The organism is Enterococcus avium, from assembly GCF_002891025.1.
GTDB classification, from domain to species: domain Bacteria; phylum Bacillota; class Bacilli; order Lactobacillales; family Enterococcaceae; genus Enterococcus_A; species Enterococcus_A avium.
This window is the reverse complement of record NZ_NBSL01000002.1, coordinates 2,950,858-3,008,528: the sequence shown is the minus strand read 5'-3', so window position 1 is coordinate 3,008,528 and position 57,671 is coordinate 2,950,858. Positions and strand designations below refer to the sequence as shown.

57 protein-coding genes and 1 riboswitch (2 of these 58 only partly in view) are annotated in these 57,671 nt (G+C 40.6%); of the genes, 8 read left to right on the top strand and 49 right to left on the bottom strand.

Translation table 11 applies throughout. The features are described from left to right. Both mfd and pth read right to left on the bottom strand, forming a co-directional pair. On the bottom strand, positions 1 to 2,864 hold the 5' portion of the coding sequence (gene mfd, locus AUF14_RS15045; RefSeq protein ID WP_049219844.1) for a transcription-repair coupling factor. The gene continues 649 nt to the left of window position 1, outside the view; 2,864 of the gene's 3,513 nt are visible here — the first part of the coding sequence; it begins with the start codon at positions 2,862 to 2,864; the stop codon falls past the left edge of the window. 63 nt (positions 2,865 to 2,927) lie between these two features. Next, the gene (gene pth, locus AUF14_RS15040) at positions 2,928 to 3,485 is read right to left on the bottom strand and encodes an aminoacyl-tRNA hydrolase (protein ID WP_049219845.1); all 558 of its coding nucleotides are present in this window, start codon (positions 3,483 to 3,485) and stop codon (positions 2,928 to 2,930) included. A gap of 359 nt (positions 3,486 to 3,844) precedes the next feature. Between pth and AUF14_RS15035 the strand changes: the two genes are divergently transcribed. Next, positions 3,845 to 4,825, top strand: coding sequence for an L-lactate dehydrogenase (locus AUF14_RS15035; protein ID WP_016181565.1), 981 nt, complete (start codon positions 3,845 to 3,847; stop codon positions 4,823 to 4,825). A gap of 206 nt (positions 4,826 to 5,031) precedes the next feature. After that, positions 5,032 to 6,438: a L,D-transpeptidase family protein gene (locus tag AUF14_RS15030; RefSeq protein ID WP_049219846.1), complete on the top strand. Its 1,407-nt coding sequence runs from the start codon at positions 5,032 to 5,034 to the stop codon at positions 6,436 to 6,438. A 98-nt stretch (positions 6,439 to 6,536) separates the two neighbouring features. Here the strand turns inward: AUF14_RS15030 and AUF14_RS15025 are convergent, their stop codons facing one another. The 20 genes from AUF14_RS15025 to AUF14_RS14930 all read right to left on the bottom strand — a co-directional run bounded on the left by AUF14_RS15025 (position 6,537) and on the right by AUF14_RS14930 (position 26,594). After that, positions 6,537 to 7,259, bottom strand: coding sequence for a YebC/PmpR family DNA-binding transcriptional regulator (locus AUF14_RS15025; RefSeq protein ID WP_049219847.1), 723 nt, complete (start codon positions 7,257 to 7,259; stop codon positions 6,537 to 6,539). Positions 7,260 to 7,332: 73 nt separating this feature from the next. Then, a complete protein-coding gene (locus tag AUF14_RS15020) occupies positions 7,333 to 7,836 on the bottom strand; it encodes a VanZ family protein (protein WP_016181568.1) in 504 nt (167 codons plus the stop codon). A 63-nt stretch (positions 7,837 to 7,899) separates the two neighbouring features. Continuing rightward, on the bottom strand, positions 7,900 to 9,339 hold the full coding sequence (locus tag AUF14_RS15015; protein WP_049219848.1) for a C40 family peptidase: 1,440 nt from the start codon (positions 9,337 to 9,339) through the stop codon (positions 7,900 to 7,902). Positions 9,340 to 9,565: 226 nt separating this feature from the next. Beyond that, positions 9,566 to 10,096, bottom strand: a complete 531-nt coding sequence (mreD, locus tag AUF14_RS15010) for a rod shape-determining protein MreD (RefSeq protein ID WP_049219849.1) — start codon at positions 10,094 to 10,096, stop codon at positions 9,566 to 9,568. Next, on the bottom strand, positions 10,093 to 10,953 hold the full coding sequence (gene mreC / locus AUF14_RS15005; RefSeq protein ID WP_048721925.1) for a rod shape-determining protein MreC: 861 nt from the start codon (positions 10,951 to 10,953) through the stop codon (positions 10,093 to 10,095). Before mreC (AUF14_RS15005) ends, mreD begins: the two co-directional genes overlap by 4 nt. Positions 10,954 to 11,110: 157 nt before the next feature. Continuing rightward, positions 11,111 to 11,749, bottom strand: coding sequence for a thiamine diphosphokinase (locus AUF14_RS15000; RefSeq protein ID WP_016181572.1), 639 nt, complete (start codon positions 11,747 to 11,749; stop codon positions 11,111 to 11,113). Further along, positions 11,749 to 12,399, bottom strand: a complete 651-nt coding sequence (gene rpe, locus AUF14_RS14995; RefSeq protein WP_016181573.1) for a ribulose-phosphate 3-epimerase — start codon at positions 12,397 to 12,399, stop codon at positions 11,749 to 11,751. Before rpe ends, AUF14_RS15000 begins: the two co-directional genes overlap by 1 nt. 206 nt (positions 12,400 to 12,605) lie before the next feature. Then, the gene (rsgA, locus tag AUF14_RS14990) at positions 12,606 to 13,487 is read right to left on the bottom strand and encodes a ribosome small subunit-dependent GTPase A (RefSeq protein ID WP_049219850.1); all 882 of its coding nucleotides are present in this window, start codon (positions 13,485 to 13,487) and stop codon (positions 12,606 to 12,608) included. A gap of 165 nt (positions 13,488 to 13,652) precedes the next feature. After that, positions 13,653 to 15,803: a Stk1 family PASTA domain-containing Ser/Thr kinase gene (pknB, locus tag AUF14_RS14985; RefSeq protein WP_049219851.1), complete on the bottom strand. Its 2,151-nt coding sequence runs from the start codon at positions 15,801 to 15,803 to the stop codon at positions 13,653 to 13,655. Beyond that, a complete protein-coding gene (locus AUF14_RS14980; protein ID WP_049219852.1) occupies positions 15,800 to 16,543 on the bottom strand; it encodes a Stp1/IreP family PP2C-type Ser/Thr phosphatase in 744 nt (247 codons plus the stop codon). The genes pknB and AUF14_RS14980 overlap by 4 nt, the downstream gene beginning before the upstream one ends. A 21-nt stretch (positions 16,544 to 16,564) precedes the next feature. Continuing rightward, a complete protein-coding gene (rsmB, locus tag AUF14_RS14975; protein WP_049219853.1) occupies positions 16,565 to 17,917 on the bottom strand; it encodes a 16S rRNA (cytosine(967)-C(5))-methyltransferase RsmB in 1,353 nt (450 codons plus the stop codon). Next, complete coding sequence (fmt, locus tag AUF14_RS14970; protein WP_016181578.1) at positions 17,917 to 18,858, bottom strand: methionyl-tRNA formyltransferase; 942 nt, start codon at positions 18,856 to 18,858, stop codon at positions 17,917 to 17,919. The genes rsmB and fmt overlap by 1 nt, the downstream gene beginning before the upstream one ends. Further along, a complete protein-coding gene (gene def / locus AUF14_RS14965; RefSeq protein WP_016181579.1) occupies positions 18,851 to 19,342 on the bottom strand; it encodes a peptide deformylase in 492 nt (163 codons plus the stop codon). The genes fmt and def overlap by 8 nt, the downstream gene beginning before the upstream one ends. 19 nt (positions 19,343 to 19,361) lie before the next feature. Continuing rightward, positions 19,362 to 21,764, bottom strand: coding sequence for a primosomal protein N' (gene priA / locus AUF14_RS14960; protein ID WP_049219854.1), 2,403 nt, complete (start codon positions 21,762 to 21,764; stop codon positions 19,362 to 19,364). 158 nt (positions 21,765 to 21,922) lie between these two features. Next, the gene (gene rpoZ / locus AUF14_RS14955; protein WP_010745310.1) at positions 21,923 to 22,225 is read right to left on the bottom strand and encodes a DNA-directed RNA polymerase subunit omega; all 303 of its coding nucleotides are present in this window, start codon (positions 22,223 to 22,225) and stop codon (positions 21,923 to 21,925) included. A 4-nt stretch (positions 22,226 to 22,229) separates the two neighbouring features. After that, positions 22,230 to 22,844, bottom strand: a complete 615-nt coding sequence (gene gmk / locus AUF14_RS14950) for a guanylate kinase (protein ID WP_016181581.1) — start codon at positions 22,842 to 22,844, stop codon at positions 22,230 to 22,232. 111 nt (positions 22,845 to 22,955) lie between these two features. Further along, a complete protein-coding gene (locus tag AUF14_RS14945) occupies positions 22,956 to 23,840 on the bottom strand; it encodes a YicC/YloC family endoribonuclease (RefSeq protein ID WP_049219855.1) in 885 nt (294 codons plus the stop codon). 20 nt (positions 23,841 to 23,860) lie between these two features. After that, the gene (locus AUF14_RS14940) at positions 23,861 to 24,076 is read right to left on the bottom strand and encodes a YdbC family protein (RefSeq protein ID WP_016181583.1); all 216 of its coding nucleotides are present in this window, start codon (positions 24,074 to 24,076) and stop codon (positions 23,861 to 23,863) included. 29 nt (positions 24,077 to 24,105) lie between these two features. Next, positions 24,106 to 25,746 (bottom strand): patatin-like phospholipase family protein, encoded by a 1,641-nt coding sequence (locus AUF14_RS14935; RefSeq protein WP_049219856.1) that lies wholly within the window; start codon positions 25,744 to 25,746, stop codon positions 24,106 to 24,108. Positions 25,747 to 25,889: 143 nt separating this feature from the next. Then, complete coding sequence (locus tag AUF14_RS14930) at positions 25,890 to 26,594, bottom strand: class A sortase (protein ID WP_016181585.1); 705 nt, start codon at positions 26,592 to 26,594, stop codon at positions 25,890 to 25,892. Between the two features lie 267 nt (positions 26,595 to 26,861). Between AUF14_RS14930 and AUF14_RS14925 the strand changes: the two genes are divergently transcribed. Next, the gene (locus tag AUF14_RS14925; protein WP_049219857.1) at positions 26,862 to 27,632 is read left to right on the top strand and encodes a hypothetical protein; all 771 of its coding nucleotides are present in this window, start codon (positions 26,862 to 26,864) and stop codon (positions 27,630 to 27,632) included. Positions 27,633 to 27,676: 44 nt separating this feature from the next. Here the strand turns inward: AUF14_RS14925 and thiT are convergent, their stop codons facing one another. The 3 genes from thiT to AUF14_RS14910 all read right to left on the bottom strand — a co-directional run bounded on the left by thiT (position 27,677) and on the right by AUF14_RS14910 (position 29,372). Further along, positions 27,677 to 28,261 (bottom strand): energy-coupled thiamine transporter ThiT, encoded by a 585-nt coding sequence (thiT, locus tag AUF14_RS14920; RefSeq protein ID WP_049219858.1) that lies wholly within the window; start codon positions 28,259 to 28,261, stop codon positions 27,677 to 27,679. A 49-nt stretch (positions 28,262 to 28,310) separates the two neighbouring features. Further along, a riboswitch (TPP riboswitch) is annotated at positions 28,311 to 28,409 on the bottom strand. A gap of 69 nt (positions 28,410 to 28,478) precedes the next feature. After that, positions 28,479 to 28,841, bottom strand: coding sequence for a hypothetical protein (locus AUF14_RS14915; protein ID WP_016181589.1), 363 nt, complete (start codon positions 28,839 to 28,841; stop codon positions 28,479 to 28,481). A gap of 72 nt (positions 28,842 to 28,913) precedes the next feature. After that, a complete protein-coding gene (locus tag AUF14_RS14910) occupies positions 28,914 to 29,372 on the bottom strand; it encodes a low molecular weight protein-tyrosine-phosphatase (RefSeq protein WP_016181590.1) in 459 nt (152 codons plus the stop codon). Between the two features lie 53 nt (positions 29,373 to 29,425). Here AUF14_RS14910 and AUF14_RS14905 point away from each other — a divergent pair, with 53 nt between their 5' ends. Beyond that, positions 29,426 to 30,394: a 2-hydroxyacid dehydrogenase family protein gene (locus AUF14_RS14905; RefSeq protein ID WP_049219859.1), complete on the top strand. Its 969-nt coding sequence runs from the start codon at positions 29,426 to 29,428 to the stop codon at positions 30,392 to 30,394. 2 nt (positions 30,395 to 30,396) lie between these two features. On the opposite strand, the gene AUF14_RS14900 is transcribed toward AUF14_RS14905, so the two are convergent. The 17 genes from AUF14_RS14900 to AUF14_RS14820 form a co-directional block, all read right to left on the bottom strand. Continuing rightward, entirely contained in the window at positions 30,397 to 30,972 is a 576-nt protein-coding gene (locus AUF14_RS14900; protein ID WP_016181592.1) for a TetR/AcrR family transcriptional regulator C-terminal domain-containing protein, read from the bottom strand. A gap of 11 nt (positions 30,973 to 30,983) precedes the next feature. After that, positions 30,984 to 31,985 (bottom strand): Holliday junction branch migration DNA helicase RuvB, encoded by a 1,002-nt coding sequence (ruvB, locus tag AUF14_RS14895; RefSeq protein ID WP_049219860.1) that lies wholly within the window; start codon positions 31,983 to 31,985, stop codon positions 30,984 to 30,986. Positions 31,986 to 32,115: 130 nt separating this feature from the next. Further along, on the bottom strand, positions 32,116 to 32,709 hold the full coding sequence (gene ruvA, locus AUF14_RS14890) for a Holliday junction branch migration protein RuvA (RefSeq protein ID WP_016181594.1): 594 nt from the start codon (positions 32,707 to 32,709) through the stop codon (positions 32,116 to 32,118). Positions 32,710 to 32,843: 134 nt separating this feature from the next. Continuing rightward, positions 32,844 to 34,304: a helix-turn-helix domain-containing protein gene (locus AUF14_RS14885; RefSeq protein ID WP_049219861.1), complete on the bottom strand. Its 1,461-nt coding sequence runs from the start codon at positions 34,302 to 34,304 to the stop codon at positions 32,844 to 32,846. A gap of 51 nt (positions 34,305 to 34,355) precedes the next feature. Then, entirely contained in the window at positions 34,356 to 35,054 is a 699-nt protein-coding gene (locus AUF14_RS14880) for an LrgB family protein (RefSeq protein WP_376712698.1), read from the bottom strand. Continuing rightward, positions 35,035 to 35,463: a CidA/LrgA family protein gene (locus AUF14_RS14875; protein WP_049219863.1), complete on the bottom strand. Its 429-nt coding sequence runs from the start codon at positions 35,461 to 35,463 to the stop codon at positions 35,035 to 35,037. Before AUF14_RS14875 ends, AUF14_RS14880 begins: the two co-directional genes overlap by 20 nt. A gap of 194 nt (positions 35,464 to 35,657) precedes the next feature. Further along, positions 35,658 to 36,086 (bottom strand): peptide-methionine (R)-S-oxide reductase MsrB, encoded by a 429-nt coding sequence (gene msrB / locus AUF14_RS14865; RefSeq protein WP_048721049.1) that lies wholly within the window; start codon positions 36,084 to 36,086, stop codon positions 35,658 to 35,660. Between the two features lie 148 nt (positions 36,087 to 36,234). Then, positions 36,235 to 36,792 (bottom strand): Maf family protein, encoded by a 558-nt coding sequence (locus AUF14_RS14860; RefSeq protein WP_049219865.1) that lies wholly within the window; start codon positions 36,790 to 36,792, stop codon positions 36,235 to 36,237. Between the two features lie 19 nt (positions 36,793 to 36,811). Continuing rightward, positions 36,812 to 38,812 (bottom strand): DNA mismatch repair endonuclease MutL, encoded by a 2,001-nt coding sequence (mutL, locus tag AUF14_RS14855; RefSeq protein WP_049219866.1) that lies wholly within the window; start codon positions 38,810 to 38,812, stop codon positions 36,812 to 36,814. 15 nt (positions 38,813 to 38,827) lie between these two features. Continuing rightward, positions 38,828 to 41,383, bottom strand: a complete 2,556-nt coding sequence (gene mutS / locus AUF14_RS14850; RefSeq protein ID WP_049219867.1) for a DNA mismatch repair protein MutS — start codon at positions 41,381 to 41,383, stop codon at positions 38,828 to 38,830. Beyond that, positions 41,383 to 41,769, bottom strand: coding sequence for a YlbF family regulator (locus tag AUF14_RS14845; RefSeq protein ID WP_049219868.1), 387 nt, complete (start codon positions 41,767 to 41,769; stop codon positions 41,383 to 41,385). The genes mutS and AUF14_RS14845 overlap by 1 nt, the downstream gene beginning before the upstream one ends. 15 nt (positions 41,770 to 41,784) lie before the next feature. After that, positions 41,785 to 42,579 carry a TIGR00282 family metallophosphoesterase gene (locus AUF14_RS14840; RefSeq protein ID WP_049219869.1) on the bottom strand — a complete coding sequence of 265 codons (795 nt, stop codon included), beginning with the start codon at positions 42,577 to 42,579 and terminating at the stop codon, positions 41,785 to 41,787. A gap of 140 nt (positions 42,580 to 42,719) precedes the next feature. Beyond that, positions 42,720 to 43,796, bottom strand: a complete 1,077-nt coding sequence (locus AUF14_RS14835; RefSeq protein WP_049219870.1) for a zinc ribbon domain-containing protein — start codon at positions 43,794 to 43,796, stop codon at positions 42,720 to 42,722. After that, entirely contained in the window at positions 43,789 to 43,965 is a 177-nt protein-coding gene (locus tag AUF14_RS22825; RefSeq protein WP_227656351.1) for a hypothetical protein, read from the bottom strand. Before AUF14_RS22825 ends, AUF14_RS14835 begins: the two co-directional genes overlap by 8 nt. A 27-nt stretch (positions 43,966 to 43,992) precedes the next feature. Then, on the bottom strand, positions 43,993 to 44,907 hold the full coding sequence (locus tag AUF14_RS14830) for a DUF4352 domain-containing protein (RefSeq protein WP_227656350.1): 915 nt from the start codon (positions 44,905 to 44,907) through the stop codon (positions 43,993 to 43,995). Positions 44,908 to 45,286: 379 nt separating this feature from the next. Then, positions 45,287 to 46,066 (bottom strand): Cof-type HAD-IIB family hydrolase, encoded by a 780-nt coding sequence (locus AUF14_RS14825; protein WP_048719752.1) that lies wholly within the window; start codon positions 46,064 to 46,066, stop codon positions 45,287 to 45,289. A gap of 3 nt (positions 46,067 to 46,069) precedes the next feature. Beyond that, entirely contained in the window at positions 46,070 to 46,720 is a 651-nt protein-coding gene (locus AUF14_RS14820) for a DNA alkylation repair protein (protein WP_049219872.1), read from the bottom strand. 570 nt (positions 46,721 to 47,290) lie between these two features. Between AUF14_RS14820 and rpsD the strand changes: the two genes are divergently transcribed. Then, positions 47,291 to 47,902 carry a 30S ribosomal protein S4 gene (gene rpsD, locus AUF14_RS14815; RefSeq protein ID WP_016181608.1) on the top strand — a complete coding sequence of 204 codons (612 nt, stop codon included), beginning with the start codon at positions 47,291 to 47,293 and terminating at the stop codon, positions 47,900 to 47,902. Positions 47,903 to 48,039: 137 nt separating this feature from the next. Here rpsD and mreC (AUF14_RS14810) read toward each other — a convergent pair whose 3' ends face one another. Continuing rightward, positions 48,040 to 48,870, bottom strand: coding sequence for a rod shape-determining protein MreC (gene mreC / locus AUF14_RS14810; protein WP_049219873.1), 831 nt, complete (start codon positions 48,868 to 48,870; stop codon positions 48,040 to 48,042). Positions 48,871 to 49,197: 327 nt separating this feature from the next. Here mreC (AUF14_RS14810) and AUF14_RS22565 point away from each other — a divergent pair, with 327 nt between their 5' ends. After that, positions 49,198 to 49,362 carry a hypothetical protein gene (locus tag AUF14_RS22565; protein ID WP_161799677.1) on the top strand — a complete coding sequence of 55 codons (165 nt, stop codon included), beginning with the start codon at positions 49,198 to 49,200 and terminating at the stop codon, positions 49,360 to 49,362. Between the two features lie 350 nt (positions 49,363 to 49,712). Further along, a complete protein-coding gene (locus AUF14_RS14805) occupies positions 49,713 to 50,657 on the top strand; it encodes a DUF975 family protein (RefSeq protein ID WP_049219874.1) in 945 nt (314 codons plus the stop codon). 36 nt (positions 50,658 to 50,693) lie between these two features. Here AUF14_RS14805 and AUF14_RS14800 read toward each other — a convergent pair whose 3' ends face one another. The 4 genes from AUF14_RS14800 to AUF14_RS14785 all read right to left on the bottom strand — a co-directional run bounded on the left by AUF14_RS14800 (position 50,694) and on the right by AUF14_RS14785 (position 55,057). Continuing rightward, positions 50,694 to 51,398, bottom strand: coding sequence for a TVP38/TMEM64 family protein (locus AUF14_RS14800; protein ID WP_049219875.1), 705 nt, complete (start codon positions 51,396 to 51,398; stop codon positions 50,694 to 50,696). Next, positions 51,398 to 52,339 carry a sulfurtransferase gene (locus tag AUF14_RS14795; protein WP_102866108.1) on the bottom strand — a complete coding sequence of 314 codons (942 nt, stop codon included), beginning with the start codon at positions 52,337 to 52,339 and terminating at the stop codon, positions 51,398 to 51,400. Before AUF14_RS14795 ends, AUF14_RS14800 begins: the two co-directional genes overlap by 1 nt. 594 nt (positions 52,340 to 52,933) lie before the next feature. Continuing rightward, positions 52,934 to 53,944 (bottom strand): hypothetical protein, encoded by a 1,011-nt coding sequence (locus AUF14_RS14790; RefSeq protein ID WP_049220237.1) that lies wholly within the window; start codon positions 53,942 to 53,944, stop codon positions 52,934 to 52,936. Between the two features lie 249 nt (positions 53,945 to 54,193). Beyond that, positions 54,194 to 55,057, bottom strand: a complete 864-nt coding sequence (locus tag AUF14_RS14785) for a MerR family transcriptional regulator (RefSeq protein ID WP_049220239.1) — start codon at positions 55,055 to 55,057, stop codon at positions 54,194 to 54,196. Positions 55,058 to 55,299: 242 nt separating this feature from the next. On the opposite strand from AUF14_RS14785, the gene AUF14_RS14780 reads away from it, so the two are divergent. Next, positions 55,300 to 56,328: an NAD(P)H-dependent amine dehydrogenase family protein gene (locus tag AUF14_RS14780; protein WP_049220240.1), complete on the top strand. Its 1,029-nt coding sequence runs from the start codon at positions 55,300 to 55,302 to the stop codon at positions 56,326 to 56,328. Positions 56,329 to 56,380: 52 nt separating this feature from the next. Here the strand turns inward: AUF14_RS14780 and AUF14_RS14775 are convergent, their stop codons facing one another. Next, a complete protein-coding gene (locus tag AUF14_RS14775; RefSeq protein ID WP_049220242.1) occupies positions 56,381 to 57,595 on the bottom strand; it encodes an ABC transporter permease in 1,215 nt (404 codons plus the stop codon). Then, on the bottom strand, positions 57,585 to 57,671 hold the 3' end of the coding sequence (locus AUF14_RS14770; RefSeq protein ID WP_016181621.1) for an ABC transporter ATP-binding protein. The gene runs 600 nt beyond the window's last position; the window shows 87 of its 687 coding nt (coding positions 601-687); its start codon lies beyond the right edge, outside the window — the gene reads right to left on this strand; it ends in the stop codon at positions 57,585 to 57,587. The genes AUF14_RS14775 and AUF14_RS14770 overlap by 11 nt, the downstream gene beginning before the upstream one ends.

The window sequence follows — 57,671 nt, the reverse complement described above, 5'->3', positions numbered from 1 at the left end:
AAGTCTTTAATTGCTTGGAGCCGTTTTTCACTGACTTCATTCAAGATTTTTTGTGGCTCATACATAAAGTAGGCATAGGCAATACGGTTGCTTCGGCCAACCCTTCCACGTAATTGATATAATGTTGACAGCCCCATATAATCGGCATTCTCAACAAACAATGTGTTAACATTTGGAATGTCGACACCTGTCTCGATAATTGTTGTAGTAACTAATATGTCGTATTGTCCATCAATGAAATCCATCAATGTATTCTCCAATTGAACTTCTGTCATTTGCCCATGAGCAAATCCTATTTTTGCGTCAGGAACTAACATTTGCAGTTCTTCCACTTTCCGTTCAATTGTCTCTACTCGATTATAGAGATAAAACGCTTGTCCACCACGTGCCATTTCACGTTCGATTGCTTCGCGGATTGCGCCAGGATTCGTCTCCATTACATATGTTTGGATCGGATAACGATTTTCTGGCGGCGTTTCGATTACGGACAGATCACGCACACCCAACATCGACATATGCAATGTTCGAGGAATCGGTGTCGCCGTCAACGTTAACACATCAACTTGTGATCGCAGCTGTTTCAACCGTTCTTTGTGTTTTACCCCAAAACGCTGTTCTTCGTCAATAATTAACAAGCCTAAATCAGCAAACTGCAAATCCTGTGATAAAAGCCGATGAGTTCCCACCACGATATCGATTTGTCCTGTACGGATTTGTTCGATTGTTTCATTCTGTTGTTTTTTTGTACGGAAGCGACTCAGCATCGCTACATTAACGGGAAAATTCTCGAACCGTTCCGTCATTGTATCAAAATGCTGCTGAGCCAGAATCGTCGTTGGTACAAGAAACGCAACTTGTTTGTTTTCCTTGATTGCTTTAAAGGCTGCGCGTAATGCTACTTCGGTCTTACCGAAACCGACATCCCCAACTAATAAGCGATCCATTGGGCGAGCTTTTTCCATGTCGTGTTTGATCTCAGCAGTGCTACGCAGCTGGTCATCTGTTTCACTATATGGAAAGGCGTCTTCAAACTCTTTTTGATATTCATCATCAGGACCAAAGGCATAGCCACGTTCTGCTTCACGTTTGGCGTAAAGCTCAATCAAATCATCTGCGATATCTTCGATTTTTTTCGATACTTTACTCTTAGTTTTCGACCATTCACTGCCACCTAATTTATTAATCTTCGGCGGTTTCGCCTCAGAAGAGACATATTTTTGAATTAGGTTCAATTGGGTCACTGGAATGAATAGTTTATCATCTTTTTGGTATACAATTGACATGTAGTCTTGATGGACCCCATCGATCTCAATCGTTTCCATCCCAATGTATTTACCGATACCGTGATTGGCATGTACAACATAGTCTCCGGCTTTTAATTCATTATAACTCTTTAGGCGTTCTGCATTGGAGATTGTCTGTCTTCGAGCCCGCTTTTTTGTGACTTTTTGAAAGATTTCACGTTCTGTTACTACAACTAATTTGTCCTGTGGTAATTCAAATCCATTCGTCAAGCTACCTGTAACAATCTGGGTCTGACTAATCAATAATTGATCAGGAGTGGTTTGAACTGCTTTGATTTCCACATCATGAAACTCCTGAGTCAGCTTTTCTTGCCGTTCTTGGTCAGATACAAGGAATAATACCGTCTGTTCTTGCTTTTGCCAACGGTCAACTTCTGTTTTTAATAAAGGCATTTGTCCAAAAAATTGCTGCATTGATCGGTATTGGAAATTATGGATCGCTTCAAAGCGTAAATTCCCCATCCCTTTTTGAAATAACGAAAAGAAGCTAGTCACTAACTTACTCTTTTTGATTAGGTCATGAGCATTCATACCAAAAGTTTGATCAGAAAAAACACGCAATTCTTCAATTTTTTGCGTATGCCATTCGGCCTCTTCCCGCTCCATTTCGCGTTGTGCTTCCATCATACGTGGATAATCGTCGACAAACAACTGTGCATCTTTGGCAAAATGATCCAGTAGTGAAATTTTTTCCTCGTATAATAAATCTGTGTAATACTTAGCTTGCTCTGTCGGAATACCGTCTTCCCAAGAAGCAATTAATTGTCCAAAATAGTCATTTAAGAAATTGTAGTCTTCTTTATCTTTAGTGACGGCCAAACGATTTTGCAAGAGCTGGTTTACTTTTAAAGCCCCTTGTGCCAAATCGTGTGCAGAAAAAACTAGATCAGTCGTTGGTGTAATCCATACCTCATTTAGATTCTCTACCGAACGTTGAGTCTCTGGTTCAAAATAACGTAATGAATCAATTTCAACATCGAATAGCTCTACCCGAACAGGATATTCTGTCGTTAAGGGATAAATATCAATAATACTTCCTCGCATGCTGAATTCACCAGGTTTACCAACCATTGTTTGACGTTCATATCCCATCAATACTAAACGCTGCGCTAAGTTCTCTAAATCAACCTCACTGCCAATTTCCCAGTGTAATTGGTTTTCTCTCCATGTCTCGATTGAAGGTAGATATTTACGTAGAGCAGCAGCAGGCACAACGTATATTCCATTTTCTCCTTGTGATAGAGCCTGTAAAGTAGAAACACGTTCAGCGCGTGCTTCTGGTGACGCAAAAGCCATCTCAGCTGAAAGCACCTCATCCACTGGGAATAAATGAACATCCTCGACAATCTGCCGTAGCTCATCAGCAAGTTGATTACTGTAATAGAGATTCGGAACTACTACTACTGTTTGTTTTTCTTCCGCCTGATGTGTAGCAGCCATTACCAAAGCTTTCGCCGAACCTGAAAGTCCAATCAGCAATTGCCGCTTTGCTTTTTTTTCTAAATTAGACTGCCATTCTTTTACTAGTGGCAACTGATTAATAATTTCAATCAAATTCATTTTCTTACTCCTTATCTACTTCTAATCTTCAAAATTCTGAATAACGTTGAAAAAGAATCAGCTTTAATTAAACCGATTCATCGTTTTTAAAAAATCATTACCTATAACAAAATCATCCGCTGCATCAGCCGCACGAGCAACACTATCCGCGATTGTCATTTCATCTTCTTTTCCAAATGTGCTCAATACATGATTTACCACTGTTTTTCCATTTGGACGACCGATACCAATCTTGATTCGATTGAACTCTTGCGTCCCAATATGTGAGATGATACTTTTTAATCCGTTATGCCCACCCGCACTGCCTTTTTGTCTCAAGCGCAGTTTGCCAAGATCCATATCCAAGTCATCTGCTATAACAACTAATTCCTCTAGATAGACGCCGAAATAGGTCATTAACGGACCAACTGCTCGACCTGATTCATTCATAAAGGTCATTGGTTTTACCAACAATACTTTCTCACCATCTACGAAATAATCAGCCACTTCAGCTTCAAAAGCATTCTTTTTGAAAACTGCACCATGCTCCGTCGCCAATCGATTCACAACCATAAAGCCAACGTTGTGTTTTGTATTTTCATATTTTTTTCCTGGATTTCCCAAACCTACGATCATTTTCATATTGTTTCGCCTCGTTCTTTTAGATATGTAATTCCTTCTTGTAGCAAAGGAATGTCACTTTTCATCTGCATGACAAAATGCTGGGTAGTCAAATGACTACCCAGTCCAAATTTTTCTTTATACAGTATAACACAAACTAACCTGTAGTGACCGTTTTCAGCGCTTTAAGTCTCTTATAAGTTTCTGTTATTTTTGAAAAAAGTTAATAGTACCAGCTTCTTGAGCTATTAACACATGAAGCGTTTTCTTCTGAAACAGCTAAAATAACTGTATTATTAATGAGTAAAATACGTGACAAGTTTCATTAATTAGTGTTATCATTCCTCTGGAAAAACAAATATTAGAAGGGATTGGTACACATGACTGCAACAGCAGCTAGTAAAACCCATCAAAAAGTAATGTTAATCGGAGACGGCGCAGTAGGTTCAAGTTATGCCTTCGCTCTTGTCAATCAAAATATCGCTCAAGAAATCGGTATTATCGATATCGATACCAACCGTACACAAGGAGACGCTATCGACTTATCACACGCATTAGCCTTTACATCACCTAAGAAAATTTATTCTGCTTCTTATGAAGATTGTCACGATGCTGACCTAGTTGTCATTACCGCTGGTGCACCACAAAAACCAGGCGAAACTCGTTTGGATTTAGTTGGTAAAAACCTACGCATCAATAAAAGCATTGTAGAACAAGTTGTTGCTTCTGGTTTTGACGGAATTTTCTTAGTAGCAGCAAACCCTGTAGATATCCTAACTTACTCTACTTGGAAATTCTCAGGTTTCCCTAAAGAACGCGTTATCGGATCTGGTACATCTTTAGATACAGCTCGCTTCCGTCAAGCAATTGCTGAACTAGTAGACGTTGATGCACGTAACGTCCATGCATATATCTTAGGTGAACACGGTGATTCAGAATTCCCAGTTTGGTCACACGCTAACGTTGCTGGCTTGCAAATTTACGAATGGGTCAAAGACAACCCAGAAGTTGATGAAGAAGAATTAGTTAACTTGTTCTTCGGTGTACGTGACGCTGCTTATGAAATTATTGAGAAAAAAGGCGCAACATTCTACGGAATCGCTGTTGCTTTGGCTCGTATCACTCGTGCAATCTTAAATGACGAAAGTGCTGTATTCCCACTATCTGTTTATTTAGAAGGACAATACGGACAAAATGATATTTATATCGGTGCTCCAGCAGTTATCAATGCTAAAGGAATCCAAAATATTATCGAGATTCCATTAAGTGATGCTGAAAAAGATCGTATGGATGCTTCTGCTTCCCAACTTAAAGAAGTTATGGACAAAGCTTTCGCTGATCTTGAAGCTGAAGGAAAATAGACTTTTCACTACCGCAAAGAATCCTCATATTCTTTGCGGTTTTTTTAATATTTGCTAACGTTTCAAGACAAATCACTCGTATTTCGGCTATTCTGTGGTATATTTATACTCGGTATATCATTTAAAATTAGTAGCTATTATATAGATAAAATTGCTTTGATGATTAATGAAGACCAAATACAAAAAAGCCATGAGGAGTTATTTCGATGACAAGAAATGAAAAAAGAAATTCTCGTAGCCGAACACGGATCGGTGTAATTGTTGTTTTAGGTTTATTGGTAGTTTTGGTTGGCGGATACACTATTCGCAGTACATATTATGCTCAAAGGTTTCTCCCAAATACAGTAGTTAATGGAGTAAAAATCAATAATCTTACGGTAAGTGAAGCCAATCGAAAGATTACCCGTGAGCTATCGGACTCACCTTTCCTAATTAAGATTGACAACGAAAATTGGAAAGAAATCAATCGAAAAGATTTAGGCTGGCAAAATGATTATCTGCCCGGTTTAAAAACGTTGCAGAAAAAACAAAATCCTTTTAGCTGGGGCATGCAATTAGTCTCCGCAGCTGAGAAAAAGGATGTTGACGGCAATACCTTGGACGAAACAAAATTGAATGCTGTCGGTGAAGCAGTCCGAGCAGAACTAACTCAAACAAACACAACTCGAACAGCTACAGAAAATGCAAAGGTTACTCGGACAAATGAAGGTTTTGAGATAACCCCAGAAAAACAAGGAAATACAATCGATATTGACGCTGCCGTTGACGCTTTCAAAGAGGCAGCAAAAAACGGGAAACATGATATTGATTTCGATAATTATCTAACTAAACCTACTATCACTAAAGATGATCCTGAGTTGAAAAAGACGATGGACAAAATGAATGCTGTAGCAAAAATCAAAGCAAACTACAACATCAATGGAGAAAATTTCCAAATCCCTACAGCAGATATCAACAGCTGGTTAATTGATGACAATGGTACAATGTCACTAGACCAAGAAAAAGTTACCGCCTATGTTACTAGTTTAGGTGAAAAATATAATACCAGTTCAAAACCAACTGAATTCAATAGTACTCGCCGCGGAAAGGTTTCTGTTCCGGCAGGTACTTACAGCTGGACTATCAACACTTCAGCAGAAGTTGAAGCTTTAACGAAACAAATCTTAGAAGGTAAAGATTTTACTCGCTCACCAATCGTTACTGGTGCAACAACAGCTGACAAACCTCTAATAGATAAAACGTATATTGAAGTAGATTTGCAAAATCAACATATGTGGTATTACAAAGATGGCAAAGTTGCTTTAGAGACAGATATTGTCAGCGGAAAACCAAGTTCTCCAACGCCTCCGGGTGTCAATTATGTTTGGTCAAAAGAGACCAACAAAACCTTAAAGGGAAAAAATGATGACGGAACAGATTATGCAAGTCCAGTAAAATACTGGATGCCGATTGATTGGACCGGGGTCGGCCTTCACGATTCAGATTGGCAGCCTGAATATGGCGGGGAACTTTGGAAAACTCGCGGCTCCCATGGTTGCGTGAACACCCCACCTGATGTAATGTCTAGACTCTTCGACATGGTGGAAGTCGGTACACCAGTATTAGTATTTTAGAAACGAAAAACCAGCGAGAATTTCGCTGGTTTTTTTATTCGGCTCAATTGTAATATTAGCTCTAATAATCAAAGCTAGATGATTCGCTGAGTTTATAATTATCCTGCTGAAGTGAACACTTCTGAAACATCGTCATCATCTTCCAACTTCTCAACTAAACGATCTAACTTTTCTTGTTGCTCTTCATTTAATGCAACTGTGGTTTGAGGGATCATCGTCAATTCTGCCTGTGCCAGAGTAAATCCATCCTCTTCTAAGTGATCCCGCACACTGGCAAAATCTTCCGCTGCAGTATATATTTCAAAGACTTCTGGTGAAGTCTCTAGTTCTTCTGCTCCAGCTTCTAATACATCTTCAAGCATTGTGTCCTCATCCACAGATAAGCCCTCACGCTCAATAGCAATATATCCCTTTCGATCAAACATATAGTTCACTGAACCAGTTTCTCCCAAATTCCCACCATTTCGAGTAAACGCAACACGTACATTCGTTGCTGTTCGATTACGATTATCGGTTAAAGCATGAACTAATATTGCGACACCACCGGGCCCATAACCTTCATACGTAATCTCATCATAATGTTCACCTTCGCCTGCTGATGTCGCTTTTTTGATCGCACGGTCAACATTGTCATTAGGCATGTTAGCAGATTTCGCCTTGTCTATCACCAAGCGAAGTGCGGGATTTGTACTTGGGTCAGGTCCTCCAGCTTTAGCAGCCATATAGATTTCCCGCGACATTTTTTGAAAGATTTTTCCTCTTTTCGCATCTTGAGCATTTTTACGCCCTTGAATATTATGCCATTTACTATGTCCTGACATGGTACATTCCTCCCATATTTTTGGTCTCTATTATTGTCTACCTGAAACTACTTTCCGTCAAGAATAAACACTATTAGCGCTTTTTACGAATCGTCTGATAAACAATAATAATTAGACAAGCAGTCAGTGCCCCAAAAGAATCTAACATAACATCCTGAAATAATGGTGTTCGTCCACCATTCAGCATTTGATGAAATTCATCTGTTGCGGCATAACCAGTTGCAGCCATCCATGCGAAATACAGACCTAAGACTGATGATTTTTGCTTTAATTTCGGGGATAATCCTAAATATAAGCTGCCACCTAAAATAAAATAAGTCATAAAGTGTGCACCTTTACGAATAAAAAATTCAACAAACTTAACATAACCCTTTGCTGAAATACTTACCTCACTACCTGCATAGTCAAAAGAAATCTTGCTAAAAAAGCCTTTTAGCGGTTCGTTCACTAATACTCTTTGAATTAGACCAACTTGGCTTTGCTGTTGATAGGTCATTGAAGAACTAATAAATAGAACCAGCATCATCAAAACAGCAATACCTAAATAAAAATTTCCATTTTTCAATTGTTTTTGCATTGCATTTCCTCCATTAAAAAAACCGGTACGAAATTCGTACCGGTCACGATTAATTAAATTAGCTTACATACGAACCGCAAAGCTTGGCGCATAGTAACTTACAGAACTTACTGTAACTGTTTCACCTGGTTGTGGTGCGTGGATGTATTGTCCACCGCCCATTGCAATGGCAACATGATACGTTCCACCAGGGCTACCCCAGAAGTATAAATCTCCCGCTTGTGCTTCGCCAACTGAGATACGAGTTCCAGCTGATTCTTGAGGTACTGTCCAGCCACCGATTTCGCGTCCAGTAGCTTGACGGAACACGTATGAAGTAAAGCCAGAGCAGTCGAATCCTGCAGGTGTTTTTCCACCCCATACATATGGCGTACCAATATATTTCATAGCTTCCGCAACTACGCCTGAACCATTTCCAGATGGTGCTGGAGTTGGTGTAGGCGTCGGTGCAGGTGTTGATGGCGTTTGGTTATTTGTTGTTGATGAAGTCGAGCCTTGATTATTTGAATTTGTATTTCCTGTACCAGACTCAGAAGGCGTTGTTGGTGTTGCTCCACCGCCTTGGAAATTATCTTCATTTGAAGATTCTGTCGCTGAAGAATCCACTGTGCTTGATTGAGTTTGCTCAGTTGAAGAAGATTCTACAGTAGAACTAGAACTTTCAGTTGTAGTCGTGCTAGCCGCAGCTTCTTCTTGTGCTTTACGATCAGCTTCCGCTTTAGCATCTGCATCTGCTTTTTCTTTAGCTTCTGCATCTGCCTTCTTAGCAGCTTCTTGCGCTTCCGCAGCTTTACGTGCTTCTTCTTGAACACGTTGTTGTTCTTTGATAGCCGCTTCTTGTTTTTCTTTCAAACTTGCTTTGTCGCTCTCAGCTGTTGCTTGTTCAGCAGCTAATGTTGTTGTTTGAACATTTAAATCAGCTTGCTTAGCGATCAAATCACCTTTTTGACTTTCTAAAGTCGCTTGGTTAGCAGCAATTTGCTCTTGTTGCTTTTTATTTTCAGCTTGTTTTTGTTCAACTTCTGCTTTGTCCGCTTTTTGTTGTTCAACTAAATCGTTATTTGCTTTAACGATCGTTGTCATTGCTTGAACACGGCTAACAGCATCAGTGAATGATTCAGCATTCAATACTACATCAATAACATTTGTACCTGAAGATTGTTTAACTTGTGTATCACGCGCTTGCTCTTTGATTGCCTCGGAGCGTTTTTCAATACGTTTATCTAACGTTTCGATTTGCTTTTGTAATTCTTGAGATTTTTGTCTTAGAGATTCTTGTTCGTTTAATAGGCCTTGAGCCTTATCGTTAATTGAAGCAACTTCACCTTCTAATGCACTAATTTGTGACTGCGCATCGGTTTGTTGGTTTTGTAAACTTGAAATTTTCGCATCCTGATCTGCAATTTTACTATCAAATTCATCGGCAGAAGCTGCGGCTGGAGCTGCTAATGCGCTTAATGTTACTGAACATACCATTAATGCTGATAACAAACTTTTTTTCACTCTTATGTCCTCCGACTATTTTTTAAGTTTAATTTTAAAGTTTTGATTTTTATTAGACTTTTTTCTAACACATTCATGAGTTTACCACAGCTGTATGTCATGCAGATAATAGCTTTGTTACAAAAACATTTCAATTCACTATTTTTTAGTTACAAATTTTGTCTACAAAAAAACAGAAGAAAATTCCTTCTGTTTTTTTTGTTTATTAAAATAATCGGATTATCCCTTATATACCAAGCTCTTCTTCGGGTGGCCCAATCAATATTTTTTCTAATGGAAAGATTAAAATTACAAATGTTAGAATATTAAAAAGCAACGTTGGGCCTAAATATCGCGGAACAAAAAAATCGCTGCTGACCCCTGTTAGTCCGAAAACAGATTGCAATAATAAACTGATTAATTCAAAGAGCGTTACACTGATTACAACAGTAAAAAAGAGCGTTAAAATATTTTGCTGAATGGTTTTTTTAAAAAAATAAAATACCATGACTAGTAACGGGAAAATCACAGCATAGATTCCAATAACGCCAATATAATACAGATCATACAATGTCCCCAAGACTAAAGAAGTTCCTAATAAAAAACGCTCGTTAACAACACGAGAGACAATCAAAAGGACCAACAGCGCTAAATGTGCGTTTGCAACATAGATATTGTCTGTCCAAGCTGCGATAATTCGTGTGACATGGGCATCTATTAAAAATAAGAAAAATAATAAGAACGGGGTAATATATTTTAGAGTTGTTCTACTAATCATTCTGTCGCTCCCGCCATTCTTTGAATAATCGTTACGACTGAAATATCATACATTTGTGCATAGGGTTTGATGTAAACTTCACGATTTAACCCATAGCTGTCTGGCTTCACTTTTACGACCGTACCGATGGCTAAATCAGCTGGTGAGTTCCCACCTAACCCAGAAGTCTGAACGACGTCTCCTTCTTTAATATCTTGATCACCTGTAATTTCTGACGCAATTAATTGTTGCGCCTTTACATCATACTTACTTAAAACACCAAATGAATTTCCTTTATCTGAACTTATTCTTACCGGAAAATGATTACTGCTTTTATTATCAGAGGTTAATAGTTGAATTTTGGAGGAATGAGCATTCACTTCCATTACTCGACCAATCAGACCTTTCTTAGACATGACCGCCATATTCCCTTCAACTCCGTCACTGCTACCCTTATCAACGATCAGCATATCTTGCCATGTATCGGGAGAACGGGTGATAACATTAGCTGTAACTTTTTCATAGCTGGTTAACGTTTGATTCAATTCAAGTTCATTTTTCAAACGTTCGATTTCTTGAGCTTGATTCTTTGTCTGCTGTTTCACCTCATCATATTGATCAATTTCATTCTTTAGTTTTTGATTTTCTTCATACGTATTAATTAAATTGGAAACAGCTGCTACACCGCTGCCAAGCCAACGTCCTGGTGCAGTAATAACTTTATCAACCACGCTGATAGTATCATTAATGGTCGATTGAACAACATTTGTATCACTATCCTTCGCACGATTTGCTGCAGTAATCGATACAGTTGCTACAATAATAATAACAACAATTAGTATGATAATAATATTCTTATTCGGATTAAACTTTCTCACGTAGGCACCTCTGAACGCTATAATATAGAACAAATTTTAACACTAAATGAAGGGATTAAAAAGCTTGGGCGATTGATTTTAGAGAATTTTAGTATCTCTACATAAACAAAAAAGAAGCAGTGAACTCGTTCCCAAAAAACGATTCAATACTCCTCGATTAAATATCTTTACTTTGTATCACAGCAATCAGACCAGTTGAAAAACTTACCTCAGCATTTCCTGTTAAAAACTCATTGCTAGCTAAGCTAGTTGGCTGTAGAAAATCAACGACGTCAAGTTCATATTTTACATTCTTTAAAGTCAATTTACTTACAGGAGTCAAGCAACAGAAAGCTAGATATTTCATAGACGGAATTTTCTCAATAACGTGGTTTCCTGAAGATATGTAATTTACCGTATTTCCTTTATCTGCTATGGTGATCTGAGACAAAAAAGGTTCAAACCGTGGTTCTAATCCTAACCACAAATTCGCTAATAAGTGATCCAAACGTCCGCCTGTCGCACCAATTAAAGTTACATCCGCTTTAGGATATCGTTCAAAGGTACGAACTAACGCCAATTGTGTATCTGTATCATCCTTTTCAGCAGGTGAGGTTTGCACTTCAGCAACTTGGCTAAACACTTCCTTTTTTTCAGCATCATTTAACGAATCGAAATCGCCAATCGCTAAATCAGGAATAATTCCTCGACGCAAAAGGTATAGATTCCCTCGATCAATTCCGATGATTTTATCAAAATCATTTGAAATAGCAGGCCAGTGATTAGGATCACCGCCTGCCACAAGTAAAGTTTTCATTATTCGATAGCCGTTCGCAGTGCATTGATTTTTTCTTCTGGATTTTCCGCGTCATAGATGTATGAACCTGCCACAAAAACATCTGCTCCAGCTTCTGCACATTTTCTTGCTGATTCTGGCTGAATTCCACCATCAACCTCTATTTCATAACGGTAACCATGCTCTTTGCGCAGCCGGTCTAATTCTGCAATTTTTTCAACTTGACTCTCAATGAATGATTGTCCACCAAAACCAGGATTGACCGTCATCACTAGAATTTGATCTACATCATTTAAAATGTACTTGATTGATTCTACCGGTGTTCCTGGATTCAATACAACACCTGGTTTTACACCTGCAGCCTTGATCATTTGAACCACGCGATGAATATGCGGTGTAGCTTCTACATGAGCCATAATAATATCCGCTCCGGCTTTTGCAAAATCATTGATATAATTTTCTGGATTAGCGATCATCAAATGGACGTCTAACGGTAATTTGGTAACTGGACGCAATGCGTTCACCACAACTTGACCAAAAGAAATATTTGGGACAAAGTTTCCATCCATCACATCGATGTGGATGTAGTCAACACCTGCATCTTCTACCATTTTCACTTCTTCACCTAAGCGTGCAAAATCCGCACTTAAAATCGATGGGGCAATTTTCATAGTCGTTTACTCCTTTTTCTTTTTTAATGTATTTATTTTCCCTTTCAGAAAAAATAAGTCTGATTTTCAAGCCGTATTTCATCCAACTAGCGCCCTACAACATTGAAACGTACTAATATTTTTAAGGTCGCCTTTATACAAAACGTACTGCGAAAAGTTGGACTGACATCCTTTTTCTTTTTAATGAATTTATTTTCCCTTAAAAACTACTTATTTTTTTTGTAGATAGGTCGACGTTTTTCGATTTCTTGTAGAAACTGCAAATAATTATCGTAACGACTCTGTGCAATCGTTCCTTCTTCTAAACGATGCTTTACTTCACAGCCAGGTTCCTTCACGTGTCGACACTCACGGAAACGGCAATTCGGCGCAGCTTCACGAAATTCTGGAAATTGTTTTGGAAGTTCATCAGCTGTAATTTCTAAAAAATCAATCGAACTGAATCCGGGAGTATCGGCTACCAAACCACCAAATAACTCTAACAGCTCGACGTGGCGAGTAGTATGACGTCCGCGACCTAATGAATCAGATATTTCCCCTGTCTCTAAATTCAAGTCCGGCGAAACAATATTCAACAATGTTGACTTTCCAGCTCCTGATTGTCCCATAAAAACGGTTAATTTATCTGCAAATAAATTTGTTAATTTTTGCTTATCTTGTTCACCATCAATTACAGGATAACCGAGCGGCTCATAAACTGAACGGATTTCATCAACCAACATTTCATCAGCGACTAAATCCGTCTTAGACAAATAGATGATCGGATGAATATACTTATTTTCCAAAGTTACTAGGAAACGATCCAATAGATTGTAAGAAAAATTGGGCTCCACTAGGCTAGTCACAATCACACCTTGATCAACGTTAGCGACTGGTGGACGAACCAAATCATTTTTTCTTGGTAGCAATTCAAGAATATAGCCTTCACTATTTTCTTCGCTACTAAAAACAACATCATCCCCAACTAAGGGTGTCAATTTTCTTTTACGAAAGTTTCCCCGTGCGCGAGTTTGATAAATTTCTCCTTCACTAGCAACATAATAAAAACCACTCAGGGCTTTACGAATCTGTCCTTCGATCCGTCTCATCTCCTTTTTCTTTTGAAAAATTAATTCAATCTACAAGCCGTGTACTATCTTTACAAACATTTCTACAATCATCTTACAATTCAGCTTTATTGTAGCATACTTCAAATCTAATTTCAGTACAAATAACCTAAAAACCTTTCCTAAAGAATTTAGGAAAGGTTTTTTCTACGGTACTGAGATTGTTTCAGCCTTTTGAACATTTTTCGTGACTGCTGAATTACCATTACGTTGGACTTCAATGGTGGCAGATTCTCCTTTGATAATCGTTACTGAGACAGACTGTTCCATTGAGGAGGTATTTTTGTCTAATTTAAAGTCTAAAGCTCGTGTTGAAGTTGCGTTTTTTGCATCTTTCAGCATCACTGTAATCGTATCTTGTTGATCACCTGAACCAGTAAATTTAGCAGATATCGTCACATCAAAGCTTGTCTCTTCATTTTCTGGTCCCTTTGAAACATAGACTGTTACATTACTGCCAAGCTTTATAGAACCTGCTCCGGGATCTGTTCGAATAACTTTTCCCTTTTCAACATCATCTGAAAATTCTTGTTGCTCAGAATATTTTAAGCCTAAATTGGAAATTGTACTTTCCGCCGTAGCTTTATCTTGACCAGATAAGTCATTTAGTGCAGCATATTCTGATCCTGAACTGACTTTTAAAGTAATTGTGTCTTTTGAAGTCAATCCTGTTCCACTGACAGGGTCTTGACTGATGACCTCGCCAGCTTCAATTGTCTCGCTATATTCATCTATCCGTTTGATTTGATCTATTGTAATCCCTAATTGCAACAGGCTTTGTTCAGCCTCATCATAGGTCATTTGAGAATAATCACCGATTTTTATTTTTTCAGGACCGTCTGAAACCTTAAAAGTAATCTCATCTTCTTTTGGATCAAGCTTGGTCCCGCTTTGAGGGGTTTGACTCAGAATTTGTCCTGCTGGAACTGTGTCGTCGTTGACTTTTTCAGAAACAATATTTTTTTCTAAAAAACCAATTTCCACTAGCTCTTGTGTTGCAGCATCAATCGTCTGACCTTTATAGCTTTTTATCGTAACCTTCTTAGTACCTGAGCTGATAAATAACCGTACAGAACGACTCTTTTTAATCATAGTACCCGCTTCAGGACTTGTCTTAACAACGTGACCCTTTTTTATCGTATCGCTCGGTACTTCGGATGTTTTACTATCAACGGTCAAATTTGCATTCTTTAACGCGGTTCGCGCTTCTGCTTCAGTCATATTCTCAACTTGAGGAATCGATATTTCAGCGGAACTGGTTAGCAGATACCCAACAACCCCGCCGATTCCCAACATCAGCAATAAGAAAATGATAATAAAGCGCTTCTTACCTTTTTTCTTTTTCGGCTTTTCTTCGGGTGCAGGCTGTTCTTCTTTAGGTTTTTCAGTCTGCATATCTTCTGGCTGAATTGGCGTCAATACTTTTGTCTCATCCAGCATCACCGTTGGTTGCCACGGCAATTCATTTGCCCGACCGGATGTTAACGCAGTTGAAAGATCCGCTGCCATTTCTTCGGCCGTCTTATAACGATCTGCCGGCTCCTTCGCAGTTGCGTGCATCACAATGTTCTCTAATGCTTGCGGCACTTCAGGATCAAAGCCTTTTACCGATGGCATTTCGTCTTGAAAATGCTTCAGTGCAATAGTTACCGCCGATTCACCGTCAAAAGGAACACTACCGGTGATCATCTCATACAAAATGATCCCCAAAGCATAAATATCCGATTGCTTTGTTGCCATACTGCCGCGGGCTTGCTCTGGTGATAGATAATGGACAGAACCTAACATAGAATTGGTTTGGGTCAGAGAGGTTTCAGATAAGGCGATCGCAATACCAAAATCCGCGATTTTTACCACGCCTGCCTGATCCATCAAAATATTTTGGGGCTTCAAGTCACGATGGATAATTCCATGTGCGTGAGCTAGGCTCACTGCAGATAGAATTTGTTCCATGATATCTACAATCTTGCCGTAAGGAATGTGCTGATGCATTTGGATATAGCGTTTCAAATCCATTCCCTTCACGTATTCCATAACCAAATACTGCATACCGCTTTCTTCGTCCACATCGTAAACACCGACGATATTGGGATGAACCATTTCAGTTGCTGCTAAAGCTTCCCGTTGAAAACGACGAATCGCAGTTTGATCATTTTGAAAATCGAAGCGTAATATTTTGATGGCAACATCACGATCCAAAATCAAATCGTGGGCCAAGAAGACGTTAGCCATACCGCCGCTGCCGATATTGGCGATGACTTTATAACGTCCATTGACCAATTTGCCTATTTCGATCATGGACGAGCCTCCCCTTCAAAATGGATCAGCAAGACAGTGATGTTATCTGCACCACCAGCATCATTGGCCGCATTAATCAATTGTTTCGTCTTAGCTTCCAATGTTTGATCACTTTCCACGATTGCTAAAATATTTTCTTCACTAACCATATTAGTCAAGCCATCTGAGCACAGCAACAAATAATCGTTCTGATGACACTGATGCTTTGAAATATCTGTTTGGATCGTGCCAGCAATTCCTACCGAACGTGTCAGTACATTCTTTTGCGGATGGATTGCCGCCATTTCTGCAGTAATTTCTCCCGATTTCAGCAGCTCATTAACCAAGGAATGATCATCTGTCAATTGCTGCAACCGATTATTTTGAATCAAATAGGCTCGGCTGTCACCGACATGAGCCAACACAAATTTTTCATCCAACAAGGCTGTACTGACGATTGTTGTTCCCATTCCTTGCATTTCAGGATGAGCAATCCCTTCTTGATAGATCGCTTCATTGACATTTTGAATTTCAGCTGAAAACCATTTAGCGGCTTCTTCAGGCTGCTCAATAGTTGAGGTCGACCAAGCAGCACCTAATCCGTCAACCGCCATTTTACTAGCAACATCGCCAGCCAAATGACCGCCCATGCCATCGGCTAATATCGCTAAATACATACCTGCTTGATTGGTAAAAACATTTGCATAGTCTTGATTCATATTGCGCCGCTTGCCGATGTCTGATTGAAATTGAATCTCCATCTTTTTGTCCACCTCGTTTGGCTATTTTTTTCGCATTGCACAAATAAAGAAGCCGTCTGTCATAAACATTTCTGGGTATAAAACCAACATTTGTTCATGAATCGCTGGCTGTAATTTCATCTCTAAATCTAGTTCAATTTTTTCAAATTCTGGGTGAGCTGTTAAAAATTCAGCAACTACCATTTGGTTTTCTTCTTTTGCAATCGTACATGTACTGTATACCATAATTCCACCAGATTTCAATGTGGGAGCGCAATTCTTTAAAATTTCTAGTTGAATTTTAGGCAATTGAACAAAATCTTGTGGTTGTTTTTGGTATTTGATATCTGGCTTCCGCCGCATCAAGCCTAAACCTGAACAAGGCGCGTCCACTAAGATACGATCAAAAGTTTCTGGTTCGAAGGTTTCTGCCGCTTCACGAGCGTCCATTTTTTTCGTCACGACGGTATCAGCTACACGTAATCGCTCCGCATTTTCACGAACCAGCTTTAATTTGTGTTCATGAATATCCAGCGCTGTCACTGACCCCTCATCTTGTAATAATGCGGCAATATGAGTGGTCTTTCCTCCTGGAGCTGCGCAAGCATCCAACACTTTTTGTCCTGGTTTGATCTGCATTGCTTGAGCGACAAGCATTGAGCTTTCATCTTGAATCGTCAGCCAGCCATTTTGAAACAATTCACTACCAGCTAAAAAGCCTTTATCCGCTACAATGCCATAAGGCGATAATTCGCTGATACGTGCTTCAATACCATCTTCTTCCAAAGCCTCGATCGCCTCTGCACGTGTTAAAAAGCGTAAATCAATCCGAGCGCTGACACGGCTAGGTTCTAATAAAGACAGGCCTAATTTACGCGTCTCTTTCTCTCCGATTTCTGCAACAAATTTTTCTGTCAGAAACTTAGGCAAACTGATTTCAGTTGCTAATCGCTCAATTGGATCTTGGATCAGATCTAACGAAGGTGCTCCTTCGCGTTGAAATGAGCGTAAAACGCCGTTAACGAATTTCCCTGTACCAGGATTCCCTTTAGCTTTAGCGATTTCCACCGCCTCATTGATAATCGCATGGTCGGGAACGCGATCTAAATAAAGCATTTGATAGATAGATAACTGCAATAAGCTTCTGACCCATGGATCAACTTTTTTTGCTTTTTTGATAAAAGGTTCGATATTATACGCTAACAACAGCTGGCGACTAACAGTGCCGTATACAAGCTCTGTCAAGAGTGCTGTATCTTTACCGTCGACTTGGTTCTTTTGAATCAGTTCATTCAATAATAAATTCGAATAGGCGCCACCACGATTGATCCGCTCGATTGCTTCTAAAGCGGTGAAACGAACGGAGCGTAATAATTTCTTTGGAATCTTTGCCATTAGCCCACCTGCTGCCCTTCAGCAATTGCTTGGCCGCTGCCATTTAAAAAGGCTTGGATCGATTGTTTAGCTTTGCCGGCAGGTTGTAGCTCGTCGATTGCTAGCACCGTTCCTTCACCGCATGCGATATGTAATGCTTTTTTGGTGCGAGAAACAATTGTCCCTGGAGCAGCAGTAGTTGTTTCTTCTAATGGAGTAGCGTGGAAAATCTTCCAGCGTGCACCTTCATAGGTTGTAAATGCCACAGGCCATGGATGCATTCCACGAACCTGATTATCAACTGCTTCTGCTGTTTTTTTCCAATCAATCGCTTCTTGTTCACGACTGATATTTGGAGAAAACGTTGCTTCCTCTTCATTTTGTGGTGTAGGCTTCAATTCGCCAGAGATAATCTTCGGCAAGGTCTCTAACAAAAGCTCTTTACCTACTTGGCTAAGTTTTTCAAACATTGTCCCCACATCATCTTGTTTTGTGATAGCAATTTTTCGCTGGCTGAAAATTCCACCAGCGTCCATTTTTTTGATCATTTCCATGATGGTTACACCCGTTTCGGCTTCGCCTTCCATGATCGCATAATGTACTGGTGCGCCGCCGCGATATTTCGGTAGTAATGAGGCATGAACATTGATTGCGCCTAATTTGGGAACTTGTAATAATTTTTCCGGTAAAAATTGTCCAAAAGCGGCCGTAATCAATAAGTCAGGCGCCAATTCTTTAATCTTCTCCATTTCAGGCGAGCCACTAATTTTTTCTGGCTGGAGAACTAATAGATTATGCTTCAGCGCAGCTTCCTTTACTGGTGTAGGGGTGATAATCTTTTTTCGTCCAACAGGTCGATCAGGCTGTGTGACTACTGCTGCTACATCATAACCAGCTTCAATCAAACTTTCTAAAATAGGGACTGAAAAAGCGGGTGTTCCCATAAATACAATTTTAGTCATTGACATGTTCCTCCATATAACGTTCTAAGTCTTCTGGTTTAATCACTTCAATCACTTGATTGATAAACAATTTTCCATCTAAATGATCGATCTCGTGTTGAAAGGCTCTAGCTAAATATCCATAAGCTGTAACTTCCATCTCTGAGCCTTCGCGGTCATAATAACGAACAGTTACTTCATCCGCTCGTTCCACAGTTCCGTATGTCTCTGGAATTGAAAGGCAACCTTCCACATCAATATTAGTTCCCTTGTGCTCGATGATCTCAGGATTAATAAAATCAAAGCGGTCTCCTTCTTCCACTTCTACCACTGCAAGACGCAGATTCTTACCAATTTGTGGTGCTGCAAGCCCAATACCATCGTGAGCTACCATTGTTTCATACATATCGTCTAACAAATTGACAATCTCGTCAGTGATATATTCAATGGGTTCTGCTTTTTTATTTAAGCGTTCATCAGGATGAATAATAATAGGGTAACGCATAAATTGCTCCTTTCCTGCCCTAAATAAAATACATAGGTTCATTATCAATAGCGATCAACAAACCTTGACGCTGATCTTTTTGACTCACCTGTAAAATATCTTCTAAGGTCGCTTGTAGTTTCGGTTCATTTTTATATTTGATGATCAGTTGATAATAATAGCGGTTTTTAATCCGCAAGATTGCTCCTGGTGTCGGTCCTAGAAGAATGCTTTGCGGGCTTAGCTGTTTGCGCAATTGTTCTGCTAATTGGAAAGCTTTTTGCGCAGCTCGCATCTCTTCTTGATGAGAGACTGTTACTTTAACTGTATAATAGTATGGTGGATAATCCGTCTGATGACGAATTCGCATTTCTTGTTGAAAAAAGCTTTCATAATCATGATGTTGAGCAAGTTGGATTGTGTAATGATCTGGATTAAAGGTTTGAATAATGACCTCCCCGGCCTTTTCTCCACGTCCCGCTCTGCCGCTGACTTGGGTCAGCAATTGAAACGTTCGTTCGCTAGAGCGGAAATCCGGCAGATTCAAGGCAGTGTCAGCATTCAATACGCCAACAAGTGTTACGTTCGGAAAATCCAATCCTTTTGCAATCATCTGTGTGCCTAATAAAATATCCGCTTCATGATCACCGAAGGCCGTCAATATCTTTTCATGGGCTCCTTTGCGTCGAGTCGTATCCACATCCATCCGTAAAACTCGAGCTTCTGGAATTAACTCTTCTAATTCCTCTTGAACCTTCTCTGTACCAGTTCCAAAGTAACGAATCTTATCCTTTCCGCATTCTGGACAGCGACGAGGAATTCCTTCCTCGTGTCCGCAATAATGACAACGCATTGTCTTTGTGTCCATATGCAAGGTCAAAGAGATATCACAATTTGGACAAGGCAAGACGAAGCCGCAGTCACGACACATAACAAATGAAGAGTATCCGCGACGATTCAGCAACAGTACGCTTTGTTCGCCTCTGGCTAAACGGTCACGTAGTTTCTCCTCTAGCTTTTCAGAAAAGGAAGAGTTCAATCGTCGCTGCATTTCTTCACGCATATCAACAATTTCGACGGCTGGTAATGATGCGTGTGCATTTGCACGTTCATTCAGCTTTAATAACTGATAAACACCCTTCTGCCCTCGCGCCCGAGATTCTAAAGAAGGGGTTGCACTCCCTAAAACAACTGGACAATCATGGTATTTCCCACGCCAAATCGCTAGATCACGCGCATGATAACGGGGAGATTCATCTTGTTTGTAGCTAGTCTCGTGCTCTTCATCAATGATGATTACACCTAAATTTTCTAATGGTGCAAAAATGGCTGAACGAGCACCCACTACCACATGAGCTTCTCCACGTTCTAACTTACGCCATTCATCGTATTTTTCTCCTTGCGACAAACCACTATGTAAAACGGCTACTTCACTGCCGAACCGTGCCTTAAAGCGTGTTGCCATTTGCGGCGTCAATGAAATCTCTGGTACCAGCATCATAGCTGTCTGACCATTTGCCAGTACATCTTGAATGACCTGCAAGTAGACCTCTGTCTTGCCGCTGCCAGTTACTCCCTCTAATAAGAAAACCTGATGTTCATGGTTAGCGCTTTTTTGACTGATCACCTCATAAGCGGCTCTTTGTTCGTCGTTCAATTCTAGTGGCGAAGTTGGGCTAATTTCTCTTTCGGCATAAGGATCTCGGTATTTCTCAATCGCTACAAATTCCAGCCAGCCCTTTTTCTCAGCTTGGTTCAGATTGGCTAATGTAAAATCCTCCGCCTTCATTTGTTTCACAGCTATTAGTTTTTCATCGTCCAACTCTGCTAAAAAATCTAACAGTTGTTCTTGCTTATAGGAATTTTTCCGTAACTCGGCTTTTAAACTCTCTAAATTTTCCAGCGCAAAATTTCGCTTAATATAGCGTTCCGTTTTTACTTTGTTTTTTGTATGAACTTCATAGCGTAATTCAATGATACCTTGTTCACGCAAGATTGCTAGTTCCTTTAACCAGCCTTGTGCTTCTGCTTCTTCCCAAGTAAGGGAATCGGCTTCACCAAAATACTTTGCTCTGGCAGCAGCGTCATCTGTTACAAGAAACAAACGTTTTTGATAATCTGCCTTCATTACACTAGGCAGCATGGTTTGTAAGCACGTCACTTTGAAAGCAAAGGTCGTCTCTTTCATGTAATCCGCCAATGCCAATAACTCTTTGTTTAAAACGGGAGTTAAGTCTAACGCTCGGATAATCGGTTTCAAATTGTCAGGTAATGGTTCAGATGCAGTCTCAAAGCCAACCACAAATCCTTGAACATGGCGGGATCCGAAACCGACCTCTACCCGCATTCCAACTTCTACCGCTAATTGAGGCGGGATCAAGTAACTAAATGGCTGATCTGTTTGCATCGCCGGTACATCTACGATCACTTGTGCTAATTTCATTCTTTCCGCCTCCATTCTTAAATATTGTACTCGATTTTAACGACAAACACCTAAATTAATGAAACTATGTAAAGAAAACTTTGACACAAAAAAGAAGGGACTGCGCCAAATTATTTGGTACAATCCCATTTACGCTTCGTCAGCAAAAGAATCTTTGCCTAGTTTTGTTCGTTGCGAATCCGTGCTTCTAGATCGCGTTGATCGCGTTCACGTTGCAAATGGCGTTCTTCTTCTTCCATTTTTAAACGTTCCCGTTTGATTTCTGGATGCGGATCATTAATGACCGTGCCAGCATCAATTTCTTCTAAGGCTTGTCCAACACTTTTTACTGATTCAAATGAATCTAAGGTTGGTTGCGCCCCTGCATCTAATTCATGTGCGCGTTTACTGGCTAAGATAACTAAAGAATATTTTGAATTTACATGGTCTAACAACGTATCAATTGAAGGTTTTAACATCATAAGCTTATATCTCCTTTAACATTTTAATATATTTACCAATCACTCGGTCAACTCGGTAATGTTCACTGACGATGATATCCTTGATTCGATCGACAGCATTTTGTACTTGATCATTGACGACCGCATAATCATAAAGGGCCATCATTTCGATTTCTTGGCGCGCAACACGCATCCGTTCTTCGATCACTTCAGGGCTATCGGTACCTCGTCCAACGATCCGCGCTTTTAATTCTGCCAGATCTGGCGGCGTTAAGAAAATAAAGACACCATCTGGTACTTTTTCTTTTACCTGCTGGGCACCTTGGACTTCGATCTCTAGAAAGACATCTTTTCCTTCATCCAATGTTTTGTTTACATAAGTAAGGGGCGTACCATAATAATTTCCAACATATTCAGCATATTCCAGCATCTCGCCCGCTTCGATCATCGCTTCAAATTCTTCTTTCGTGCGGAAATAATAATCGACGCCGTCTACTTCTCCTTTTCGCATTGGACGGGTGGTCATTGAGACGGAGTATTCGAACTCATTATCGTCTCTTTCAAAAATGGCTTTTCTGACCGTTCCTTTTCCAACTCCGGAAGGTCCCGATAATACAATCAACAGTCCTCGTTCAGACATACTAACGCCCTTTCATGCTCTTTTTCGCTAACGCCTATTGTGCACTTTTTTTGTGAAAATTTCAAGAGGCATCGTTAAGCTGCTCCATATTTCTTATAGAATCCCTCAAAACTATTCAACATTTTGGATTTGTTCTCGAATTTTTTCTAAAATCGTTTTTAATTGAACTACAATATCCTTAATCTGGATCGGGCTGGATTTTGAACCAATCGTGTTGACTTCTCGATTCATTTCTTGCAACAAGAAATCTAGCTCTCGACCAACAGGTTCGGTCGCTTGCAACAGTTTCGCTAATTTTTCTATATGAATACTCAAACGATCCAATTCTTCATGAATATCGCCTCGTTCCAATAAAATCGCTAGTTCGGTTAATAAGCGATCTTGGTCGACAGTGTTTCCCAAATATTCCTCTAATTTTGCTTGGTATCGTTGCTGAAAATCTGCTTCATATTCATCCACAAATCCATTTAACTCTACTACTAGGACCTGGACCTTACTGCCATAGTCTATTAAAACTTTTTGAATACCTGCCCCTTCAGATTCACGACTAGCTGCTAATTGAGTAAAAGCTTCATTAGCTACTGCTTGGACTAATTCCTCCAGCGTATCTTCTTCTGTGGGCTGGTCAATCAACGTCACAAAATCACTTTGTTCCATCGCCTTAACTAGGACTTGCTCCACCGGGAAATCAACGATTCCAAAATGTTCCTTTCCACCATTTTGCAACTCTGTAACCAACTGCTGCAGCAGCGGCCAATCAACTGAAATCTGCTTGTTTCCACTTTTTAACGGGGTTAAGTTAATGAATACATCGACGCGTCCTCGTTGGATTTTTTCCTTCGCGATCTTACGAATTAGGGACTCAAAAGGGTTTAATTCCTTGGGCATTCGAATCTGCAGATCTAAAAAACGATTATTGACGCTTTTTAGTTCAATAGTTAATTCATAAGCATCATTGATTTGCACTGCTTGCCCATAACCGGTCATACTCTTCATATTATCTGATCCCTTCTTGATTACATCTTATTTAGCGTTTCCTTCAAGGCAGCAAATTCTTCATTACTTAATGTTACACCTTTGCCCATTTTTTCATGATTGGGAGCCCAGTCCCGTAAATCAAATTTCGGCGGCCGTTCATTCCAGCTCACCAAATTTAGTTCCTTGCGCCAGCCCTTCGGATTTTCCGATAGTACCGCGATTTCTTCGACGATTTCATAATTAAACTCTGCCATTATAGTTCCTCCTAATATATAACTAAAAATTACTTATCATTGTACAAATCATTAATAAGATAGCCATTTCGCATGTATTTTAAAAAAACTGCCAGCATGGTAGGTATCGGCCAACGGCGATAAAACTTCTCGAGAGAACCTTGTAGCTGATAAATTTGTAAAACTTGATAATAAGTAGAAAAAATATTGTGATTCTCAATAAAATCTTCAATTTGCTCTTGTACTGAAAAATTGGCATTCAATTTGATCGGCATCTCAAATTGCCGCAGGATAGTCTCGATAAACTCCTGTGGCGTAAAAACACGAACTGGCGAAACGTTTACCCAATAGGCAAAAAATTCCATGAATGCCAAACTAAGCAATTCGATCGGGATATTTTGTTGAAAAAACTTTTTCAGTTCTGGATAAAGAGTAGCTCTATTGACTGCGATTTCCGTTTTGAGATAACGTAAAAACTTCTTAGTTATTCTTTCAAAATCTACGTTACGACTAAAAAAGTAGCGATAGCCCTGCAATTCGCCCAGTGCTCGTTTGGTCTCCAAATAGCCCAAGTCAATATTTTCCGAAGAACGCGCACTCTGAAACAACAATAAATCCCCCAAACTCCAAGGACTTACCAAAGACAGTTCAGCAATCTCATTTGGTAGTCGATACTTCTTGTCCAAGCCCGGACCATGAACATCTACTATGATCACTTCCGTTATCGGTTTTTGTAAGGCGATATCCACTGGCAAATTATTGCGGTAGCCGCCATCCACATAAAATTCATTCTTTATTTTAGCCATTGTCATCATAGGGAAAAAGGAAGCGGATGCCAGCAACCAATCAATCATCTCCTCTTCACGGCACTCGTTAAGGGAAACAACCACTTCTTGAAAAGCGGGAACCTTAGTCGTGACAATATAAAAGGGACAACCTTCTTGAATACTCTGAACATCCAGCCGCTCTTCCAATAAGCGCCTAAGTGGTTCTGAAGAAATGCCGCGTTGCCGTAAAGAGGTTCGAACAAACGTCCGCAGCTGATCCACCTGCGCCGAAAAATCAAGCTCTTCCACTTCCTTGAAGGTAATGTCTAATACCTTATCGGTCTCGATTTCCTCCCATAGTGCTAAGGCTTGGTTATAATCTCCTTGGGCAATCAGTGCCCCATTTAATCCTCCGACTGAGGTTCCTGTAATCACTTCAAATTGAATGTTCTTTTCCAATAATGCTTTCCAAACGCCAATTTGATAAGCGCCGCGCGCCCCGCCGCCACCTAATACAAGTCCAGTATGATAAACCATTTCTTTTTGCCAAACACCGTTATTCAGCTGATAACCTTGGGCAATCAGCCACTGTTGAAGAATCAGGTTTGCTTCAATCTTTATCTGCAATTTCTGTTTGAGCTTTTGGCGTGCGGCATTTTCCAGCATCACAAAAGCTGTCTGCCAGTTCAGTTCTGTTGAAATCAATAGATTTTTGATCCGCCAACTATCACTCTCATCCATTTTATCTACCAGCAGCCAATGTGACTTGCATTGTATCCAATAGCCTTCACCGCGTTTTACAGTTGCTAAAAAAGCCGACCGACCTTGACTATGAGAGGCATAAAATGGAAAGAGCAGCTGCATTTGTTGGAATCTCCCCCAAAATGCTAAGACATCCGACATGTAAATTCGCTTTAGCTCCATCGTGTCCTCCCTTCTGTTTATCGTTAATTAACGGCATATATTTCTTTCAGTATAGCAGAAATTTTCTAGTAACAAAAAACCTCAAGGCGAGCCTTGAAGCTTTCTGATAAAGGTTTATTCCACAAACTAACTATTCAAGGTGTTTAATAGGTGCGCTGCTCCATTTCGAACGCCTTACGCATCGTATTAGTAGCATTGTCAACTGGCGTCATAGCTACTAGATCTCCTTGAACGATGATGCGAGTAACTCCTTCAATTTCACCACAGGTTATCAAGGTAACCTGCTGTTTATCTGGCTGCACATCCAGATATTTTACTTCTGTCGGTTGTACTCGAACTTTTAACGTGGTCTTATAGGTATAGATATTATGCAAATCAGTCAAATAAATCAAATCGCCCTCTTTGACGCTTTCAAGAGGTGTAAATAACAGTCCCGGACGATCTGCTCGGTGACTCGCCAAGGCATAATTACCTTCGCCAAGCTTTTGATCTGGAGACAATGTCCCTGCTCCGTAAAGCAGCACCTCATTGGATAAGCCCTTGAAAATCGGCAGGTTAATCTCCACTGATGGGATGGCAATTCCGCCGATCACTGGTAAGCGTTTATTACTTAATTGCGCCTGCAATACCGCTTCAGTGCTTGCCGGTTCTACCGCATCAAAATCAAAGGATGCTTCTTTTTCCATGTTTTTATCAATTTCATTTCGATCCATTTTCGCTACGGCATACCGCTCACCATTATATTGCATCAAAAAATATTTGATTTGATTGTTAAAAATCAAAGCCAAGCCTACTAACAATAATAAGAAAAGAAAAATATTTATTAGCCAATTTCTTTTTTTCTTCATCACATGCCTCCTGCATTCTTGCGCTAATCATATCATACCCTATTAAATCTCGTGATACTACTTTCACTTAATAGAAAAAATTTAAAAAAATGAAATAAACAGATGGTAGATTCGTTATTTATTAAAATGATTTTATATGTTAAAAAGGTGCTTTAATGTTGCAGTTATTAAGGGGTTTGTAATCAAATTTTAAAATAAAAGATACGAGCTTTTTTTTTATTATTGAGTTAAAATGATTGTGACGACTATTAGAAAGGGTGAAAATTTGTGCCAGAAACGTTATTTGCTTATATTGATTCCACAAGTAATGCTGTGCTCTCAAAAGGTTTTTCACCCAGCGATTTTGTTGATGGAATCGTTCATCAGCCGAAACATTTGTTATTGCTAGATCCAGTCGCAGAAGCTGGAGAATACGAGCCCCATACAGGTTTGAAAATCGTTAATAGTCCTGATCAAGTCCAACAATTTTTTAACAACAAGGTATTCACACATTCAAAAGGAATTAAGTGGATTGATTTTAATGATTACGCAATGTTGAAGGAACTAACTCCATTAGAAATTTCTGAACTACTATATTTTGGGCATATGCGAACACATCTGCATTCACCCTTTTTTTATAAATTACAAAATAATTTCGTCTATTTTAATTTGGGAAACGAAACGATGCGTGTATATTATCGCTACCTGGATGAATTCTATCGTATCTTAGCTAGTAAGTTGACTCGAATCGTCTTAGAAAAAGTTAACGATCGCCGATCTTTTTTCCGCAAAGGCTCTTCAGTTGCTCCCTTAGATGGCGAACTGTTGAAGGAATTATATCCGATCCTACAAGAAGGTGCAATTTTTTGCCTCAGTCAATCTGAATTGAAAAATCGCGTTTACAGCATCCCAATATTCTTATCCGATGAAAAAGGTTGGCGCCGCAGTCCTAAAAACTACAAAAAGGAACAACAGATCGCGGAAATCACTTACGACACTGCCAAACAGCTTTGGACACTAGACATTGAGAATGATGATCCAGTCTTTTCATTCCGATAAAAAAGCATTTGCCTACACAGGACAAATGCTTTTTTTGCTATCTATTAATGACTTTGTTTTTGAATTAAATGGCGATCCTTCGGCAAATACAATTGCGGTGCCTTTTCTGCGACCACAACAGCGACAATAGCCGTCACAACGGCGGTTGCTAAACCGCTAACTCCATTCATAACAAGAGAAAAGATCCATGGATTCATTCCCCATAAAGCATAACTTCCCCAAAACACCACGCCAGCAATAAAATGCCAGAAAAATCGTGCTCCTGTTCCGATAAATGTTCCGAAAACAATATTCCTTCGCACGCTCCGCATATCCTGCTCACTCAAAGCTTTTTGAACCTTTTTCGCATATAATCCAGCAAAACCGGCAAAGGTAAACGCGATTGGATACTCGATTAATACTTGAACAACGCTGAGATAAACAACCTGACTCGCTGGAAAATGCAAGATTCCCCAAATGAAAGCTGCCATCAGCGCGGGCTTCAACCCACGGCGCAGAGCAAACAATGTCAGTGGGATCATTCCCAGTGAAATCGTGAAGCTGCTGCCGATAGTGGTCGGTATAAAAGATAATACCAACGCTAAGGCTGCCACCACTGTTCCTTCCACTAAAATTCTTGTCTTATACATAAAAAAACTCCTCCTTTTGAACATACAGTCCACAAAGGAGAAGTAAATATCTTTACTTCATCACAATTCCTACGCTCGAATAACCGAAACAGGTACTAGGGTTTAGAGTAATCTCAATCTCAGCCCGAGGGCTCCCCTTTGCGACAGTATTATTCTATTTTCTAGTACATCCAGAGTATAACAGATGTCGGTTTGCTCGTAAATGTATAAAATACTTTTATCGGGAAATACTTTCTTGATCCCCACTTGGTGATAAGGTCGTCACCTTTTTGATCCGATCAATCGTCAACATCACCAATTGATTATCTTGAGTACGGATAACGATAGAATCATTAGTCACCGCTTTAGGCAGCCAACCAGAGATTGTTTGAAATTTTTCTTCGTTGTTTTCATCCTGAACTTGAATGACTACTAAACTATTCTGTAGAGATGCCATTTTCAGTTTGAGAAAAATATTCTCATTGGCCTGCTCTTGAGCACGTTTTTCAGCAGAATCATTCAAAAAATCCGAGATGAAACGATACGACGAATTTGAAAACAGCTTGATTAAATTCTTCTTGGGCTTCTCGTTTTTAGTCATTCAGCTTCCTCCTATCAAGAGCATGGTTACGTAGTTTGATTTTACTTAAATTCAAACGAAAAAACAAGGAATCTAATCCATTTCAAAAAAAGTTAACCATTCGTTTAAACCTTTCTGAATTAAATCATAGGTTTCTTCAAAATTCCCTGTATACCACGGATCGGGAATTCCTTCGCCTGTGCAGCCCGGAACACGATCTAAATAAAGATAAATCTTGTCTTCAGTTCCTGCTGGCGCCATCGCTTGCAGGTCACTGACATTTTCTTGATCCATCCCAATAATGTAATCAGTATCATAAAAATCTTCCTTCGTCACTTGACGCGCACGCATTCCTTTGGCCGAAATGTGGTGCTGCGCTAGTATTTTTTGTGTTCCAGGATGAGGTGGATTTCCTACTTCCCAGCGACTCGTAGCTGCCGAATCAACGTCAAAATCAGTCACATGTTTTGTTTTAAAGGCATCGCGAAAAATTGCTTCTGCCATAGGTGAGCGGCAAATATTTCCCATACAAACGAATAGAATCTTTTTCATGTCATACCTCCTGTGCTATAGTCAATTTATCGAAATGAAATGAGGGATTGTAAATGAGTAAAATTTATCTTTCCGCCAAACTGCCAGAGCTTGGCACAAACTTATTAAAAGAAGCCGGACTTGATTATCAAGTCTATGAAGGCATCGGATTAATTTCAAAAAAGGAACTTATCAAAAATATTTCTGACTGTGAAGTATTGATTTGTCCCCTATCAACACAGGTTGATCGCGAAGTCATTGATGCTGCACCTGAATTGAAATTGATTGCCAATTTTGGGGCCGGCTTTAACAATATCGACAGTGCCTATGCGAAGGAGAAAAAAATCTATGTAACAAATACACCCGTGGTCTCCACCAACGCAACCGCAGAATTAACAGCTGGTTTGATTATCAGCTTATCTCGTCGAATCGTCGAAGGAGATCGCTTGATGCACGATCAAGGCTTTGATGGCTGGGCACCGCTCTTTTTCTTAGGCCATGAATTAAAGGATAAAACATTAGGAATCATCGGCATGGGACAAATCGGACAAGCCTTAGCCCGTATGATGAACGCATTTGGGATGAAAATCCTCTATACTCAGCGCCGACCATTGACTCCTGAGCTGGAGAAAAAATTGCAGGCAACCTATGCTTCTCAAGCCGAGGTAATTCAGCAGGCTGATGTTTTGACTCTGCATGCACCGTTAACAGAAGAGACCCATCATCTGCTGACAAATGAAGCATTTGAGCAAATGAAAGACACTGCCTTCCTGATCAATGCAGCACGCGGTCCATTAATTGATGAAGCAGCCTTGCTTCAAGCCTTGAAAAATCATCAAATTGCCGGGGCAGCTTTGGATGTCTACGAGTTCGAGCCACAGGTCACTAAAGGTTTGGAAAAATTGTCCAATGTCATCTTGACGCCTCACATTGGCAACGCCAGCGTAGAAGCTCGGGATCAGATGGCTGAGATCGTGGCAAACAATGCCATCGCTATCGAAAAACACGAATCAATCAAACACATCGTCAATGGACTGGAATGAGCTTAACGCTCATTCCAGTCTTTTTCATACAAGCGATAGGCAAAAAATTCGATATCCTTTGCAAAGCGAAACAACTGTGCCGCAATAGTAATCGGCGGCTGATTCGCCCCTGCTAACAACCAATCAGTCAAAATACCGCCGCAGCCGTGGGCTAAAAAGCGGGCATAAAATTCTTTGTCTGTCGGGGAAAGCTCCCCTTCCCGATCAACCTCATCGAACAGACGAACAAATAGACGCTGCGCCAGCTCATTGAACTCTTTTGTTAATACTTCTGGCTTTGCCTTTACGGTATTCAAATAAAATTGATGACAAAGCTGCATCTTTTTTAACATTTTAAGAACGGATTCTTCCCAATTCGTCAATGCTAGCTCCTCAGAAATTAAATATTGCAGTCCTCGTTGATAATACGCGTAATGGAGCAGATCGTCCTTGTCTTTAAAATGATAATAAAATGTTTGGCGGTTCAGATTAGCCTTTTGACTGATATCTTGAACAGTGATTTTGTCATAATTTTTTTCTTGGCATGCAGTAACTAGGGCTTGGACAAATGCTTCCTTGGTTGCTTTTCCTTCCGCCATTTTTTCACCTTCTATGTTTGATAAGGATAATTGAAATGTTCATACGCTAACGGTGTCGCCATGCGCCCCCGTTGTGTCCGTTTGATAAACCCCTTCTGGATCAAATAGGGTTCATACATATCTTCTACAGTCTCACGTTCTTCACCGATGTTGACTGCTAATGTGCTTAAGCCGATCGGTCCCCCATGATAAAGCTCGATCATCGTCTTCAGTAATTTCTGATCGACATAATCTAACCCTGCTTCATCCACCTGTAGTAATCCTAACGCCTGATCTGCAACAGTGCGATCAATTACGCCATCTGATTGAACCTGGGCAAAATCACGAATCCGTTTCAGCAAACGATTGGCGATCCGCGGTGTTCCCCGTGAGCGACGAGCGATCTCAATCGCTCCTTCTTCCACAATCTCCGTTTGAAAAATATCGGCTGACCGCAGAACGATTTCTCGCAAATCATCCTCTTCGTAATACTCCATATGAGAAATAATCCCAAATCGATCTCGTAATGGCGCCGACAACATCCCTGCACGTGTCGTCGCGCCAACTAAAGTAAAAGGTGGCAAAGGAAAATGTACGGGATGAGCGGTTGGACCTTGCCCCACCATGATATCCACATAATAATCCTCCATCGCTGAATACAGTGTTTCTTCGGCAACCCGCGGCAAACGGTGAATCTCATCGATAAACAAGACATCCCCAGGCTCCAACTCATTCAAAATCGCGACTAAATCACCCGGTCGTTCGATCGCTGGTCCGCTGGTAGAGCGAATCTGCACATCCATCTCATTGGCGATCACCATCGCCATCGTTGTTTTCCCTAAACCGGGCGGTCCATAAAGCAAGACATGATCTAAGGCTTCCTGACGGTTTTTAGCCGCTTCGATGTAGATTGATAGCTCTTGTTTGACCTTATCTTGTCCGATATATTGTGCGAGATAACGAGGACGCAACGATTTTTCTAAACTTTTATCACTCTCATCCGCATCAGGCGAGAGTAAACGTTCTTCATCCATCCCTTTTCCTCCAATTTTCTTTATTACATACTACAAGCATCATACTTTATTTAAGAGCTAACTCAGTAATAAAGTTGATTTTTGCATACCATTCCACTAATCGTGCAAAAGCCACGAGACGGAAGTGGTACTACTTCTTCATCATTAACTTCAATGCTGCCCGTAAATAATCGTCGGTATTTTGTAGACTTTCTTTTTCCAGTACTTTTTCAACCTTCTTGATTTCCTTCGGACTGTAGCCCAACGCCTGCAAAGCTTCCATCGCTTCAGCAAGTGCTGTATCGTCGTTGCCTTCATAAAATAGCGACATTGGATCTTCAACTAATTCGGTTAATTTACCTTTGAGATCCAAGACCATTTGCTGTGCGGTCTTCTTGCCGACACCTGGGAATTTCGTTAAATAGGTCACATCACCGGCTTCGATCGCTTGAATCAATCCCTGATGGTCCTCATTTGCCATAATCGCCAATCCGCTTTTTGGTCCAATTCCCGAAACGGACAACAAACGTAAAAACAGCTCTTTTTCGGCCAACGTTTCAAAACCGTATAATAAATGAGCATCCTCGCGAATGATCTGCTGCACATAGATCGTGACGGACTGCTCCATTTTGCTGCTGTAGCGGTAAGGATTGCCTATCGCGATTTGATAGCCGATCCCATTCACATCCAGCACCACATAGCTGGGACTGATGAAGGTCAAACGACCCGTAATATACTCGTACATAATTGTTCCTTTCTTTGGTTAAGAAAACTGCTTTTCGACAAAAAACTGCCGCTCGTTTCCATTATTTTTTCGTATCGGCAGGCTACCGATAAACTGCACATATGTTCTCATTATTCTAGCACAAAAATCAGCGGTTAAAAACTCTTACCGCCGAATCCTTGTAATAACCTTAATAGAGCAAAATAATCTGCCATATGCAATTCCTGTGTGATCGTTAAAGTTGGCACCTCATCATCCTCATAAATCAGGCTGGTCGTTAGGCAAACATCACTGTCAGTCAATGTTTTTGCAAATACAACTTGGAAATCATTTGCTAAAAACTGGTGTAAATCTTCCTTCAAAAGCGTTTCTTCAAATTCCGGCAGATCAGTCTGGAGAAAAATCCTCAACACAGGCTGCATCGTTAATTCCGGTAAACGTCGCAAGACCGATAGATAACGTCCGAATAAAATGGATTCATTGCCACCTTGATCCGCTAAAAGCTCAGAAACAAACGCTGCAAGCTTTGGCTGTTGTCGTGTAACCTTCGTCCAAAAAGCTTTTCCATTGATATTAAAGCGAATCATAGGAAATAAATGATGGTACAAATGCCCGCTGATCAAATAGTTCTCCGCATGTAACGCTTGAAATTTTTTCCAAGTCGCGTGGTCATTGATTTTCTTTTCCAAGAGCTGATCCATCGCTGCTACTTCCTCAAACACCAAAAATGGCGGTCTAGCCAATAAGCTATGGATTTTCTCTGCGATAGTGGGTACACGATAGTACTCCTCTCGTGTTAATAAATGTAAAAAAAGATTTCCTAGTGAAGTTTGCTTTCGAAAGTAAATAGGCACAATGGGTCTTAGTTGGCGAGCAAAATCATTAAAGAGTGGGTCATCATTTAAGACGCCTTGAGTGCTCGAAGTCTTTTTTAATGCGTGCTGCTGAACCTCTCGCAGCAAGTGTGCCGCTACCAAATATTCCAAACGCTGTGCTTTAATAGGATTCAACTCGACTCGAAAAAATTGCTGGATCTCTCGACTTATTTTTCTGATTGGTTCATGCTGCAGTAATGTGAAGGGCCAATTTTTACCACGAAACAAGCGCCAATAATAGACCGATAGATACATTCGTACAACCGATTCCGGTGCTTGGAAAAGTACCTCTCCTCGTTGAATGGTTAATTGCAGCGGCAACAATTCTTTACTTAGTTCCTTTAATTTACGTCGGATCGTAGACTCGCTGCGGTATAATTTATCACTTAGCTCCTTGATTGTTCGAATATTTTCGATAATTAACAGATTAAGCAGGCGATAGGCTAACGAATGACGAATCAAATCGACCAAAAATTGATTTTCTTCCATCGTCTGAGCAGCAATCAACAGACGATAACTGTTTCCCTTTTTTTCAAATAGTGGCAATTCTGTTTCGGTGAATCGGTGATACTGTTTACTCAGTTCCGTCAGCAGTCGCTGCACACTGCGAACATCCAATTTAAGCATCTCAGCTAATTCACTTTTCTTATACAGCTGACCATCATCCATCACTTCCAATAATCGGACGCTAAGATATACATCCTTTTCATAATGTTGTAATTCCAGCGCTTTGATATACATAAAAAAACTCCTTCACGCTACATTTTAGCAAAAGAGCGCAAGGAGCTGGTACTAAAGACCTTCGAATAGACGAAATAAAATCGGCAGCAGCGCCACCGTTACTAACCCATTGACACAAATACATAAACCAGCAAGAATACCCTCTAGTTCACCAATCTCGATCGCTCGACCGGTACCAATCGCGTGAGAGGTACTGCCTAAAGCGATGCCTTTTGCCACGGGACTTTGAATATTGAAAATTTGGAAAACCTTTGTTCCAACTAAAGCCCCGAAAATCCCCGTCGAAACAACGATTGCTAAGGTCACTGGCGAAATGCCGCCCATCTGGCTAGACAGATCAACTGAGATCGCTGTGGTCACTGATTTTGGCAATAACGAAACGACAATCCCTTGTTTCAATGAAAATAAGCGACCGATTCCAACACTTAGTAAACAGTTAAGTACCACACCCACCAATGTTCCTAAAATCACCGGCAAAAAATATTTCTTAAGCTTATCGAAATTTTGGTAAAGGGGCAAAGCTAACGCCACTGTCGCTGGTGTAATCATCATGGTAAATAAATTGCCGCCTATGTTGTACTCCTGATAGCTGATTCCGCTGAATTTCAACAAAATAATGATAATGGCCACACTTGCGATCAAAGGATTGATGAAAGGGATGTTCACCTTACTCAACAATTTTTCCATCGCTAGATAGATAAGCAAAGTAAGTGCTAATCCAAAAAGCGGGTTACTCGCCAGCGCTGAAATCATCCGCTTCACCTCGCAGTTTCCCAACTTTTTCAACCAGTCGCGCCTTTTCTTCCTTGCTCTTCATGCTGATTCTTTCAACAAATTCCGCTGTTTTCCCGACAGCTACAAGCGAGACAAGAGAGCACAAAACAACTGCGCCTAACAGGATCGGCCACGTGTATTTAATGGCTCCGTAATATTGCATCAAACCGACACCAGCTGGTACAAATAAAATCGTCAAATGGTTTAACAGAAAGTTTGCTGTATCCTCAATTGCCGATGGCTTTAATAATTTGATTTGGAAGGAAAGAAAGAGGAGCACAATACCGATGATGCTGCCCGGAACAGGTAAATGAAGAAACATCCGCAGACCTTCGCCAATAATAGAATAGAGAAATAACAGACTTAATTCTTTAAATAATTTCACAAATATCGCCTTTTCTAAAAATAGGATAGTTCCAGTATAGCGAAAAAAGATAGCTATTTTCTCCAAATTTTGTTGAAATTACATGCATTTTCTGAAAAGCGGACATCATTTGCAACTGAATATGGAAAAGGAAAAAACTAAGAAAATCACTAAAAGAAGAAATACAAAAAAGTGCGCCGATTTCTCGGCACATTTTATTTAACAAGTTCCTTATATTGACCGTAGCCTGCTTCTTCCATCTCATCGACTGGAATAAATCGCAATGCTGCGGAGTTGATGCAATAGCGCAAGCCGCCTTGATCTTGCGGACCATCGTTAAACACGTGTCCTAGATGGGAATCGGCTTCTTTACTGCGGACCTCTACTCGATGCATGCCATGAGAAAAATCTGCCTTTTCAGCCACTCCACGCTTTTCGATCGGACGACTAAAAGCTGGCCAACCACATCCGGCGTCGTATTTGTCAGTAGAAGAAAATAAGGGCTCACCGCTGACGACATCAACATAAATGCCTTTTTGATAGAAATCATCATATTTTCCAGAAAATGGACGCTCTGTCGCATTTTCCTGCGTCACTGCATATTCGATGGGTGAAAGTTTCTTTTTCAATTCTTCCTGCTCCATGGTTCTTCCCCGCTTTCATGATTACTTAGAACACGCTGAGCATACACCCGATGAGAAAAAGATACGAAAAATATGCTCATAGTGCGTGCTTTTACTGCGAAAAGGTAAAGAACACCGAATCGTAATCCGGTGTTCTCCTACATTCTATCTAATAGCTAAACTTCTTCAGCATCTGATTCACCGCACCAACGGGAAAACCGACGATGCTGTAATAGTCGCCTTCGATCTTTTCAACGAAGACACCGGCACCATTTTGGATACCGTATGCACCAGCTTTGTCTTTGTAGTCATCACTATCGAGATAGCGATTAATTTCTCCAGCGGTCAAAGGATAAAAGGTCACAGTAGCGGAAGTTAGTTTTTCCTCCAATTGATCTCCTTGACGAATTACCACGGAGGTATAGACTAAATGGCTGCCGCCGCTCATACTTTCCAGCATACCGAATGCTTCTTCTCGACTCTTAGGTTTGCCGAGGATTTGTTCACCCAGTACGACCACCGTATCACTGGCGATTACTAATGCTTCTGGGTGCTCAGCGGCGACCACTGCCGCTTTTTGCCGCGCCATCTCCATCACATAATCCTTTGGTGCGTACTGATCTTTGACTTCTTCATCAATATCAGCCGGTTGAACGGTGAAATCAGCCATCAGCCAGTGGAGTAATTCTTGTCTTCTTGGTGATTGCGAAGCTAAAATAACGGTCATAACTCTGCTCCTCTTTAGACTAGTGTGGGTCTTGAATTCGTTTGAACATATGCTCCATATCGCTGTTGCTAAAATGAATCAATACTGGACGACCATGGGGGCAGTTGAAAGGATTCTCGCATTGAGCCAAATCCGTCAACAAGACCCGCGCTTGTGCTTCGTTCAAGTGATGGTTGGCTTTGATTGATCGTTTACAGCTCATCATGATGGCTGTTGCTTCACGGAATTTTTTGACGCTAACAGAGCCAGTAACTAAAAGCATATCGATCATTTCCCGAATGATACTTTCCTCTTGTCCGGCTGGATACCACGTCGGATGCGCCCGTACGATGAAGCTGTTAGGGCCAAACTCTTCTAAATAAATGCCGACTTCCTGCAACAACTCCGTTTTTTCTTTCAGCTTGATAGCATCGTTGTTGGGATAATCCAAAACAAATGGCACCAGCAACTCTTGCAGATCATCAGAAACGTCGCCGATTTTTTCGCGGAAATATTCGTATTTGATTCGCTCTTGCGCCGCGTGCTGGTCAATGATATACAAGCCGTCTTTACTTTGAGCAAACAAATACGTCCCATGCATTTGACCGAAATATTCCAACATCGGAAAGCGTTCCTTTGGCTGTTCATTTTCCAGTTTTGTTATCGCCTGTTCAATCACTTTTTCACCAGATTGGGTACTTAGATCAAATTCAGGATGGTCGGCATTAGGCGCTTCTTCATAAACTTGCTCTTCTGTCGGGACCTCTTCTTCAATCAGCGGTTCCGGGGTTTCTTCCACGATCGCTACTTTTTCTTGTTCTGTTTCAAGTGGAACCGTCATGGTTTTTTCAACGATTTCTTCCTTCAGTGGTACCGGTGTTTCGACTGGCTCTGATGGTTTCGGTTCGACGTAAAAAATCCCCGTTTTAGGATCATAGTTCAAGTCACTCTTTTTCTTTGGCTGCTCCTCTAACGGCAAGTCCAATTGTTCCGTGTGAATTTTTTCGACCTTGCGTTTGAAGCTGGGATTTTCACCGACATCAGGAATCAAATTGATCTGGCGCAGACTTTCAGCAATTCCGCGGCTGATCAGCTCCATCAATTCCTTTTCTTTGGATAAACGAACTTCCTGTTTGGTTGGATGCACATTTACATCGACTAACAGCGGGTCCATCGTAATCTCAAGCACCGCAATTGGGTATCGTCCCACCATCAATTTTGACTGATAACCATTAATGATCGCTTTGTTCAGTGCGAAGTTTTTGATATAGCGGCCATTGATGATTACCGATAAATAATTGCGACTTGCACGCGTCACTTCTGGTAACGACACGTAGCCATTCAACGTGAAATCCAAATCTTTCGCATCGACCTTCAACATTTTTTTCGCTGTGGCCACGCCATAAATGCCAGCCAAGGTTTGCTTCAAATCCCCTGTACCACTGGTGCTCAGCATCTTGTGACCGTCATGGACAAGACGAAAGGCGATATTAGGATGGCTCAAGGCCATTCGATTGACGATATCTCCAATATTCGACAGTTCCGTTTGCAGCGACTTCACATATTTTAAACGCGCAGGCGTATTGAAAAACAGGTTTTCTACGGTGATTTTTGTTCCTGTCCGCAAGGAAGCTGGACGATGTTCTTCAATTTTTCCGCCTTTTAAGAAAAGGTAGGAACCTTGTGTTTCATCAGCAGTCGCCGTCTCCAAAGTCATCTCAGACACAGAGGCGATCGACGGTAAGGCTTCACCACGAAAACCCAATGTCCGAATGCGAAATAAATCATCGCGGTTATGGATTTTACTTGTGGCATGACGTTTAAAGGCATTCTCAACATCGTCTTGATTGATGCCTTCGCCATTGTCTACGATCTGGATCTTTTTCAAGCCTGCTTCTTCGATCAAAATATCGATCTGTGTTGCTTTTGCGTCGATTGCGTTCTCAACCAATTCTTTGACAACTGAGGCAGGACGTTCGACGACTTCTCCTGCGGCGATCTGATTGGCTAAGCGTTCGGATAATTCTTGGATCTTTCCCATCGAATTCCCCCTTGTTTAAATCCGTTTTTGTAACTCGTATAGGAAGTTTAATGCTTCCATCGGGTTCATTTCAAGTAGATTGGCTTTCTTGATACTGTCGACTACACCAAGTTCAGCAGTTGACACTTCGCTAAATAACGAAAGCTGCTCGTTTTCTTCAACGATCTCCGCATTTTTTTGCACAGGCGCATCAGATTCTAAAGCGGATAGAATCGTCGCTGCGCGAGAAAGCAGATCGGTTGGCATCCCAGCGATTTTCGCCACATGAATCCCGTAGCTTTTATCTGCGGGTCCATCCATCAGCTTGTGCAGGAAGACGACTTCACCGTTTTGCTCGACCGCGCCAACATGAACATTTTTTAATTGAGGCAGGCTTTCTTCTAACACCGTCAACTCATGATAGTGGGTTGAAAATAGCGTTTTGGCCTTCACATTTTTATGGATATATTCAATAATCGCTTGTGCTAACGCCATCCCATCATACGTCGCTGTTCCGCGACCTAACTCATCAAAGAGAATCAAGCTGTTTGGTGTCGCATGACGCAGTGCTTGATTGGCCTCCATCATTTCTACCATAAATGTCGATTGGCCGGCGATTAAGTCATCGCTGGCACCGATGCGGGTAAAGATTTGATCGAAAATCGGCAGTTCGGCACTTTCCGCCGGAACAAAACAGCCCATTTGTGCCATAATTACTGTCAAAGCAAGCTGACGCATGTAGGTGCTTTTACCGGACATATTCGGTCCAGTGATCAGCAGGAGCATCTCATCAGGACTCATGAGGACACTATTTGGAATATATTCCTGATGTCCCAGAACCTTTTCCACGACCGGATGTCGACCTTCTTTGATTTGCAGGTTATGTGTCCCAACCTCCATCGTTGGCTGTACATACTGATAACGTTCACTGACAGTCGCGAAGCTTTGCAACACGTCTGTCGCACTCAAGCTTTTCGCTAGTTTTTGCAGACGCGTGATGGCTTTTTTAACTTCATTGCGAACTTCTAGGAAGAGGTTGTATTCTAGCGCGACTGATTTTTCTTCGGCTTCCAAAATCAAGGTCTCTAATTTCTTCAGCTCCGGTGTAATAAACCGTTCCGCATTTGCTAACGTTTGCTTTCGCTCGTACTTGCCCTCTTCTAGGTTGGCAAGGTTCGACTTCGTGATTTCGATATAGTAGCCGAATACGCGGTTATAACCGACCTTCAACGTTTTGATCCCGGTGGCTTCACGTTCACGTGCTTCTAATTCTGCCAACCACGTTTTCCCGTTGGTCATAGCCTCACGGTACTGATCCAACTGCTCGTTGTAACCATCCTTAATGACATTGCCTTCAGTAATTTGCAGCGGCGCTTCGTCCTTGATCGCTTTTTCAATCAAATCCACTAAATCATCCATTGGTTCCATATCCACCAATAAATCATTCCACTCGCCTTGGTTGATGCCAGTCAATAATTGACGGATCTGAGGTACCTGCATCAAAGAAGTTTTCAATTGGATCAGGTCACGACCATTGACATTGCCAAAGGCCACTCGACCAGCTAAACGTTCCAGATCGTAAACCTTTGTGAGGGATTCATTCAGATCCATCCGTTCAAAATAAGCATTCAATAAGGAAGAAACCATCGCTTGACGTGCGTTGATCTGACGCTTTTGGATCAATGGACGATCAATCCATTGCTTCAATAATCGACCGCCCATCGCGGTTTTTGTTTCATCCAACAGCCACAAAAGAGTGCCCTGCTTTTTGCCTGTTCGAATCGAACGAGTCAATTCCAAGTTGGTTTTTGAGAAATAGTCCAGCTTCAAGAAATGCTCCGGCTGGTATTCTTCTGCTTTTTGGATATGGCCTAAGCTGCGTTTTTGTGTGACAGATAAATACGTCAGTAGTTTGCCAGTCGCTTCTTTTTCTAATTCATCTGTGATATCGGCGGTCAGAAAGCTGAATTCCGCATTGTCCTCGATCGTTTCCTGCCTTGAAAAGACCAAGCCAAGTCGTTCCGCAAGATTTTTCTGCAAACCTTCAGGGATTTCACTGCCTAAAACAATTTCTTTTGTTTGTAAAGCCATCGCTTCATTCATTACGGCTTCTTCATCATGCAGTAGCGCTGTTTTTAATTCACCGGTTGAAAGATCAACGTAAGCAAAACCGAACTTGTCTTTGACTTGGGTAACAGCAGTCAGAAAATTATTGGCTTTGGCTTCGATACCTTTGCCTTCCATCAGTGTTCCTGGTGTGATCAATTGGACAACTTCCCGTTTGACCATGCCCTTTACCTGCTTCGGGTCTTCCATTTGTTCACAAATAGCAACCTTGTAGCCCTGTTCGACTAAGGTGTCGATATAGCCCTGAGCAGAATGATGCGGTACGCCGCACATGGGGATTGGATCGTCTGCATTCCGATTTCGACTGGTCAAAGTCAGCTCTAACAACTGCGAAACCTTGATCGCGTCTTCGTTGAAGAGTTCATAAAAATCCCCTAATCGGTAAAATAAAAAGGCGTCTTTATATTGGTCCTTGATCGCCAAATATTGTTCCATCATTGGTGTGTTCTTCGTTTTTTGAGGCATTATTGCGCTCCCTCCCCTGTAACTTCATCTGCTTCTAAGGCTGCATTGACTTCTTTTTGGATCATTGTGGTCAGATGCTGAAGCAGATCATTGGCTTCATAAAGCTGTTCGCGATAGGCGATTACTAACGGATGCTGATCAAACTCCTTAGTCAGACGATCCGCTTCTTTCAGTGCTTCCCGTTCGGCTTCTGGTTTGCCATAATGGGCAAACTGAACCGCGTCTTTTTGTGCAGCTTTGATGCCTTCTTCCAATTGCTGAAGCGTGTCGTTTTCCGCTACTCGCTTTTGAAGCTGCTGGAAACGAGTGATCACTTCATTTTCACCTAATAATGCTGTTAAATGAGATAAAGCCGCTTCGACGGCGGCTTCATTTGTTAAATTCATTTTATCCCTCTGCTTCTATTCTCTAAATGGACGATCTTCATTGATTAAGATCGTTTCGATTTTTTGTCCATGACCATTTTTGTCAATATCAATCACACAAGCGGACAATACGGTGCGCCCTTCTTCAATCACTTCAAACCGTTGCGGCAATGCCGTTAAAAACTTTTCAATGATCGGTTCCTTTTTCATGCCTAAAATGCCATCATATGGACCGGTCATCCCGACGTCGGTCAGATATGCCGTCCCTTTTGGTAAAATACGGCCATCATTGGTTTGAACGTGGGTATGGGTTCCAACTACAGCTGAAACGCGTCCGTCCACAAACCAGCCCATCGCTTGCTTTTCGCTGGTGGTTTCGCCATGAAAATCTACAAAAATATACGGTGTACGTTTTTGCGCCTCCGTAATCAGCTGATCAGCAATGCGGAAAGGATCATCCAAATCGGTCATAAATGAACGCGCCTGCAAGTTGATGATCGCCAGCTCCAGCTCATTCACCTTCACATATAAATGGCCTTTACCTGGTACGCCTTCTGGAAAATTTGCTGGTCGGATCATTTTTTTCGCGTCAGCGATAAAGTCAAAAATCGCTTTATTATCCCACGTATGGTTCCCCATGGTAACTACATCGACCCCATCTTGCAAAAATTTCTTATAGATTTTTTCTGTAATGCCACGGCCTGCCGCCGCATTTTCACCGTTAACGATCGTCAACTGTGGATGGTATTTTTTCTTTAAACGCGGTAAATAGTCACTCAACATCTGCCGACCTAATGAACCAACAACATCCCCAATGAATAGTAAGCGCACTTTTTTTCCCCTTCTCTAGTTAAGCATCTTGTCTTATTATAGTTGTTTTTGCTTGAAAATAAAAGATTCCATTCGACTTGCTGTAAGCAATTTAAAAATAAAAAAACTACGAGCAGCAACGCACTCGTAGTTTTTCATTATTAAACAACCTCAACCGTATCGTCTTTATCCCAATGTGCCTTCTGCTCGCTTTTTGCACGATAGCTTTGAACATGCTCCCAATTCTTAGGGTCCTGTTGGTAGGTACTGAAATCCAAATCATCGACTAGCCATTTTTTCTGTTCCTCATCATAAACAAGGCTCGCGATTGCGTTTTGTGCATCCGTCGTCAATGCCTCATCAATCCCAACTTCCTCGACTAATTGCATCGAACGCTTAAGATCGACATAGACATCGAACTGAACCTTCGTTTGTCCTGTATTCACCGAAATTGAATCGCAATTGAGCTTGATTGACTGAAATTGCTGATCAAAGCTTTTCAAGTAAGGCTTCAGTTCGGCAAAACTCAATTGCAGCTTTTCCTTATGTGATGTAGAAGCGATTAGCTGCGAAACATTTAAACCATCGCGAACCCCTTGATTGAAGGAATCGAAATAATTGACGACTGATGCTAGTAGATGCTTTTGGAACCCTTGATTGTTCTCATACAGGCTATTCTCTTTCACTGTCAGCCGCTGATCCTCTGCTTTGAGATCAGCCTGCTCTTGAACCTTTTTTGAGCCAAATTTCGGATGCGCCATTTCATAGGTTACGTTGTATGTTCCTGGTAAAAAAGGACCATAAGTATATTTATTCCACTCCTCAACGAAATCTCCAGAAACCTCCTGTGCTTGGATCGTGGTTCGAAGATCGGTACCTTTAGGCAATTCTACAACAAGAAATCGTGCATTTGGATAGATTTTAGCTGGTTTTAAAAAGGAAGCTCCCTCTTCAATCGAAAAATATTCATCCTTTTTTAAAAGCTTAGTGATCTGCTTTTTTTTCAGCTTTTTTACCTGCTGTTGAAAAAGAACTTGTGCGTCTTTGCTGATTTTTTTCTTATTTGAGTAGCTAGGCATGTAGCGTTTGATTAGCGTCTCATCATTTTCAATCAGTGCAGTCGCTAAACGATCCACCGTAGCATCTACACTATTTTTATATCTAGAATAGCTGACAAAGCTGAATAGGATCACGATGACTAATACGATCGTTGCCAGCATTCCAGTCTTTTTAGTCATTAAGCCCGCCTCTGAAGGCCTCTTTCATTGAGTTGAAATGATAATTTCGACTTTCATTTGCGGAATTGATCTCCCACTTACCGTCTTTTTTCTCTAACTTCACCTGATAACCTTCACCATTCATATTTTCATCGGTGTTGATTGGTGCTTCATTGATCTTTCCAGGCAATTCCTGCAATAAATATTTTTCTGCATCTCAACGCACACTAGTATAATCAGTGTATTTGCCTTTATTCTCTTCTACGAATTTATCTATGATTGATTCGGTATCAACATCATCCAAAAAGACCATTTCTGGACGTACGTAGATGACTGCTGATTCTGGGAAGAATTCTTTAAAGCTGTAAGTTACCTTGCCCTTTTCAGCATTGGTCTGTTGAAGTTGAGTTATAACCTTTTCCAACTCTGCTGTTGAAGGATCATAGTTTGTAAAATCTTCCTTCAAGCTATTGACGCTGTCTTCTTTAAAGGTTTTGCTTTCCGCTTCTAGATCATTGGCTAACTCAAGTTTTCCTGCCGCCTTCTTATCTTCTTCCTTCACTTCGTCAGAATTATGAAAGACTTTCGTTATATATTGACTTACCAGCGCTTGTACCGCCTTGGTGTCGTCATTGTATTTTTTCGTATCAAGTTTCAGCTCGATGCTTTCATCCTTCTCGTCTTCAGAATAGTACATAGCTTCATAATGTAGATCATATTTTGCATCTTTTTTGACTTCAAATACCAATGGCTCAGTAAAGCTCTTATCCTCAGATAGGCTCTCATTACTCATAACTTTAAAGTTATCATTGGAATCATAAACGTGCTCTGAAGAAACCTTCTTCCCATCTTCATCGTACAAAGCGAAATCGTTAGAAGAAACATCCAATTTCTCTTTTGACTTATTTTTGACTTTAATATCCAGTGCTAGGAAGCCTGTCTCATCATCAACCTTTTTCCCATCAGGTATGATGTAGCTGCCTCCTTCAATGCTCATTTCAACTTTTGATGTTTGGGCTGTATTTTCCTTTTCATTTGCTTTTTTTGTGTCGCCACCGCCGGAGCAGGCAGTCAATGTTACTAATAGACTACTCAATAAAATCAACCCACTAAATCCCCTAATTTTTTTCATGCTTTTTCCTCCCATATGTTTCATTTTTGATTAATAAAAAAACGCGTATTACATATATGATAAACGGAATTAACCCTTTTCGTCAACATGATTAAAGAAATTAACAACACATCTAATAATATTAAAAAAACAAATAAAATTAATAGAAGAAATGTTAAAAAAAGAGCTAATAATATTTATAACTATTTAATTTGTGATTTTTACTTTCTAGCTTTTCAAGCAATGAAGTCGTTCCTCTTCTGCTGCTTATTTATGCAATGACCTGTTAAATAATAAAGAAATGAATTCCTAATGTGTGTTTTTGTGAAGCGTTTGTCTTCTAAAAAAAGAGGCTACGACAAAAGTAATTGTCATAGCCTCTAGCAGTTTAAGTTTATTATTAATGCACCAATTCTAATTGGCGTAGTGCTTTATAAATTCCATCTTGATCATTGGTGTCCGTCACGAGATTGGCGGCATCCTTAACATGATTGGCGGCATTTCCCATTGCCACACCCGTTCCCGCCAAATTCAGCATTTCAATGTCGTTGTTGCCATCACCAAAGGTCACGATATTTTCTGGTTTGATCCCGACTTTTTTCGCTAAAGCTAAAATCGTTTGTGCCTTAGAACCTGGATTCGGAATGATATCAACACTATTCTCGTGCCAGCGAACCAAACGAAATTCTGGAAAAGCCGCTTCAAACTCCTCATCCATTGACTGATCATAAAAGGCACAGCCTTGGTATACTTCATGTTGAGAGAAATAATCTGGTTCATACTCTGGCGCCTGTTGTCCAAAAGAAGACATCGCATTGCGAACCTTTTCCTTGTCAAAATCAGTTACCCGCCCGAAAGAATCTAATCCGAAGAGCATAATGTCGATCTCTCGTTCCGTGGCAAAATCAATCATACGAGTCAACGCTTCACGATCCAGCGTATGCTTATACACCTGCTCATGATCTAAAAATCCTGCAGAACCATTGCAAATAATGTAATTCGTACAGCCTAACTGATGAATCACATCGCCAGCCAACAAGCGGGACCGTCCCGTCGCAATAGTCACTAAATGTCCAGCCTCACGCAATGCCTTCAACGCCTTCATCGTGCTGTCCAAAGGTTTTCTTTGGCTGCTCAACAAGGTACCATCAATGTCTAGTGCGATTAATTTTCTTTCCAAAATTTATCTCTCCATTTTTATGTATTTGCTGCCCTCACGTAGGGCTAACTTACTGAATGAATGCTGCTGTATAAAATCTCTTACCCAATCAGGATTCACCTTACTATAGTCACGCAATGCCCAGCCGATCGCCTTTTGGATGAAAAATTCATCTGTTGTTAGATCCGCTAAGATCGCTTGCGCCAACAATTCTGTATTGGTGCTTTCTTTAAACATCAACTGTAAATTGATCGCTACACGCCGATACCAAAAATTCTCATGCTGATAGAAAAAACGATACACCTGCTCCAACTCTGCTGGATGCGCTAAAACCCACGTAGAAAACACCTTACGCCACGCATCAATACTGTCCCACCAAGTTTTTTCACCTAATAAAGGAAGCAATGCCGCCAGATCCGCTAGTGAAAAACGCAGAATGTTCTTTTGTGCCAAATCAATCGCGTAATACTGATATTCTCGTTCATTCATTCGATAGTTGCGAAAAATCTCTTGTATCAGTTCTTCGATTGATAACATGGTGCTTTCTTTTAAAAAGGGCCGTTCCAATAGTGCTCGCTGCGGCTTTTTAACTCCGCAAAAGGGAAAAAGATCCTTCATGTACCGAGCCATTGGTTCCGCAATCTCGGGTTGATACGGAAAAATCAATGCGTTCATCCTTAATCTCCTTATTCGTTTTAAAGTAATATTTTTTTCAAATAAAAAAATTAGGTCGATTCAAATGCCGTATATCATTCAACTAATGCGTTTATCTACTATTTTACGAACTAGCTCGTAAATAAGTCCGAATTTTTCTAACGTAAGATTCTCGTACGCACACCATTCTTCTAAATACGCTGAAGCGTAAAGAAAAACTGGCAAAGTTGTACTGACATCCTTCATTGTAGAGAAGTTTCAGAGAATTTGCAAAAGCTTCTTACACTATTCTGTTTCAATCTTTTCGCTGTCTTAGAAAAAAGCAATCATTTTCTGCCAGCACCCAACAATTAACACATTTTTTTCAAAAAAGCAACACTTGAACTTGACTCTGCCCGCTCTTTTCCGTTATACTGACGTTTGTGTAAAATAATGCAGCAGAAGAATAATAGCCCGTCCCCAGTTCGTTGCCAGTATTGGTTCAATTGTGTAACCGCGGCTGCGAAGGTGAAGATTGAAGAACGAACTACACGGATATGAATTTTTCAACGGATTATTTTACTCCAAAACAATTTATTGGAGGAATTTTTAATGTCACGTTATACAGGACCATCATGGAAACAATCTCGTCGTCTTGGTATCTCATTATCAGGAACAGGTAAAGAATTAGCACGTCGTCCATACGCTCCAGGTCAACATGGACCAAACAGCCGTGGAAAGAAATCTGAATACGGCTTGCAAATGTCAGAAAAACAAAAATTACGTTTCATCTACGGATTAAACGAACGTCAATTCCGTAACTTATTCGTACGCGCTAGCAAAATCAAAGAAGGTAAACATGGTGTTAACTTCATGATCTTACTAGAACGTCGTCTAGATAACGTTGTTTACCGTTTAGGTTTGGCTTCAACTCGTCGCCAAGCTCGTCAATTAGTAAACCACGGTCACGTAACTGTCGATGGCAAACGTGTTGACATCGCTTCTTATGAAGTTGAAGTTGGCCAAGTTATCGGTATCCGTGAAAAATCTAAAAACATGGTTACAGTAAAAGAAGCAGTTGAATCAGCTGTTGGTCGTCCAGCTTTTGTTAGCTTCGACGATGAAAAATTAGAAGGTTCATTGTCTCGTTTACCAGAACGTGATGAAATCAACCCAGAAATCGACGAATCATTAGTCGTTGAATTCTACAACAAATTAATGTAAGACTTCTTACAGACAACAACACCCGCATCCTGATTGAGGATGCGGGTGTTTTTTGTCTTCTATTTCAAATTCTGTCTATGAATTCTTTTTAAAAATTACTAAAACGCAGATTTACACTTTTCGTCTAAAACCGTCCGTTATTCTGCCATTCCTTTGATAATCGTCACGAAGGAAATATCATACATTTGTGCATAAGGTTTAACGTAGACTTCAAAATCGATGCCATTGCTGCTAGGTTTAACCTTAACCACAGTGCCGATAACAAGATCCGCTGGCGAATTTCCACCCAAACCGGAAGTTCGAACAACGTCCCCTTCTTTAATCTCTTTTTCTTTAGTAACCTGCGAGGCGATCAATTGCTGTTTTTTTTCTTCATATTTATTTAAGATCCCAAAAGACTCCCCATTATTTGTACCTATTTTTATTGGAAAATGGTTACTGTTTTGATTATCAGAGGTCAATAATTCAATTTTGGATGACTGTTCTCTAACCTCCGTCACCCGGCCAATCACCCCTTTTTGAGACATAACCGCCATGTTTTCCGTCACGCCGTCATCACTTCCTCTATCAACGATAAGCTCATCCTCCCAGGTGTCTGGAGAACGTGTGATGACCGTTGCCGAGACCTTCTCATAATCAGTCAATGTTTTGTTTAATTCCTCTTCAACCTTTAGACGTTCGATTTCTTGTGCTTGATTTTTCACGTTCTGTTTCAAATCATCGTGTTGCTCGATCTCGCCTTTTAGATTTTTATTTTCTTCATACGTATTTACCAGTCTAGACACGGAATCAATACTCCCGAACCATCGTCCAGGTATCATAACGAAATTCCCAATAACAGACAGCGGATCATTCATCGCAGTATCTGCATCGTTTTTCTTCCATCGATTTACTACTGTAACTAGAATAACTGCCATAGCCAAAATTACCACGACAATCATCCACTTTTTTAAACGAAACTTTTTCACTTAGGCACCCTCTATAAACTATTCGACTTTTACCAACAACCAAAAACAAATCCTTTGTTGCTTCAATTTTCTGTTAACCGCTTTCTAATGTCAATGATAGATTCAATAATCTAAAACTGGAATTCAACTGTTTATGCTGTATCTCGAAAAAAGTAATTTCGTTTTTTGGTAACTATCTATTTTATTTGAAGACAAAAAAGATCGAAATGCGCTAAGCTTTGTTTTCCTGTTGGATATTTTGTAATTGTACAAAAGTCATTCAAAAATCGTTAACCTAAATAGCTATATATAATTAGCAGTAATCTAACTTATAACGGAGGAAATAAAATGAAAAAATCAGAAACTATTGAAACACTCGCGACAATCGAAGAGATCGTTACCGTTGCACCTGAAAAAGTAGTACTGGGAAATGTAAAATTTGCCATTGTTTCTTACGTTGTTGATGGATTCAAGTATGTTTCAAAGAAAAGTATAACTGTTCCTTTAGGTTAACAAGTTGGTGATACGATAAAAATCAGATATGACAAAAATGAACCCACAAGATTTAAACGCCTTTCACCACGATTTGCATAGCGCTAAATTGATACCGAGTATGGCTTTAATTATCCGACAACATCTCTTTATGTCCCTAACATATCATCTGTAAGACCCACAGTTACTTCTTATTTCTTATAGTATTCTGCTTTAAATTATTTAATTTCGTGTCCTTATCAAAAAATTGATTACATGCAAAACACCTTGAGCTAATCAAAAAAGCTATTTTTAAAGGTTATGTTGACGAGAGCCTCCTTATCAATGATAATTGTTAGATAACATCGAATGAAAAGGAAAAGAGTGAAAAAATGAAATACTGTCCTAATTGCGGTACTGAGGTACGCTCAGAAGCAAATTTTTGTCCGGCCTGCGGATATAACTTAGAACAAACAAGACCAGCAGTTGGTCCTCAAAAAGATCCCGAAAACAACGTGCCCTTTTATCAACCAAAAATCGAAGAGCCGCTAAAGCTTGAGCTGGAAAAAGCAGATGGATTACACATTACTCGTGCTGACATCAAAAAACAGGCACAGGAAAAACTGTCCGGCAGATATGGTGAATGGTGTAAAACAATCATTTTGCTGGTCGGTGCGAATTTTATCGCCGGCTTTATTTTTCAAATTGCCTACTTTCGTTTTTTTACCAACGGCGTGCTAAGAATACTTAGCCCCTATGACTACTACGACAGCTATGGTTACGGCTATAATTATAACTACATCCAACCGTATACATCGCGGCTTTCGCTAGTTGCTTGGTTTCTAATCATGGTGGCGGCCTTTATTCTGATCTTTTTGATCGCCGCTTTATCGACCGCTGTCTTGCAATGGTGCGCGATCCACACCTTAAGAGGCAACCGAGCAGATGGATTACAAATCTTCGCGTACTTTATCAAGGCGCAAAAAAATCGTGTATTGAAGGCGAATATTTTAATCGCCATCTATACCTTCCTTTGGTCGATGCTGTTCGTCATCCCAGGTATTGTAAAGAGTGCATCCTATGCTATGACGAACTATTTATTGGAAAAAGAGGACAACTTAAGTGCTGCGGATGCGATTTTATTAAGCCGTCAAATCATGCATGGCTATAAGCTGGAATTTTTGATCCTGCGCTTTTCCTTTTTCTTCTGGAATCTCACAGCAATCTTCCAGCTTACGAATTTTTACGTGATGCCCTACCAGAATGTGACAGAGATTCAATTTTTAGACCGGCTTTATGAACATTACATCGAAGAAAACAAAGAAGTCGAAGCATAGAAAAAACGTCAGCTAAATGTTTTAGCTGACGTTTTTTTATTTATTCGTTCTCGCCTGTCTGCTTTGATACATCTGCTTAAAGACATAGATCGCGATAAATAATGCGAACATGCTTAACAGACCAAACAAAATAGTCTTCGTGCTGCCGGTCAAATTGCTGCCGACATATGAGTAAACCACCGTTGCCGGAAGCTGCCCGATCCCTGTTGCGATTAGGAAGGGAATCGGCTTAATCGCCGTTAATCCTGCCGCATAGCTGATAAAATCAAAAGAGATAAATGGCAGCAGACGACAGATCAAAATGGTGTGTTTCCCATAACGATCAAAATACGCGTCTAACTTCTCCAGAGAAAAGTTCTTGTTCAACCGTTCAACAATATCTCGCCCCGCAATTCGTGCGATATAAAAACAAACCAATGCTCCCGCCATCGCACTCGTCCATGAAAGCAAAGCGCCCTGCCACCAGCCAAAAACCGCAGCATTCGCAAACGTAATTAAAAAGGCCGGCAATGGCGCGATGATTGATTGGAACATCATCAGCAGAAATGAGATCACGACTGCCCAAACTCCAAAAGACCGTAAATAGCCCACGATACTCTCTACACTCATGGAACGAAAGAGCATCAACACTTGTGTAACCTTCGAACGAATCCCCGGAATAAAGTAAAAGCCGACGACCGCCAGCACTATCACAAGAATCAATAAGATTCGAGCGAAAGTTCGCTTGTTCATTTTAGACATTATTTTTCTACTTCCTCAACTTTTGCCCATCGATAATATGAGCCATCATAATTTTTTACTTGTTTGAAGCCGCACATCTCCATGACTAGCTCCATGTAAGCTGAACGAATTCCAGCCGTACAATAAGTGACGATCTGATCCTTTTTAGCTAAACCAGCATCTTCAAACAACTTCGTTAACTCTTCTTTACTCTTTAGCTTGCCGTTTTTCTGGAATAGCTCCGTAAATCGAAGATGAATCGCGTCAGGCAAATGGCCACCTTTAGCTTCGCCGTACAAGATTTCACCTTTGTATTCTTTGTCCTCACGAACGTCGACAACTTTGTAATCAGCATAATCCTTTTTCAATTCATCCGTCCTAATCATATGCTTTTGATCAATCGAATCAATCGTCACATCAACTGGATCTAGCTCCGTACTCTCATACGCTGTTTTAAGCCCCGATTTTTTCAAAGCCGTAAAGCCACCGTCGACCATCTTGACATCTTGATAGCCGGCCGCTAATAATTCCCAAGCGATCCGTCCATCATCGCCCCAGCCTTTTTGCGCACCAGCAAACAGGACCACTTCCTTGTCCTTCGCGATCCCTTTTTCACCTAATCGCTTGCCTAATTCTGCGGGTTCAAGCACCAAGCCCCATTTCTCATCGCCGGAGGCCCCTTCTTCGACTGAAGCTAAATTTTGCCAACCAATTACATTCGCTCCTTTGATCGTACCTTTATTGGCCTCTTCTTCACCCCGCGCGTCAATTAAAATGAGGTCATCCAGATTTTTTTTAACGTACTCTGCATCCACAATATACTCACCAGTAAAAGCCGTTGTTTCTTTTTCGGCTGATTTAGAAGTGTCCGCTTTCTCGTCACCGCCGCCGCAACCTGTTAATCCTAAAGAAACTAACGCCAACAGCCCAATCATTGTTTTTTCATCTTTTTCTCCATTCATTGTCGTTTTGTTGCTCCGACATTCCTGCCGAAGCCCAGGAATCTCCATCCTTTTGTCTGATAAAGTTATTTTGCTAAACAGTTCGACCATAAATCCGCTATAAATTTAGACGTAGTCCTTAAACTAGCTAAACTACGAAAAGCAAAACTGACAGCTAGCTCTATTTAATGGATTCATTTTTCTAAAAGGCAGAAAAATGAATTCGATTTTCGCTTCGCGTATCATTTTGCTAAACAGTTCGACCATAAATCCGCTATAAATTTAGACGTAGTCCTTAAACTAACTAAACTGCAAAAAGCAAAACTGACAAACTGACAAAAGGAAACATACCCCCATATGTTCCCAAACGACTTCTTTTAGTGAATGGATTACACTAATGGTAAACGAAGGTTCGTTAGGGAGGAGATTTTTACATTCACATTCTTAGAGACTCTAAGGCAAAGTGTTATACCTGATCACTGATGAAAATTCAAAATACTCCCTCCCCACATTCTCGATTTTTGCCCTTAGTAAAAGTATATAAAACGCTTTATCCTTTTACAACCAATCATTGGATTGCAGGTAAAATTATGGTTTAACTCGGCGCCTTTGTGGTTAACTTCCCCTGCCTAAAAATTGTGCAACTCTTTTTCTAAACCCCATATTCGATTGTTCCGCTTTGATTTGTTCTTCGATTTTACCAATATCAATCTTATCACTCATTACGTTTCCCACACCTGACCGATTGGACTTATTAGCAGGTTGTGATTGCTCCAGCGTCTTTGCCTTCTTCGTCAGAGTGTCAAGGGCAGACTGTTTTGGTCTTTCATTCTTCGGTGCCCTTTTATTCGAAACACTTTCTTTTACCAATTCCACATCACTTAATTCTTTCACTGGTACCTTTTTAGTCTCCTTGTGATTTTCAATTGGAGTCACTTTCTTTTGTTTTTTATCTTCTTTATGTGAAGCCTTCTTTTCAGTTTTATTTTTCTCAACAGGTTCTTTCTGGTCTTCTTCACAAGGAAAATCAGCTATCCAGGCGTCACGGTAAATATCGACAAACTCTGTGAATTTTCGTACACCGCTTGTCTCAAAAATCGACAACAGCGTTAGAATTTTCACCGCCCCCGCAAGCTCTTCCCGCGTCTTTGTCGGATGTCCATTTTTTAATGTCCAGGTATGTTTTCGTCCATTGGCTCCTTTGAAAACAGAGCGGATAACAAATTGATGATTGGCCAATTCGTCGGTTCTGGTCGTGTCTTTTTCCTTCAAATATTCCTTATATAAACGAGCTTCCTCGGTAACTGAGCGATACTCCTTCTTATGACGATACAAGCGCGCGATAACTGTTTTCCACTCATTGGGAGTAAAGTAGTTCTCAAAAAACACACTAAAACGCCGCAACGTATGATTAGGCGTTGCGGTTAGAAATAATTCTCTGATTAACTCTCGACAGATAAAAGAAAAATCATCGGAACTGATGCAATGACGCACAAGAACGGCCACTGCATATTCCACTACCGCAGAGGCGTCACGCGTCTCGTTATAAAACTTGATGATTCTCTTTTCAAGGTTGTTTCTAAGCATATTGAACAGCTGTCTACTTCCTAATCGTTGTGTTTGCATGATCTTCCACTCCCTAATATTTGTACGTAATTTATCCAGTACCAAAAAATACGCTTACATTTCACCGGTTAAACGTTATATATCAAAAATATACCTAAACCTTAAAAAATGCTATTTCTTTCGAAAAATTTTGGTATTTTAAATAATGATTTTTTCTAATAAAAATGAATACATTACGTTTTTTTAAGTGGAAATACAGAACTGACTTGCTACGAAGTCCTTAATAAATAACGAAAAAAGCTTCTCATTCTACTTACTGCTAGAAATCTGCCAGAAATTCTCTGATCGCTTTTTTACTGGAATCTGCATCCGGATAAACATGGTTCGATTCATGGCATCCGTTTTATTTTTTTCATAGACGACTTCACACACATAATGACCGACGATTTGATAATTTTGCTGCTGAAGCGCCGCTCTGAATTTACTCAATGCAGGCAGTTCTTCCTTAAAGGAATGACAATAAAAAGTAGCATATAGCCCGCCTCTTAGTGTTTTCAGCTGTTTAAAATGACTAGGTGTAAAAATGAACAGCTCCTTGGATACAAAATTTTCTGCTAAAAAATCTGGTCGCGGCATGATCGTTCCTACTCGATTAAAGCGGCCAATCGGCATGTTTAATTGACCTATATGATTTTTAAACTCTCTTAAATAGAACTCATACTCCACCTCTGTCATTTCATAAATGTTTTTATCGATCGTGTACGTCAAAATCGGTCGCGGCGGAAAATGTTCTACCTCTATTTCTGTTTGCCCTTGCTTTTCTTGAAAAATCAGCGCGCCTGCCTGAAAGGAATCGATGTCTTCTAATTGCTGATCAAGGGCAGCACGCAGTTCCAGCAGCTCTGCTTTCTTCTTTTCAACCGTCTGACTCAGTTCCGCCAACCCGGCCGTATCATTCATAATATGCTTGATCTCCTCCAATGAAAAATTGAACTGCTTCAAAAATTGGATATTATCAACGGCCGCCGACTGATTGATATGATAATAGCGATAATTACTTTCTGCATCAATATAGGCTGGATGCAGCAAATCAATTTGCTCATAGTAGCGCAAGGTTTGAACAGAAATATTGTTGTATTGTGCAAAATGGCCGATCTTCATTTTTGAAAACATTTTCTAAACTCTCCCTTGACTCTATAGTTACTATAGAGATTATACTATTATTGTGAAATACAACACAATATAGATGAAGGAGCCAGTTCCACTTTTCGCAGTTTTTATCGTGAAAAATAAAAAAATGTACAAAAACGTTGGATTTGGCGCCTAAGAAACTAGTGGAATGGTATACGGCATGAAAATAGAACTAATTTTTCTTTGAAAAATTAATTCTTAAAAATGAATAAGGAGGCATTTCAATGGGTTTACAAAAGATTAAGGTAGTTCAGTACGGGTGCGGCAAGATGGCAAAGGTAATCATTAATTATCTGTACAAGCATGGGGCTGAAATTGTTGGGGCAATTGATACAAACCCAGAGGTTGTAGGAAAAGATATTGGTGAATTTGCCGAGTTAGGTTATACGACGGGTATCAAGATTTCAGACAATGCGCAGGAAGTTTTTGACAATTGTGATGCAGATATTGCCTTAGTAACGATCTTTAGTTATATGCCGGAAATGTACGAATTTTATGAGATGTGTTTGAAGAATAAGGTCAATGTGATTACGACTTGTGAAGAAGCAATCTATCCGTGGAATACCTCCCCAGCTGAAACCAACAAGCTGGATAGATTAGCAAAAGACAATGGCGTGACAATCATAGGTGCCGGTATGCAGGACATTTATTGGATCAATATGCCTAGCTTGATGATGGCCGGAATGAACGATATCAAGAAGCTCAAGGGTGCGGTGAGTTATAATGTGGAAGATTATGGATTAGCTCTAGCCGAAGCACATGGAGCCGGCTATGATCTGGAACGTTTCGATAAAGAAATTGCTCAAGCAGAAAGCCTGCCATCTTACATGTGGAATGCTGGTGAAGCGATTTGTTCAAAGATGAACTGGACGATTCAAAGTATTTCCCAAAAGAGTGTGCCATTCACCTTGGATGAAGATGTTTATTCCGAGACTCTTGGAGCAACCATCAAAGCTGGGGACGCGATTGGGATGTCGGCAGTAACCACGATCCAGACTCATCAAGGTATTGAGCTGGAGGTCGAGTGTATCGGAAAAGTTTATCGTGAAACAGACGGCGATATGTGCGATTGGGAAATCACTGGCGAACCAGATATGGTCTTCTCGTTAGATAAACCAGACACTGTCGCTCACACCTGTGCGACGATGGTGAATCGGATTCCATCTGTGATCAAAGCTCCTGCTGGTTTTGTAACAGCAGAAAAAGTTGCTGGACCAAATTACATGACGTATCCGATGCATATGTATTTGTAAAACGGACAAAAAAATCGCCCGTAGACTACTGTTTACGGGCAATTTTTATCCATTAACGCAATAACGACACAATATCCTTCTTCGCTGCACTCTTCGCCGGCAGCCAGCTAAAGACAATCCCGATCACTACCGACAAGCCAAATGCCAGCGTCACCGTGAATAGATCCGGCCGTACCGACAACGGAGTGAACATACTGATGGCAAAACCTAAAAGCATCGCGATGAGATAACCGATCGTTCCGCCGACCAAGGTCAACGAGATACCTTCCAGTAAGAATTGCATCATAATGTTGCCTTTCGTACCACCCATCGCTCGCCGTACACCGATTTCTTTGGTACGCTCGGAGACAGAAATATAGATCATGTTCATGACACCGATTCCTGAAATAAAGAGCGAGATGCCGCCAATCACCGAGATCAGTAAGGTAATACTGGTCAGCAGCATGCGCAATTGATCCACTTGTCCAGCCAAATCCTCTGACTTATAGCTTCCCAGTTCTTTCCATGTGCCATATTTTTTCAAAGTCTCTTCTGCTTCCTTCGAAACATTTTTTACATTGGCAGTTTGCTTTATTTTCATTTGGATCATACTGCGATCTTCAGTGTTAAAATAATGCTCATAGACATTTTCTGGCACCTCTGCAACAACGTAATCTTCAGAGGTGGAGACAATGGAGCCGCCATTGCGGTCCTTCATGATTCCAACAACTTCAAATAAATGCCCGCCGATCTTGATACTTTGACCGATTAGTGCTTCTGGCTCCTCTTTTTTGATTGCTTTTGCAGCAGTCTGATCGATCACCACAACGGGATTTTCATTATAATAATCACTGGCTTGAAGAGGACGACCATATAGGACCTCGCTCCCTTCATTTTTCAATAATTTGAAACAATTCCAACGACCATCATTTCCCACATCATCAAAGGTTTGGTCTGCGTACTTGATGCCATTGCGAGAATTGTCATAATAGCTCACTGATTGCACCCCAGGGATACTCTCAATCTTACTGATATCCTCTTCGGTAAACGCATCTAACCCATTCTCATAGAAATCCCCATTTTTCGGTGTATAAGTATAACCAACACTGCCATCAAATTGATCCAATCCAATAAATTCTGACGCATAATTTTCAAAGGCGCGACCAATCGAAAAGACCGTGATTACCGCAGAAACTCCAATAATCAAACCAATCATGGTCAAAAAACTTCGCCGTTTATTTTTTCCAATGGCCTTGAAAGACGTTTTCCATACTTCACTAAACCGCATGAGCAACACCTTCTTCCAAGATCTCGCCATCTTTTACCGTAATAATCCGTTGACAATACGCTGCCGCCTCTGGATC

Coding starts and splice junctions, on each gene's coding strand:
- AUF14_RS14830 (WP_227656350.1), bottom strand. CDS start 44,907: ATGAAAAAAATTAGGGGATTTAGTGGGTTGATTTTATTGAGTAGTCTA.
- AUF14_RS14935 (WP_049219856.1), bottom strand. CDS start 25,746: ATGGAGCTAAAGCGAATTTACATGTCGGATGTCTTAGCATTTTGGGGG.
- mutL (WP_049219866.1), bottom strand. CDS start 38,812: ATGGGAAAGATCCAAGAATTATCCGAACGCTTAGCCAATCAGATCGCC.
- rpoZ (WP_010745310.1), bottom strand. CDS start 22,225: ATGATGTTAAAACCTTCAATTGATACGTTGTTAGACCATGTAAATTCA.
- AUF14_RS14795 (WP_102866108.1), bottom strand. CDS start 52,339: ATGAATGGAGAAAAAGATGAAAAAACAATGATTGGGCTGTTGGCGTTA.
- AUF14_RS15020 (WP_016181568.1), bottom strand. CDS start 7,836: ATGCAAAAACAATTGAAAAATGGAAATTTTTATTTAGGTATTGCTGTT.
- AUF14_RS14845 (WP_049219868.1), bottom strand. CDS start 41,769: ATGAATTTAACAAATGAAGCCGCCGTCGAAGCGGCTTTATCTCATTTA.
- priA (WP_049219854.1), bottom strand. CDS start 21,764: ATGAAATTAGCACAAGTGATCGTAGATGTACCGGCGATGCAAACAGAT.
- pth (WP_049219845.1), bottom strand. CDS start 3,485: ATGAAAATGATCGTAGGTTTGGGAAATCCAGGAAAAAAATATGAAAAT.
- mutS (WP_049219867.1), bottom strand. CDS start 41,383: ATGCCTCAAAAAACGAAGAACACACCAATGATGGAACAATATTTGGCG.
- AUF14_RS14805 (WP_049219874.1), top strand. CDS start 49,713: ATGAAATACTGTCCTAATTGCGGTACTGAGGTACGCTCAGAAGCAAAT.
- AUF14_RS14835 (WP_049219870.1), bottom strand. CDS start 43,796: ATGACTAAAAAGACTGGAATGCTGGCAACGATCGTATTAGTCATCGTG.
- rsgA (WP_049219850.1), bottom strand. CDS start 13,487: ATGAGACGGATCGAAGGACAGATTCGTAAAGCCCTGAGTGGTTTTTAT.
- AUF14_RS14790 (WP_049220237.1), bottom strand. CDS start 53,944: ATGCAAACACAACGATTAGGAAGTAGACAGCTGTTCAATATGCTTAGA.
- rsmB (WP_049219853.1), bottom strand. CDS start 17,917: ATGGCAAAGATTCCAAAGAAATTATTACGCTCCGTTCGTTTCACCGCT.
- AUF14_RS15035 (WP_016181565.1), top strand. CDS start 3,845: ATGACTGCAACAGCAGCTAGTAAAACCCATCAAAAAGTAATGTTAATC.
- AUF14_RS14860 (WP_049219865.1), bottom strand. CDS start 36,792: ATGACCGTTATTTTAGCTTCGCAATCACCAAGAAGACAAGAATTACTC.
- AUF14_RS15025 (WP_049219847.1), bottom strand. CDS start 7,259: ATGTCAGGACATAGTAAATGGCATAATATTCAAGGGCGTAAAAATGCT.
- AUF14_RS14785 (WP_049220239.1), bottom strand. CDS start 55,057: ATGTTTTCAAAAATGAAGATCGGCCATTTTGCACAATACAACAATATT.
- AUF14_RS14915 (WP_016181589.1), bottom strand. CDS start 28,841: ATGACTAAAAACGAGAAGCCCAAGAAGAATTTAATCAAGCTGTTTTCA.
- AUF14_RS14800 (WP_049219875.1), bottom strand. CDS start 51,398: ATGTCTAAAATGAACAAGCGAACTTTCGCTCGAATCTTATTGATTCTT.
- AUF14_RS14900 (WP_016181592.1), bottom strand. CDS start 30,972: ATGGCGGAAGGAAAAGCAACCAAGGAAGCATTTGTCCAAGCCCTAGTT.
- AUF14_RS14980 (WP_049219852.1), bottom strand. CDS start 16,543: ATGGAGATTCAATTTCAATCAGACATCGGCAAGCGGCGCAATATGAAT.
- AUF14_RS14945 (WP_049219855.1), bottom strand. CDS start 23,840: ATGAAGAGTATGACCGGTTATGGGCAAGCAGTGCAAATCAATGATGCT.
- AUF14_RS22565 (WP_161799677.1), top strand. CDS start 49,198: ATGAAAAAATCAGAAACTATTGAAACACTCGCGACAATCGAAGAGATC.
- rpsD (WP_016181608.1), top strand. CDS start 47,291: ATGTCACGTTATACAGGACCATCATGGAAACAATCTCGTCGTCTTGGT.
- thiT (WP_049219858.1), bottom strand. CDS start 28,261: ATGTATAAGACAAGAATTTTAGTGGAAGGAACAGTGGTGGCAGCCTTA.
- rpe (WP_016181573.1), bottom strand. CDS start 12,399: ATGAAAATTGCCCCATCGATTTTAAGTGCGGATTTTGCACGCTTAGGT.
- AUF14_RS14885 (WP_049219861.1), bottom strand. CDS start 34,304: ATGTATATCAAAGCGCTGGAATTACAACATTATGAAAAGGATGTATAT.
- msrB (WP_048721049.1), bottom strand. CDS start 36,086: ATGGAGCAGGAAGAATTGAAAAAGAAACTTTCACCCATCGAATATGCA.
- ruvA (WP_016181594.1), bottom strand. CDS start 32,709: ATGTACGAGTATATTACGGGTCGTTTGACCTTCATCAGTCCCAGCTAT.
- AUF14_RS14940 (WP_016181583.1), bottom strand. CDS start 24,076: ATGGCAGAGTTTAATTATGAAATCGTCGAAGAAATCGCGGTACTATCG.
- ruvB (WP_049219860.1), bottom strand. CDS start 31,985: ATGGATGAAGAACGTTTACTCTCGCCTGATGCGGATGAGAGTGATAAA.
- mreD (WP_049219849.1), bottom strand. CDS start 10,096: ATGATTAGTAGAACAACTCTAAAATATATTACCCCGTTCTTATTATTT.
- AUF14_RS14820 (WP_049219872.1), bottom strand. CDS start 46,720: ATGAACGCATTGATTTTTCCGTATCAACCCGAGATTGCGGAACCAATG.
- AUF14_RS14905 (WP_049219859.1), top strand. CDS start 29,426: ATGAGTAAAATTTATCTTTCCGCCAAACTGCCAGAGCTTGGCACAAAC.
- AUF14_RS14910 (WP_016181590.1), bottom strand. CDS start 29,372: ATGAAAAAGATTCTATTCGTTTGTATGGGAAATATTTGCCGCTCACCT.
- AUF14_RS14930 (WP_016181585.1), bottom strand. CDS start 26,594: ATGAAGAAAAAAAGAAATTGGCTAATAAATATTTTTCTTTTCTTATTA.
- AUF14_RS14775 (WP_049220242.1), bottom strand. CDS start 57,595: ATGCGGTTTAGTGAAGTATGGAAAACGTCTTTCAAGGCCATTGGAAAA.
- AUF14_RS15030 (WP_049219846.1), top strand. CDS start 5,032: ATGACAAGAAATGAAAAAAGAAATTCTCGTAGCCGAACACGGATCGGT.
- AUF14_RS14780 (WP_049220240.1), top strand. CDS start 55,300: ATGGGTTTACAAAAGATTAAGGTAGTTCAGTACGGGTGCGGCAAGATG.
- fmt (WP_016181578.1), bottom strand. CDS start 18,858: ATGACTAAAATTGTATTTATGGGAACACCCGCTTTTTCAGTCCCTATT.
- gmk (WP_016181581.1), bottom strand. CDS start 22,844: ATGTCTGAACGAGGACTGTTGATTGTATTATCGGGACCTTCCGGAGTT.
- AUF14_RS15000 (WP_016181572.1), bottom strand. CDS start 11,749: ATGAAAACTTTACTTGTGGCAGGCGGTGATCCTAATCACTGGCCTGCT.
- def (WP_016181579.1), bottom strand. CDS start 19,342: ATGCGTTACCCTATTATTATTCATCCTGATGAACGCTTAAATAAAAAA.
- pknB (WP_049219851.1), bottom strand. CDS start 15,803: ATGATCGAAATAGGCAAATTGGTCAATGGACGTTATAAAGTCATCGCC.